Origin of the sequence: Flavobacterium microcysteis (assembly GCF_006385255.1) — a bacterium.
Taxonomy (GTDB): domain Bacteria; phylum Bacteroidota; class Bacteroidia; order Flavobacteriales; family Flavobacteriaceae; genus Flavobacterium; species Flavobacterium microcysteis.
The window spans coordinates 1-57,671 of sequence record NZ_VFJE01000047.1 but is presented as its reverse complement, the minus strand read 5'-3'; the positions used below and the strand labels follow the sequence as shown (position 1 = coordinate 57,671).

Genomic DNA, 57,671 nt, shown 5'->3' with positions numbered 1-57,671 from the left:
CTGGAAACTTAAAAAACGCCCAAAACCTCTCACAAAAATATCACTAATTATTGAAACTAAAAACCTTTAGTATTTTTATATCTTTGCACGAAATGTAATTTTTATGACTTTAAGACAATATCTTACCAGCAAATCTTTTTTCAAGCAGCTTTTACTGGCTTTTGGGATCATAATTGTATTGGTTTTTTTAATCCTGCAATGGTTGAGCTACGCTACTGACCATGGCAATGAAATCACGGTTCCGGATTTGAGAAAACTGACAGAACAGCAAGCAGAGGAAAAACTTGATGAACTTAACTTAGGATATGTTTTGCTGGATACGGTAGACTATAATAAAGATTTTCCAAAATACACAGTTGTACAACAGGACCCGCTACCAGGTGCAAAAGTAAAAGATGGTAGAAAAATCTATATAAAAGTGAATTCTGCTGATTTTGGAATGGTAACCATTCCGGATCTGATTGAAAAAACATTGCGTCAGGCAGAACCGTCTCTTGTGGCATTAGGCCTTGAGATTGGTAAAAAAACATATAAGCCTTATTTGGGTAAAGATATGGTTTTGGAAATGTATGCAGATGGCAAGAAATTAAAGCCTGGCGACAAAGTGAAAAAAGCATCTAAAATTGATTTGGTCTTGGGTGACGGAAAAGTAGGATTTGAAGAGGAAACGGATTCGATTAAAAATACAGATACAGAAACGGCAGAATGATAGAGAATCCGATAGCAGACGAGGCGTTAGATGACGAATTGTTTGAACATTACAGATTTGAGGCGTCAAAAGGGCAGTCGCCTTTGCGTGTAGATAAATTTTTGATGAATCTTGTTGAAAATGCGACAAGAAATAAAATACAGCAGGCTGCTACAGCAGGGAATATTTATGTAAACGATGTTCCGGTAAAATCCAATTATAAAGTAAAAGCTTTAGATGTTGTAAGGGTTTTGCTTTCGCACCCGCCTTTTGAAAACCTTATACTTCCTGAAAATATTCCGCTTGATATTGTTTATGAAGACGATGCTCTGTTGGTAATCAATAAACCAGCCGGTTTAGTTGTGCATCCTGGACATGGAAATTATACAGGAACTCTGGTAAATGCTTTGGCTTACCATTTTGAGAACCTGCCACTAAACAGTAGCGAGCGTCCGGGATTAGTTCACAGAATTGATAAAGACACTTCAGGACTTTTGGTCGTTGCCAAAACAGAACAGGCAATGGCTTTCCTGGCCAAACAGTTTGAAGAAAAAACATCAGAGAGAGAGTATCTTGCTTTGGTTTGGGGAAATGTGATTGAAGATGAAGGCACGGTTACCGGAGATATTGCAAGACACGCTAAAGATAGAATGCAGATGGCTGTCGTTCCGGATGGAGAAGGAAAACATGCTGTAACTCATTATAAAGTTATGGAACGTTTTGGGTATGTAACTTTGGTTTCTTGTAAGCTGGAAACTGGAAGAACACACCAGATACGTGTTCATATGAAACATATTGGACATACGCTTTTTAATGACGAGCGTTATGGTGGTAACCTGATATTAAAAGGAACAACTTTTACAAAATACAAGCAGTTTATAGACAATTGTTTTAAAGTATTGCCAAGACAGGCGCTGCATGCAAAAACATTAGGTTTTATGCATCCAACGACAAAAGAATTTATGAGCTTTGATACAGAACTTCCGGAAGATATGAAAGAATGTATCGCAAAATGGCGAGTCTATTCTAATTCACACACTGTCGAAGAAGAAGATTAAAAAGAGAAAGCAACGTTTTAGCGTTGCTTTTTTATTTCTAGGAATGTCTTTAGAGATAGAATTCTTTAACGGTCTTTGCGGCTCTGCGTCTTTGCGTGAAAATATTGCTCGCAAAGACGCAAAGTATATGAAGGCTTATCGAGAACTATTTTTAGTAATCAATAAAATTAATCTTAAAAAGATAATTTATATGCTTAAATATTAGTAATTTAGATAGGTAATTCTAAATTATTTCGTCATGGAAACGATAAAAATTAAAAAGCTGAATAAATGGGCCAATTCTCATACTTCTTATCCAATTGACATTTTAAGGATTGCTTTGGGAGTATTCCTATTTCTCAAAGGCGTATCATTTATAAAAGAAAGTCATAGGCTTATTGATTTGCTTGCTCCTTTAGGAAATTTTGATGGAGGAATGTTAGTCTATCATTATGTTGCTGCTGCCCATATCATGGGAGGCGTTATGATTGTATTTGGACTTCTGACGCGATGGGCTATCTGGGCACAGTTACCCATATTAGTCGGAGCAGTATTAATTAATTTCGTGGGACCATTAGTCATGACGAATCTGATAATATCAGTTGTAACACTTATCGTTTGTGTGTTTTTCTTAATGTATGGTGGTGGAAAGCACTCGTTGGATTACTATTTTAAGATGGAGAAATAAAGAAATAATAAACTTAAATTTAAGAAAAGAGCCGCTAATTAGCCGGCTCTTTTTTTATTTGGTAGATTATTTAATCAACTCTTAAGTTAAAGTTAGCATAGCAGCCAATAAAATGTCGTATCTTGTAGAAGTGAAAAAAGCACACCACTAACCTTGAAATTGCTATAAAATGGAAACGAAAACTACTTTTGGAACAGCGGAAAGAAACCTATTCCAAAAACCAAGTTTTACTGAAGAGCTAATCAGTAAGAAGGAGGAACTTAAAAAAAAGATGAAGGATAAGAATTTGCAATTGAGGAATCTCTTAAAAACGAATTTTGAGCTTTTGAAAAACAACGACATCAATATGATGCTGTTTTAGCAATATATATGACGAAAAGAAAAACCCTTACATGAGATGAGAAAAAAGAACCCTGCGAAAAGCAGGGTTCTTTTTTTATGCAGTAGTAAATTTTTCCGGTTTTTGATTACGCTTAAGGATTAACGCACTAATCAGAGTAACAACTAATCCTATAGGAAGTATTTCAGCATAGGTCATGAGAATAATTAAAATAGGATTCTTATACCATTCTTTATAGGTTTCCATTTGAGCAGTCTGGCTTTGTATTTCTGCTGCAGTAGCGCCTTTTTCAGCTGCCTGCTTGAGCACATGGGCTGAATATTTTTCCATAAAATCAGGAATAAAGAAATAATATTCAACAAGCCATACTGCTACATATACTGTTGATGCGATAAGGGTAATAAACAATCCAATCTTAAATGCTTCTCCGAAACTGATTGTTCCGGAATTATGTTTGTCGCGGTAACTTTTGATACCTACAAATACAAAAGAAAAAGCAAGTAGCATTCCCAGATAACCGAGAACCATGCTGCCTTCAAAATTTGGATTTTTATAGCATAGCAGGGAAGAAGTCACCATCATCGCCGTAACTATAAATCCGGCAATAAGTCCATTGATTAAAATTGTTTTTTTCATCGTTTTAAATTTTTTAGTTGATTTTCAATGATGCAAAATTGAATTTTTTTGGATGGCTGGAGGTCATACTTAAGGATGATTTTACTCTAAAATTGCCAGTTTACAACTTAAGTATGATTTTTAAGGAATCAATTTCAGGCGTTTTGCCTTTTCTACAGCTTGTGTCCTGCGATTGACATCGAGTTTTTCAAAAAGCTTTGATGAATGTGTTTTGATGGTAGGTAATGAAACAAAAAGCTGCGATGCGATTTCCTGATTGCTGCAACCTTGTGCAATCAGTTCCAGGACTTCCATTTCACGTTTGCTCAGGTTTAATTTTTCAAGTTGGTTTCTGTCCTGTACAAATTCTGCGTCGTTGACATAGATTTCTTTTTCGACTATTATCGTTTCCTTTTTTGGTTTTGTGAGCTTTAAAGCAAGCCATATTCCCAGAGCAGTAAATACCACAGCAATGGAACCGATGTATATTTCCAGAGCATGGTCAATAACAATAAGTCGGAATTCCAGCCATTTCATCAAAAATAGCAACACAGCAAGCGAAAAGCCGTATAAAATGGTAGACTTATATTTCTGGAAAAACTCCCGCATAGATGATTTTTATATTCAAAGATAGAAAATGTATCCTTATAATGTTTTCCATAATTTCTATGTCGATAATGAGATTTTGGAAATAATAGAAAATAAAAAACCGCTCCTTTTTGAGAAGCGGTTTAAAATGAATTCTATTCTTTATTGCTTATACCAATTTAGCATTCAGGATAATTTCAGCATTCAGAAGCTGTGATACCGGGCAGTTTTCTTTTGCATTCTTGGCAGCTTCCTGAAACTGTTCTTCTGAAATATTGCTTACTGTTGCCGTAAGGTCTAAAGTTATAGTGGTTATCTTTCCATCTTCAAAAGTCACTTTAGCGACAGTGTCCAGATTTTCTGGCGTAAATCCAAGTTCTGATAATACAAAACTAAGTTTCATCGTGAAACAGCCGGCATGTGCTGCTCCTATCAATTCTTCGGGATTGGTACCAACTCCATCTGCAAAACGGGTTTTGAATGATAATTGCGCTTTATCTAAGGTAGTGCTTTGCGTAGAAATGGTTCCTTTTCCTTCCATTCCTGTTCCTTGCCAATTGGCACTAGCGTTTCTTGTAAACTTCATGTGTGTTATTTTAGGTTGGTTAATAGGCATAAAGTTAGAGAAAAATAAGATTCCAAAACCTTACGCCATGTTATGATTTTCTAAAGCCATACGTATTTCATTGGTAAGCAATCCGCTTCCGCCACCATAATGCTGTACAATAGCACAATCGGGGTTTGTGCTTTTGAAGAAAGTACGTAGTTTTTCTTCATTTTCAGGCTCAATACCGCAACCTAATAAGACAATGTGGAAATGGATGCGTTCAAACAATTCCATGGCGTCTTCATCCGTTTCTGCTCCGGCACCAAACCAATCTTCATTATTATTGATTAGCCTTACGACGGTTTCCAGTATTTCCGGATGCCTTCCTATGTATAATATGTTTTTCATGACTTAGCTAAAAAAAGCAAGCCTTTCAATAAAGAGAGGCTTGCTGGTAATTATTGTTTGATAAATTGAAGTTCGATTTGAAGTTTTACTTCTTCACCAACTAAAACACCTCCGGTTTCTAAAGCAGAATTCCAATTTAGTCCCCAATCTTTTCGATTGATTTTTCCAGATACGGACAATCCAGTTTTGGTATTTCCCCAAGGGTCTTTTGCTAATCCACCAAATTCAACATCTAATGTTACAGGTTTTGTTACGCCGTGTAATGTCAGCTCGCCTGCCAGTTTGTATTCTCCTTCGTTTAATTTTTTAAAGGATGTCGATTTGAAATTGATTTTTGGAAATTGAGAAGCGTCAAAAAAGTCGGCGCTTAGCAAATGCGAATCGCGGTCTTTGTTTCCTGTAGAAATAGAATCGATATCGCCTGAAAATTCAAACTGTGCGGTTTCGAAATTGTCGCCATCAGTTTCGATGGAAGCGTCAAATTTTTCAAAATTTCCAGATACGTTGGTAAACATCATGTGTTTTACTTTGAATCCAATTTCTGAGTGGGCTGGGTCTATTGACCATTTTGTTGTTGTCATAATTTTGTTTTTTTAATAGTTGTTTTTATTTTAAATATAATGAATTATAAAACCATCGGTACTTCCATCAATAAGATTTCCGCATTTTCTGATAGTGATTCTATAGCTATTGCCGAAGTATTCCAGATTCCCAATCCGTCTCTTTCGTTTAGGCTGATAGTTCCAATATTGAAATCGCCTTTGATGACAAACGCATAAATTCCGTTACCTTCTTTTTTTAGCTTGTATTCGGTTGCAAAACCTTTGTCGAATTTGCCTAAATGAAACCAGGCATCTTGATGAATCCAGACTCCGGCATCATCCTGATTTGGCGACAATATCTGCTGTAACTTGTTGTGGCGATCGTTTTCGTCTAAAGAAATCTGGTCGTATCGTGGGGTTACATTTTTCTTGTTTGGATATACCCAGATTTGCAGGAATTTGGTCAGCCTGTCTTTGTTTTTGTTGTATTCGCTGTGATAAATTCCGGTTCCGGCACTCATGACCTGGATGTCGCCTTTTTTGATTACGGCAGTATTGCCCATGCTGTCTTGGTGTTCTAAATCACCTTCTAGTGGAATAGAAATGATTTCCATATTGTCATGCGGATGTTTTCCAAAACCCATTCCGGCATCTACCCGGTCGTCATTTAAGACTCTCAATACACCAAAGTGCATTCTGTCCGGATTATGGTAATTCGCGAAACTGAAAGTATGGTGAGAATCCAGCCAACCATGATTAGCATGTCCGCGGGTAGCTGCTTTATGCACTACTGTATTTTCCATAACAAAAGACTCCGGGTTTGGAAGATGGTTGAATCCCAATGGTTCCAATTCCTTGATTTCGTCAATGTCATTTTTAATTACATCGCCAACGGCAGCAGAAGTGATAAACATTCCGGTGCCCATTAATCCTTTTTTTATAAAATCTTTACGGTCCATAATCAGTGCTTTTTAATTACATGACAAATTTCCGACAGAAAATTTAGCTGGGCATTGAACTAGGACAAGAAAAAATAGTTGATAGTGGATAAGGGATAGTTTATAGTGGATAGTTTATGGTTGTTAGTGGATAATGGATAGTGAGGAGTTAGTATGTGGATATGAGATTTATGTGATGGCATTTTGATATATGTGTGTAAATAGTAGTATATGTTTATAGTAAACAAACACTTTTTCGTTCAGCTATCAAAAATCCCAAATCAAAAATCCTAAATCCTAAATCATAAATATGAAATCAAAAACCTTCTCCCCGCAGTCTCCTAACTAAAGACTATCCACTAACAACTATAAACTATCCACTATAAACTATCCCATATCCACTAACAACTAGTTTTTCGCTATTCTCGCTCTGACTTTACTCAGAAACTCCGGTGAGATACCTAAATAGGAAGCGATATAATGTTGTGGAACCCGTTGTGGGATGGTAGGGTAGAGTTCCAGAAATTCGAGGTATTTTTCTGTTGCGGTTTGGGAGATGGTATGAAACAGCCTGTTTTGTGTTACGGCAAGATTTCGTTGCATTAATATACGGAACGCTCTTTCAAAGCGGGGTGCTTTTGCAAAAAGTTCTTCTTTGGATTCAGGTGTAAACATCAAAAACTCGCAGTCTTCAAGCGTTTCAATATATACCTGACTAGGTTTTGTTTCGTAAATACTAAAAGAAATGTCGCTGACCCAGGCATTTTCAATAGCAAATTGCAGTATGACTTCAAAGCCATTGGCGTCGATATAATATTTCCTTACACAGCCTTTGACTACAAAAGCTTCAAAATTGCACATTTCTCCTTCGTGGAGCATAATGGTCTTTTTGGGTACCTTTTTGTATTCCATAAAAGAGTTGAATGTAATAAGTTCTTCTTCTGAAAAAGAAACATAACGGCTTATGTTGTTGTTGATTTGAGAATACAAAGTGTAAGGATTTTGAGGTTTCAGACAAATATACTAAAAAGAGGCTAATTGGTTTGGGATTTGAAAAATCAAGATTGGGTATAAAAAATGACAATTGCTCTAAAATAGCTGTTATTGATTTTGTATTTTTGAAATCAAATATCAGAAAATGAAAATTGTTATTTCTCCAGCCAAATCATTAGATTTTGAAACCGCCGTACCAACAGACCGACATACAGAATCGGTTTTCCTAAAAGAATCCAATACCGTACATAAAGTATTGAAGAAGCTGAAGCCTAAAAAGCTTTCAGAGTTGATGGATATTTCAGAAAAGTTGGCCGATTTGAATTGGCATAGAAATCAGGAATGGGCAACTCCGTTTACATTACAGAACTCACGACAGGCGGTATATGCTTTTAATGGTGATGTGTATATTGGTTTGGATGCTTATTCATTACCAGTGGAGAAATTAGACGATTTGCAGGAAAAACTCCGAATTTTATCAGGATTGTACGGTTTGCTAAAACCTTTGGATTTAATGCAGCCTTATCGTTTGGAAATGGGAACAAAGCTTCCTATTGGAAAGAATAAAAATCTATACGAGTTCTGGAAAAAGAAAATTACCAAATCGCTGAATGACGAGTTGAAAAAAGGCGAATTGTTTGTCAATCTTGCCAGCAACGAATATTTTGATTCGGTAGATGTAAAAACGCTTAAAGTTCCTGTGATTACTCCGGAATTTAAAGACTACAAAGATGGCAAGCTAAAAATGATCAGCTTTTTTGCTAAAAAGGCGAGAGGCATGATGGTGCGCTATATTATCGATACCAATGCCGAAACCATAGAGGATTTAAAAGGCTTTAACTACGAAGGATATCAATTTGATGCCAACCTGTCAAAAGGGAATAAATTGGTTTTTACTCGATAAAGTTTTGTAAAGGCACTAAGGTGCTAAGGTTCTAAGTTTAATAGATTTCTAAATCCAAGGAATTATTCTAATCTGTAGCTAAAGTCAGAAATCAAAAATCTCAAATCAAAGATGCTAAGGTTTTGAGGCGCTAAGTTTATGCTTTTTGTATATAAGAGAGTAAGTTTTTGAAAGTGAATTTTTGTATATGTTTTATTTGGTGTAATGCTTCATAATAGCGACTTACCACTATCTACTTACCATTATCAACTATCAACTATAGAGGAGCTAAGTTTAATAGGCTTCTCGAATCCGTGTAATCATTTTAATCTGCGGCTAAAATCAAAAATCTAAAATCCAAGATGCTAAGGTTCTAAGGTTAATAGGCTTCTAAATTTGTGTAATCACTCTAATCAGTGACTAAAATCATAAATCTTAAATCCAAAATCAGAAATCCAAAATTTAAAGGGTATTATGATTCCACAAACTCATTGAATTCACGGATGGCTTCACGGGTTGTTTTACGCTGATTTCTTGAAAGTTCGGCTACAGCACTGACGCTTTTCTTGGCACATTTTTTTATCTGGACGATTTTTTGGGAAAGTTCCTCAAGCTTTTCGGATTCCTCGAAAGAAATTTTAGCCTTGATGGATTCGATGAGGTTCATGAATTCCGGAATTGCAAACCTATTTTCAGAATAGCTTTCCTGAAGTTCTTCTAAAAGCTCATCAGTGTCTTTATTGATATCTGTCAGGTATTCTACGCTTTTTTTGCTGAATTCCTTAAATATTTTCTTTTCTTTTTTTCCGAATAGTCCCATGGTAATTATGTTTAATTAATTGCAACTATCTTAAATTCAATCAAATATATGAAATAAAAAGATTCGTTGTTTTCCTAAAGGCCTTTATTTTGATGGCGGGACTAAAGTAGGCGGAAAATCACGGAAGCAAATTAAGCCGATATTAAATAAACGCTAATTAAAAAACAGAAAGCTTCGGGATATCCGAAGCTTTCTTAAATAATAACCTTGAAAAATATTAATGCATGGCATCTGCCGGATTAATCTTGTTTTTACCCTTTTTGATAAGCAGGATAATTGGGATACAGCATAAGAACATGATTCCTAGATAAAGGAAGATATCCATATACGATAGTACTGTTGCCTGTTTCATGACCGAAACATCCAGTACCTGATAGGCTTTGTTGAGCGCTTCGTTGGCACTAAAGCCTTTAGCCATAAAACTTTGTTGGAGCTGGTGCACTCTGTTTTGTACTTCCAGTTTGTCTGCACTAAGGTGAGAAACCAAATCTACGCGGTGGTTCTGACTGAATCTTGTGATAAATGTCGTAATAATCGCAATACCGAAAGATCCTCCTAATTGTCTCATCATTCCGGTGAAAGCGGCTCCTTCACCAATCTGTTTTCCTTTTAAGGTTGATAAGGCTAGTGTGGTAATAGGAACGAATAATAAGCCCAGTCCGATTCCTCTCAAAATTAACGGCCAGAACATATGTTCTACTCCGGTATCCGGCGTAATGACATTATGCATCCAGAACGTAAAGAAAAAGAATATTAGGAATCCAACACCAACCATATAGCCTTGCGGCACGCCTTTTTGGATTAAGGTTCCCACAATAGGCATCATGAATGCTGTGGTGATGGAACCCGGAATTAGCAACAATCCAGCGTCTAGGGCTGTCCAGCCTAAAACGGATTGGGTATAGATAGGTAAGATTAACGTTGAACCGTATAATCCGAATCCGAGGATAAAACACATTACGGTTCCTATCCTAAGGTTTCCGTCTTTTAATACGCTGAGGTTTACGATAGGATGTTTATAGGTCAGTTCTCGCCAAATGAATAGTATCAATCCTACAACGCTCACAATACTTAGCGTGGTAATCATTTTGTCATCAAACCAATCGTCTTGCTGTCCGTGTTCTAAAACAAATTGCAGAGACCCAATAAACATGGCGAGCAATAGGATTCCCCACCAGTCGACCTGGCTTGCTTTTAGTTTTTCGCCATATTTAGGACTTTTGATATAGGATAAAGTCAGTATGGTAGCAATGATACCTAAAGGAATATTGATATAAAATATATAAGGCCAGGAGTAATTTTCTACGATATAACCTCCTAGTGGTGGTCCCAGGGTTGGTCCAACAATTACTCCTAAGCCGTAAATAGCCTGAGCCATTCCTCGTTTTGCAACGGGATAACTTTCTGTGATGATTGTCTGTGCGGTTACCAATAAGGCTCCTCCACCAAGTCCCTGAACAAAACGAAAAATGACAAGTTCCCAAATATTAGTTGCGTTACCGCAGAGAAATGATGAGACGGTAAATATGATGATGGATACGGCAAAATAGTTTCTTCTGCCGAATTGTTGTGACAGCCAGCTGGTCATCGGGATTACGATAACGTTGGCAATAGCATAGGCCGTAATAACCCAGGCAACGTCAGTCAAGGTCGCACCAAGGCTTCCTCGCATATCTGTCAGGGCCACGTTCACGATGGTGGTGTCTACAATCTCCAGCAAGGCACAAAGCACTGCGGTAATCGTGATGATAACCCTCCTAAAGCCGTATTCAACTAAGCTGTCTTCTCCTGAAGTTGCTTCCATTATTTAAGATTTTATATTGATGATTTCAGCAATTGGAATTCAATCCTGAAATCATCAATAGGTAAGAGGTTTATTTTAAGTGGACATCAACGTCAACGTTCATACCCGGACGCAGATTTTTTACTTTATCAGGAGCATTTTCCTGATCAAGAGTGATTTTAACAGGAAGTCTTTGTACGGTTTTCACGAAGTTTCCAGTTGCGTTGTCTGGTGGCAATAGTGAAAAACGTGCTCCGGTTGCAGGAGAAAATGAGGTAATGGTACCTTTGAATTCATAATCAGGATAAGCATCAACACGGATACTTACTTTTTGTCCTATTACCATTTTGCTCAATTGCGTTTCTTTAAAGTTCGCAATAACCCAAGCTTCAGTGTTATTGATAATATAAAACAGCGATTGTCCCGGTTGTATAAATTGCCCCGGCTGTATGTTTATTTTAGAAACCTGCCCGTCAATAGAAGCTGTAACGATTGTATAATTCAGGTTTAATTTAGCAGCATCGAGTACGGCTTGTGCTTTCTTGATATTAGCAGCAGCAATTTCAGCCTGTTTGTTGCTTACATTAGAACGTGAAGCTGCCACCGATTTTTGATAAGTGCTCGCTCTTTGCTGTTGTTGCAAAATTTTCAATTCGCTTTCTGCTTCCAGTTTTGCTGCTTCGGCCTGTTCGAATTGTTGTTTTGTGATGGATCTGTTTTTATAAAGATTTTGATAACGCACAAAATCGTTCGTAGCTCTTGTCAGTCTGATTTTAGCTGTTTCGATATTACCACCGGCAGAGGAAATGTTGGCTTCAGAAACTGAAACGCCTGCCAAAGCACCGCCTATATCCGCTTTTGAAACTTCCAGATTGCCCTGTGCTGCCACTAAAGCTGCATTGGCTTCTTCTACTTTTACCAAATAATCTTTGTTGTCGATTACAAAAAGCGTATCGCCTTTTTTCACGAAGTCGTTGTCTTTGACATATACTTTTGTCACATAACCCGAAACTCGAGGGATAATCGGGTTCATGTTTTTCTCAATCTGTGCATCATCAGTCGTTTCATGTGAAAGTGAGTGCACATACTTGTAGATTCCATAGGTTGCGCCAACTACCACGAGCGCAATAAGGATATAGGTAAACTTTTTATTTGTTTTTTTCTTTTCCATCGTGAAAGAATTTAGTTTTTAGTGATGTTGAATGAATCGGTTAGTTTGCCAGAAACATTTAGCAGTTCATAATAGCTTTGCGCAATATCTGCCTTTGAAAATGCTTCGTTTAGTTTTGCCTGCAGGTCTTGTACATCGGCTTCTAATAAGTCGTTGGTGTCAGAAAGCCCGTTATCGTATTTGTCTTTTACGATTCTGAAATTTTCCGATGCCTGTGTGACAGCTTCCTGATACACTTTGTATTGTTTTAGGGAAAGTGCATAATTTTCCTGGGCATCGTGTACTTCTACCTTGATCCGATCCGTCAGGATATCTGTAGATTGTTTGGTTTCTGAAGCCTGGCTTTTTGCTAACTTGACATCTTTCCCATTTTTAAAGATAGAAGAAAGGTCATAGGAAACGCCAACCCCAAAATTGATGGCATTGTTTACTTCCAATACGTTTTTCAGGTCAAAAGCCACATAACCGCCAAGTAGCGATACGGATGGATAGTAATTTCCTTCGGCAGCTTTTATGTTGGCCTCAGAAGCTTTCTGCATCCACTGTAAGGCTCCCAAATCGCTTCTGCTAGATAATGCATCATTTTCGTTCAAAGTAGCCTCAGAGAAGCCTAATTTTGAAAAAACAGCTTCGTCTGGCATAATTTGCGTTCCTTCCGGAAGCTTGAGCAGGTTCACCAGCTGATAATTTATCGTAGTGACGTTCTTTTTGGCATCTTCCAGAGACAATTCAACATTTGAAGATTGCAGTTGTGATTTTAGAAGGTCGTTTCTGGCAATCAGACCGTTTTCTTCCATGGCCGTAAAATCTTTTACACGTTGCTGTGAGCTTTTCAGGTTTTCCTGGATCAGTTTTACAGATTGTTGGGCCTTGTAGAGGTTCACATACAAGATGATCGTGTTCATTGCCAATTGTTCTTTGGTGTTTTTGGCATTGAGCAGTTCCGCCTGGTATCTGTTCTCTGAGGCTTTTACACTGTTTTTTAATTTGAATCCTGAAAAGAGCGGCATTGAAAGACTGGCTTGTCCCAAAATCAGCTGATTTACTTTAGGCGATGAAGTAGCTCCACCTTCGCCAGGTTCTGAGCTTCCCATTGAAATCTTTGAGTTGATGTTGGCCTCGGTCAGTCGCTGATACTGGCCTGAAATTTTCAGGCTTGGGTAGCGATTGTTTTTTACGGTCTCTAACTCATACTTCGAAGTTTGGGCTTTGGTGTCTGCCAATCCAGCTTCATTGCTTTGCGTGACGGCCAAGCTAATGGCGTCATTGAGTGTTAGGGGCTTTTTTTCTTGGGCTGCGACTTCTGCAAATCCCAAAACCAAAAGCATTCCTAACAACAGAGGATTAGTTTTCATAAACTAAAAAGGCTTTAATTGTTTGCTTGATGTGATTAATTAATTCTGTTTTGATGAAATGGTCATAGGCTTCATCGGTTTTAAGATTGAAGAGTTCTTCGTAAAAAGGTCTGTTGGTATGCACGTGAAAAAAAGTGCCCATTATGGTTGGGGGCAAAAGTGCTGTATTGATGTTTTTACGAAATACTCCTTTTTCTTGTCCTTCGGTAATTATTTTTTGGAGTGAAAGCATGTTTTGTTTTTTCACATCTGTGAAAACCTTAAAATCCATGATTCTCTTTTTTGAAGAAAATTCAAAATGGAGAATTTGGTAGAGGCATCTGTTTTTGTTCAGGCGGTTAATATAAAGTTCGATGAGCTTTTCTATTTTTTCGAAAGGAGTGAGGTCTTCGCTAAAAAGACTTTCCAGTTTCAATCTCAAATCGGAGGTACGGAAGATGATCAGAGATTCGAGTAATTTTTCTTTGGAACCAAAATAGTAAGAGATCATCGCTATATTGATATTCGCCTTTTTTGCGATGTCGCGAATCGAAGTTCCGTCAAAACCTTTTTCTGCAAAAAGCTCTTCGGCAACCTGAAGGATTTCTAATTGTTTTTCATTGAAATCAGTCGTCATTTTTTTGTCTTTTAAAAACGAGTACAAAATTAAACACTTGTTTAAATTAAACGATTGTTTAATTTGTTTTTAACTGTTTTTTAACAAAAAGTATTTAATAAAAAGGCGATAGATAATTTCTATGTTAACTATTTAATTTATTTTAATCCAATTATTTGAATGATATTATATAAACAAATAAATTAATATAGGCTAATTGAAGATCCAGTTTTCTAAAATTTGTTTCCCATGGGGTGTTAAAATGGATTCCGGGTGAAATTGCACGCCTTTTACATCAAAATTTTTATGGCGCAACGACATAATTTCTCCATTTTCATCGACTGAAGTTATTTCCAAATCAGGGCCTAAATTTGATTTTTCTACGACCCAGGAATGGTATCTCCCTACCCAAAATTCAGTCGGAATATTTTTAAAAAGCGGTTCGTCGTCCACCAAAATTTTGGTCTTGGAGGCAGTTCCGTGGTATACTTTTTCAAGATTTTTTAAAGTCGATCCGAAGACTTCTCCGATGGCTTGCTGTCCTAAACAGATGCCTAAAATGCTTTTTGAGGAAGCATATTCTTTGATAATTTCGTTTAATAAACCTGCTTCAGAAGGCAATCCCGGACCTGGAGAAAGCAGAATTTTATCGTAATTTTTGACTTCTTTAAGCTCGATTTCATCGTTTCTGAGTACCGTAACCTGGCAGTCCAAAGCTTCTAAATAATGAACCAGATTGTAGGTGAAGCTATCGTAATTGTCTATTACAAGTATGTTTTTCATGGGATGTTTTAGTGTTATGATAAGGCAAAGTTACGGAAGTTTTTTGGCTGTAATACACTGCGAAAAGGATAGCAGCAGCATCCTTTTGCGGAATAAAATGGAGCAAAAGATAGAGCGTATAGCCTGACCCGGAGGGATTCGCCCTTCTAAAAAAAAATCCCTGTCAGGTTAGTTCTGACAGGGATTTGGGAAAAATAATTGTTTTGGAATTAGAATTTTAAGTCAACAGCCAAATCAAAATCATCATAGATTACGTTGTCACCCAATCCTTCGAAGAAGTTTTTAGATTTGAACTTGATACCGTATTTTGTTCTGTCTATTACTAAAGCAGCAGTAGCGTTGTTTTTGTTAACAGTGATGTCAAATTTTATAGAGTTTGTAACGTCTTTGATAGTCATATCAGCTGTTACAGAGTAAACGTTATCTGATTTTTTACCGATTGATTTGAAAACCAATTTAGCAGTTGGGTATTTTTCAGTACCAAAGAAATCGTCAGCTTTTAAGTGTCCGTCAAGTTTTTCTTTACCTTGTCCAGCTTTTAGGTCAGTAGTAGAGATAGAGTTCATGTCTACTGTGAAGTTTCCACCAACTAATTTGTTGTTTTTGAAGATAAGAACACCGCTTTTTAAGTCGATTGTACCTTCGTGCTGTCCTGTTACTTTTTTACCAACCCAGTTGATTTTACTTGTTTTAACATCAACTTTTTTCTCTTGAGCCGTTGCAGAGAATGACCCGATTGCTACTAAAAGAGCGATTGCAATAGTTTTGAAATTTTTCATTGTTTTTAATTGAATTTAGGTTATTATTATAAATTGATAAATAATTCTTCGTTAGATTTTCTTACTTTTTTGAAGTGCTGAGATGCATCTTCTTCATGACGGTAGCCTAAAGTAGCTATTAGAGAAGTGTTTAACCCTAATTTGTCAAGTCCTAAGATTTCGTTCACTTTTTCAGCTTCAAAACCTTCCATTGGAGTCGCATCGATTTTTAATTCAGCAGCAGCGCTCAAAAGGTTTGCCAAAGCAATATAGGTCTGTTTTGAAGTCCAGTGGTTTTTTGTTTCTGCCGGTAATGTTGTGATTTTTGATTTCATGAAATCAACATATCCTTGGATACTTTCTGCAGGAATTCCTCTTGTTGCAACAATATTATTGGCAAAAGAATCAATTCCGGCTTCGCCAAAGTTAGTTTCGTTTGCGAAAATAATCAAGTGTGATGCGTCTACTATTTGTGATTGTCCCCATGCAACCGGCTGTATTTTTGCTCTAAGTTCTGGGTTTTCGACGATTAGGATTTTGTATGGCTGAAGTCCGTATGAAGAGGCACTTAGTCGTACTGCTTCTTTGATTTTTTCAAGATCTTCGGTTGAGATTTTTTTGGACGCATCGTATTTTTTGGTTGCGTATCTCCAATTGAGGTTATTTATGATTGTACTCATTTTTATATTTATTGATTAATTGTTCTAAATTTTTCGAGGAGGTAGTTCAGCTGTTCCAATTCTTCTGGCGTAAGGTTTTGAGTCAGAACAGATTCGTGACATTCCACTTTAGGATTGAGTTCGGCTAGCAGTTCCAGACCTTTTTCAGTTATGGCAATTTCCATTTTTCTCCTGTTGTCAGGACAGATTTCACGGGTAACCAGCTCTTTTAAAAGTAATTTGTCGACAAGTCGTGTCGTGTTGCTGGTTTTGGCAATCATTCGCTCCTGAATTACGCACATATTGGTTGGCTTTCCATTTTGTCCTTTCAGAATTCGCAAGACATTAAACTGCTCTGGAGATAAATCGTAAGCTTTTAGTATCTCATTGAATCGTTCTGATAGTACGTTTTGCGTATACATAATGTTCAGCACCGTTCTTTTGCCGATTGCCATAGGAGAGGTTGTTTTTATGATATCTTCTATTTTCATTATTGTAATTACAAAATTTGTATGTACAAATGTAGTACTATTTTTAATTGTATATACAAATGTTGATTAAATTTTTGTTAAAATAATTATGTAATGAGTAGAATGCTTATTTTTATTGGGTTTAAAGAAAAAATACCTTTTTATAAATGAAGAAAATTATCTCTCTGGGTATCGTTTTTTTGCTTATTTCCTGCAAGAAAGACGATAAAAAAGAAGCTATTCCTGAGTCAAAACCATTAAAAACGTATACACAAGATGGTATTTCGGTTGATTCGTATAATTTTTTAGGGTTGGAACCTTCCCTAAAAAGAAACAATGATACGACTTATGTGGTCAATTTTTGGGCGACCTGGTGTAAGCCTTGTGTGGAAGAACTTCCGCATTTTGAAAAGCTGAATGCTGAATATAAAGATAAAAAGGTAAAGGTGCTTTTGGTTAGTATTGATATGCCTAAAAAGGTAGAGACTGATCTTATTCCTTTTATCAAGAAGAATAATCTTAAGCCGGAAGTTGTACTGCTAAACGACCTGGATGCCAATAGCTGGATTAATAAAGTAGACCCAACCTGGAGTGGCGCTATTCCTGCAACGGTTATCTATAAAGGCGACAAGCGTCGTTTTTATGAAAAGAGCTTTTCCTATGAAGAGCTTGAAAATGAGTTGAAACAATTTTAAAATAAAACCATAAATAATCATACCATGAAAACAATTAAAATTTTTGCTTTTGTTTTGCTTGCCGGCCTGGCGAGTGCTTTTACGTATAAAAATATGGATGCTGCCGCTGGTTATAAAGTAGGGGATATCGCAACAGATTTTAGCTTAAAGAATATCGATAACAAAAAAGTGGCTCTTAAGGATTTCAAAGATGCTAAGGGTTATATCGTAATTTTTACCTGCAATCACTGTCCGTATGCCCAGGCTTATGAAGACAGGATTATAGCTTTGGATAAAAAGTATAAAAAACAAGGTTATCCGGTAATTGCAATCAATCCGAATAATCCGGAAAAACAAAAAGATGATAGTTTTGACCTGATGAAAGTTCGTGCTAAGGAAAAAGGGTTTACATTCCCGTATTTGCTAGATGAAGGACAAAAAATCTATCCTCAATATGGTGCTACAAAAACACCTCACGTTTATATCCTACAGAAAACCTCAAAAGGAAACCAGGTTAAATATATAGGTGCGATTGATGACAATTATGATGATGCGAAAGCAGTAAAACAAAAATATGTAGAAAATGCAGTAGATGCTCTTTTGAAAAACAAGGAAGTTGTCGTAAAAGAGACTAAGGCTATTGGATGTTCTATTAAAGCATAACTTTTTAATACAATGATGAATATAACACAAGAACAATGGTGGTCACAAGCGCAAGAAGATGAAAATGCTGTAATACTTGACGTAAGGACCGAAGACGAATGCAACAGAGGAATGATTCCGGGAGCCAAAAATATAGATATCTATAAAGGACAGGGATTTATTTATGAAGTGGAGGAATTGGACAAAACCAAAAATTATTATGTCTATTGCCAGGCAGGAATGCGAAGTGCGAAAGCCTGTAGCGTGATGGAGCAATTAGGGTTTACCACGACTTATAACCTCGTTGGCGGAATGTCTGAATGGGATGGTCCCGTTGTTTTACCAGAATAAAAAAAGGAGCAATTGCTCCTTTTTTTATGAACTTTCGGGATTTAAGATTTTAGATTTTAGCCACGGATTAAAATGATTACACAGATTTTAAGTCTATTAATCTTAGTGCCTCAGAACCTTAGCGCCTTGGATTTATGATTTGAGATTTTTGATTTTACACAGATTATAATAATTCATAGATTTAAGAAACCTTTAAACTTAGTATCTCAGCACCTTAGTGCCTCAGAACCTTAGCGCCTTAGCGCCTTAGATTTATGATTTAAGATTTTTGATTTTAGTTAGAGATTAGAATAGTTGAATATATTTAGAAAGAAGCCTTTAAACTTAGTATCTCAGAACCTTAGCGCCTTAGTACCTTAGCACCTCATAACCTTCACCTTTTTTGTGCAAAATCTCCAATAATAAATTACTTTTATGTCCTAAAAAATTAAAACATGAAAACTTTATATTCTTTATTATTTGTCCTGATTAGTATTGTTTCCTGCCAATCGCAGAATAAATCTCCTGAATTGATTGCTTCTGATGCTTTTTCCAAAAGAATTGAATCAGGAAATGTACAATTGGTAGATGTCAGGACTCCAAAAGAGTACAAGGAAGGTCACTTAAAAGGCGCTAAAAACGTTCACCTTTATGACCAGGATTTTACAGACCGAATCAATAAATTAGATAAAACCAAACCTATTTATGTGTACTGCAAAGCAGGCGGAAGAAGCGCTGAAGCAGTTGAAATTATGCAAGCTCAAGGTTTTAAGAATATCATAGAGCTCAAAGGCGGAACCGATTCCTGGACAGAAACCGGTTTACCTCTGGAGCAATAATTATTGTATCGTATAGATTAGTTCAGTTCTTTCTGCTACCCTGAAATACCCTAGCGCATAGTTGTTCCTGTCTGTTTGGTTGACAATATTTCCTCTTACGTTGGCAGGTGTTGTCTGGAAAGGGCCACCTCCGGCTCCTTCTGCCATACCAATCAGGATGTACATATAGTTATAGTAGCGTTCTGAAATTCCTAAAAGAGAAATCTTAAGCTGGTCTCCTGGTTTAAAATCTTCGTGCGTAAAAAGTCCGAACATTTCATTACCCTGGAAGAACTTATCGTCCATAACATCATAATCCGGATAAGGAAGGTGAGGTGTTTCAAACTTGCTCAGGTAGAAGTTGTTTTCCTGGCCGTTGTCATTATAATAAAACTTGACTTCGGTTTCATCATTTGAAAACCCGCCTTCATCATTCTGTTCTGTTCTTGTGATGACAGGCACGGACGCCATTTTTTCAGTGGCCGTATACGTTTGCCCGTTGTACACTACAGTCAATACGTAGGTTTCGCCTATTACAGGTTGGAAATCGGAACAAATATATTCACCTGTACCCGGGGTTTCTATAAAAGTAAAAGTAGTGTTGCTCGTGTTAGTTACAAAGACCGTAGCGTCAGAAACCACTGGGATTACGCTTTGGAAATAACCGGTAGTTGTAGTCAGTTTTATTTTTTGGGTCGCACCATCGGTTCCTTTGAGCCAGTCTATAGAGGCATCAATAACAAGTCTAGGCGGTGCCGTTTTAAGATCCACATCAACTACTTCTTCACAGCTACTAAAGCTGAGAATTGATAGGAAAAGAAGGGCTATATATTTTATATTTTTCATGATAGTATCGGATTAGAATTTGAAATTATAAGTAACGCTTGGAATAAAACCAAAGATAGATAGCCTTACAGCTTCGTTTCTTCCGGTATCTTCATTTTGTCTAAACGTCATAGATGCAGAGTTCATGCGGTTGTATAGGTTGTAGATACTGAAAACCCATTCTCCCTGCCATCCTTTTTTCTTGTCTGGTTTTGGGATATACGTAGCTGAAACGTCTAAGTGATGGTATGCTGGAAGCCTGTCTCCGTTTCTTGTACCATACGTAGGAACGATTACTCCGCCATATTCATATTGTCCGTTTGGATACGTAACTGGTTGTCCGGATTGCAAAGCAAAAGTACTTCCAAACGACCATTTTTCGTTTAATTGATACGATGCCGTAACAGCTAAGTTATGCGTCTTGTCATAACCGGTGCTATACCAATTTCCGTTATTGATTCCAATTTCTCCTGCTGTTCTTCCAGGTGTCTGTTGTTCAGAACGGGAAAGCGTATACGAAATCCATCCGTTCAGTTTACCTGAATTTTTTCGCAATAAGACTTCCAATCCGTAGGCTCTTGACCTACCGTTTAAGATAACCTGTTCGATTGCATCGTTAGCGATAAGGTCTGCTCCATCAATATAATCGATTCTATTTTTGACTTTCTTATAATAGATTTCTGTTTCCAGAGTATAGTCGTCGTTGTGGAAATTCCTGAAATACCCTAAAGCAACCTGATCTAAAAGCTGTGGTTTGATAAAATTATCACTCGGTGCCCATACATCTAATGGAGTAGGTGATGAGGTGTTAGAAATCAAGTGAATGTATTGGCTCATACGGTTATAACTTGCTTTAATCGATTGGTTGTCATCTAATTGGTAGGATATGGCAAATCGAGGTTCAAGATTGTTGAATGATGCGATTGTTTTGCCACTTCCAAAATGTTCTGTTCCAATAGGTTTTCCTTTTTCATAGATTTGTTGTTCCGGATTAAAAGTAACAGCTTCGTTATTGGCATAAATGTTCATGTCTTGTTGTCCCATTCTGTAAAACATGCTGTAACGGAAACCGTAATTTATGCTAATCTTGTCTGTTAATTCCTGTTCTGCATCAACATATAATGCCGGTTCCAGTGCATATTTTTTGTCCAATTGCTCATGATTGATTCCGGAAGAAGACCCTGTAGGCGATACAGTTCCTGGATTAAAGTCATAGTACACGGTATTCAAACCATACGTCATTTTGAAACGCTCGCTTATGTAGTGCTTGAAATCGTATTTGATATTGTAATTTTTAATGCCTGAATCCCAATTCAGTCCTGCAACGTCTAACTTAAGGCCATAGTAATAATCGCTGTAAATCATCGACAGGTTGGAGAAAAGTTTTTCAGAATAAAGGTGGTTCCATCTCAGGTTAATAAAGGTATTTCCATAAACATTGTTGAATTGATTACCAATATCAAAAACGTCTCTACCAAAATAACCAGATAGGAACAAGTTGTTATTTTCATTAAGCTTATAGCTCAGTTTTGTGTTCAGGTCATAAAAATAGGCGCTGTTCTTGTTGTCCGTTAGTTTTAGGAATAGGTGGGCATACGAACTTCTTCCCGCTACAAGGAAAGAGCTTTTTCCTTTTTCGATAGGTCCTTCAGCCAAAATTCTGCTCGAAATCACGCCAATACCTCCATTCATGTGAAATTCGTTACTGTTTCCTTCTTTTTGGTAAATGTCCAAAACAGATGAAACACGGCCTCCAAAACGGGCAGGAATACCTCCTTTGTAAAGTTTAAGGTCTTTGATTGCATCTGAGTTGAAAACAGAAAAGAAGCCAAATAGGTGGGAGGAGTTGTAAAGCAGTGCTTCATCCAAAAGGATAAGGTTTTGATCCGCAGCACCACCTCGCACATTGAAGCCTGAAGCTCCTTCGCCGGCATTCGTAACACCCGGAAGTTGGAGAATGGATTTTAAGATATCCGTTTCTCCCATAACTGCCGGCATTTTTTTGATTTCCTGAATGGTAAGCTTGTTAACGCTCATTTCAGGCTTTTTGATGTTGGCAATGTTTTTTCTTTCTGTAATTACGATTTCTTCGAGATTCTGGGCAGCACTTTCAAGACTGACATTTTTTCGAAGATTCTGTTGCAATGAAATTTTTTCCTCGGCTGTTTGGAATCCCATATAGCTGACTTGCAGCGTATAATCTCCTTTTGGGACGGATAATGAAAAGAAGCCGTATTCGTTTGTAGTAGTACCTGATTGGAGCTCAGGAATGTAAATGCTAACTCCGATAAGAGTCTCATTGTTTTGCGAATTGACAATAGTACCACTTAAGGTGACTTTGTCTTGGGCCTTTGCCCAGCTTCCGATGAGGAAGAGCAGAATTAATAAAGGAACGTGTGTTTTTTGATTTTTTTGATTCATGATTTATTTGTTTTGTTCTTGTGAGAAAATTCACTTTCGTAAAACGCTTATGTTTAAGAAATATTTTACAAAAACATAATTTAACGTTTTACAAACGTAGGACGACAAATAAACCGGATTGTTACATTTTTTAACTTTAAGAGATGGTTATGTTACTTTAGGCAAGTAGATTGTGAAAGTAGCTCCTGTATCTGGTTCTCCTTCTGCCTTGATAAACCCATTGTGGTTTTCAGTAATTTTTTTGCAGATGGCAAGCCCAATTCCTGTACCATTATAATCGATATCGGTTTCCAGACGCTTGAACAGCATAAAGATTTTTTCTGAAAATTCCTGCCTGAAACCAATACCATTATCGGTTATGGTTATTTTGTGGTATTTTTTGTCAATGATTTCAATGTCGTTGATTGTTTCGCCTGTTTTGATTTTTTCTGTTTTGATCTTGATAACGGGCGGGATGTCCTTTTTGCTGTATTTCAGTGAGTTTGATATGAGGTTGACGAAAAGCTGGTGAATCTGGAATGGAATGGCATTTATTCTTGGCAGATTGCCTATTTCAACAGTGGCATTTTTCTCTTCAATGTTGACGGCAAGTTCAAGAAGTACATCTTGGAGGAGCTTATTAAGGCTGGTTTTGACAAAAACCTTATCATTTTTTATGGTTTTAGAATAATCCACCAAATCCATCATTAGGTTCTGCATCCTGTTTGCAGAGTTTTTAATTTTTGTAAAATAGTCTTTGCCCTTTTCTGAAATTGTTTCGGATTCTGATTCTTCTATCCTCGAAATAAACATCTGTATTTTTCGCAAAGGTTCCTGAAGATCATGGCTGACAATCTGGTTAAAAGACTCCAATTCGGCATTTATGGCAATGAGCGATTTGTTTTTTTCTTCCAGAGCCAGCTTGCTGTTATATTCTTCTGTGATATCGTTGCTAACGCCAATCTTGACGAGTTCTCCTTTACTATTATATGTGAAATCGCCTGTTGAATTGATGTATCGTATTTCTCCATCCTTACGTATGATTCTGTAAATCATTGATGTTGGCGTATGGTTTTGTATGGATTCCTCATGCTGTTTCATTGTTTCTTCTATATCATCCGGATGAATATAAGGAATTACATTTTCGACTTTTGAGTCAAAGGCATTGGGTTTCAGTCCTAATATCCTGTAAAAATTGTCGGAATAAAAGAATTTTCCAGTTCTCATGTTGATCTTCCAGTGGCTTATTCCCGCTACTTTTTCGGCATTATCAGCTATCTGGTTGACAAATTTGAGTTCTTCATTCAACTTTCGTACTTTTTCGAAATCGATATTGATTTTGTTCAAAGAGAAAAGCAAGATGACCAGCGTCAGTATGGTGAGTGAAAAAGCTGTAATAGTTGACGTTTCAATATCATAACGGTGGTTGATATTGTGTATTTTGAGTTTAGTAACTTCTTGTTCGATGAGCTCATATACTTTTTTCTGGAGCTCTTTTGTTTGTTTATCGCCTTCTGATAATTTAGAATTTAAGAGTTCTGTATCGACGGGTTGTGCATTTGAAATTGCCAGAGTTTCATCAAAAAGAGCCAGTCTTTTTTGTAGGATATCGTCAATATAGTCTATGTTTTTCAAATCTTGTTTACTCGAAAAATTGTCTTTTAGTAACGACAGACTTTTGAAGATTTTTCTTTTTGTGATGAGGTTATTATCATAAAATGCGGAATCTTTGGTAATGATATAGCTCCGCATTTCATTTTCTCTTTGGATAACTTCAGAAATAATTTTTTCGAGCTCAAACTGTTTTTTGTTAGAGGTCGAGATAAGGCTTACAGATTGGTTCAGGCTTTTCATTTGGACATGAAAGACTATGGCAACACTTATAACCAAAATAAATGACACCCCTTGAGCTGTTCTATAAAGAAGGGTAGGGGTTAATAATTCTTTTAGTTTCATATCCTTTGTTTTTCGCTTTAGATGCTGAAAAAGAAAGTGTCTTTGTTTAATCCGGAAGTATGGAATTGCCAATTGATATTGACAACTTCCCTTAGCACTTTTTTCAGGTTTGCAAAGTCGTTAGGCTTTTTAATGTAAATATTGGCACCGCCAACAAATGTCTCCTCTATATCTTTATCTGAAGACGAAGTCGAATAAATTGCAATTGACATGTCTTTAAACTTAGGATTTTGGCGTATTTCCGTAAGACATTCATTTCCACTTTTACTAGGCATGTTTAAGTCCAGAAACAGAATATGCGGCAATACTATATCTGGTCTTTCAAGATAATCCATTAATTCTCTTCCGTTCTTAAAGACTGTAAGGTTATTATTGATTTTTAACTCTTTAATAGCATCGTTAAAAAAGTTACGATCGTCTTCATCATCATCTGCAAGCATAATGTTTATGGTAGACTGGTCTTTAATCATAGTTTAGGGGTTTTTGATATCTCAAATATAGGTTTTAATTGTTACTCTTTGTTCATACTACGTCTTTTATCTACGATCCTTTTAAACATGGAAGGGGTGAGACCTGTAGTTTTTTTGAATTGCCCGGAAAGGTGTGCCACGCTACTGTAGTTCAGTTTATAAGATACTTCTGTTAGCGTTAGTCCGTCTTCTATAATCAGTTTTTTAGCTCTTTCTATTTTCTGCATAATGATATAGTTCTCAATAGAAGTATAGGTATGTTCTGAAAATATATTTGAGATATAACCGTAACTCAGATTAAGCTTGTCCGAAAGATAGGAGGAAATGGTAGATGTTGGCAGTTTGTCTTTTTCATATACCATTTCTATTATGGTATCTTTTATTTTTTGGATAAGCTGACTTTTTTGATTGTCGAGCAGTTCGATACCGTATTTTTTTAAGGCTTCTCTTAACTCATTATACGTTTCTTCAGGGATTGATTCCTTGAATTCTATTTCTCCAAGGTCGAGAAGCTGGTATTGGATGCCAAATTTTTCCAGCTGTTCCTGCAAGATTATCCGGCAGGCCTGATTGATGTCATATTTGATGTAGAGTTTCATGTGGGAGGAGTTAGGACACTAAATTTATTAAAAAATGTTATAACTCTTATGGCTTTCTATCGAGTATTTTGAAGAATATTTAATCGTTTTTGGTTTTAGGCTATATTTCAGCAACTTGCATCCACAAAAAAAGGAGTACCTTTTTCAAAATACTCCAATTTTATTGGCTGAATTAGTATAGCAATTTTCCCCCTTGTTAATTTAACTCAGTTTTGTTCCCTTATTTCAAATGTATAATTTTTTAATAGGTGAAAAATTATACTATTCATGTTTTTATTTATACGATTTCAATTTACGGTATTGAAATATAGTGATTTACGCAATCACCGTATTGTATAAGTATTTCTTAAAATTATGTAAAAATTTTTGTTAAAGAATGCTTAAATTTGGGTATAAAGATTTCATTTTCAGAGTAAAAAGTCCAACTAAAAAAGCAAAATCATGAAAGTAGTATCCTTATTCTTATCGATTTTTGTTTTTGGAATTGCGGCTTATTTTTTTGTCACCGATTTTAGAAACTCTTTAGAGCTGAACTATATCATATATATGCTATTGTTGCTAATCCTGATGTCTATTTGTGTCGTGGGAGTTATGATAAACATACCATTGCTTATTCGAGGAAAGCGCAAGATGAATATTTTTATATACACTAGCTTTTCTAAAAAATATGTGGCTAATTCAAGGCGTATCCGATTGAAAAGGCACAATCATTTTAAAGAGGAACCCAACTACCACCAGGATACTATTTAGCATTACTGAACTATGTTAAATTGAAAAACGGCTTATAACCATAGCATAAGCCGTTTTACTTTTTATGTAAGAGTCTTGCCTGCTACAGAACTGCGTTCTTAAGCTTTGAAGCTTCATAGTGTTTTTTGTTTACGGTTTTTTCTTCTCCTTTTGGAAGATTACTTAATGATTCCCGCTCTCTTTTTCGATATCCTTTGTGAAACATTTTGTCTTCTATATCAGATGCTCTTTCGCACATCGAATCCCAGGCTCCGGTTTTTTTCAGGATTAATCTGGCGACGGCTACAGCGGCAACTCCGGCTGCGATTCCTAGTAATACATTTTTGGTTTTCATAGTGTAGAAGTTTACAGGTTATTTTTATTGTAGTATCCAAAGCTCCAAATTGAGCTTGTTATGAGATTTATGTCTATTAAATTTACAAACTTTAAAATCGGAACAGTACTAATGATTTTATAAAATTTGTGAAAAGAAATACAATTTTAATAGCACCGATTTCTCTACCATTTGCTGGAATATAATGTATATGCTTGTAGTAACACTTTGATGGGGTCTTTTAACTGTCAGCCTTTTTTATTGAAAAGAAATCGTTATTGGTTGGAAAAATAAAATCCCTGCTATATAAGATACTAGCAGGGATTTTAGAAATAAATAATCCCCAAAATTAAATAATTGAGTTATCTCAATTACCTAGTATGTTTAAAATGTCAGAGATCATCATCTTCAGGATAACCTTCCAGTGCATTTTCATACGGGGCCGATGTGCATACCATAGGTGGCCTGACAAACTCCAAAAGCCAATCCGGCAGTTTAGATTTCAGGTTAATGGAGCTATTTTCAGACCCAAAATTTAGATGGTGGTTGTCCTTGTTTTGATTCTCTTCCATAGTTGTTTTTTTTGATCCTTTTTTTGACTATTTAGGCATAGGCGTTTTTGTTGTATCAGTAGGAACAGTTGCAGTATCTGGTGTTGCTGGCGCAGTTGGTTCCACTACAGTTGTGGTATCTGGCATGTCAACATCTACATTGTTTTCTGTGTTTTTTTCCTTGCACGAAGTCATAATACCTAACAATACAACTGATGCTACTAAAAATAATTTGTTCGCTAAACTTTTCATAATCCGATTTTTAAAGTTACTGTATCTCAAATTTCTTTCTTTTAGAGAGAAAATCCCTTACACAATTAACAGAAAAAGTTATATGATGTGTTTAAAATGAGAAAGGACTGCTTTTTACGGCAGTCCTAACGCAATCAAGATTCCCCAAAAAAATCTACTTTTCAATAACGATAAAGTCGGAGCGCCTGTTGGCCAGGTGTTCGGCCTCGGTGCATTTCACACCGTTTTTACATTTATTTGTCAATCGGGTTTCACCATATCCGATGGCACTTATGATTCGTGTCGGATCGATTCCTTTTGACAGGATATAGGTTTGCGTTGATTTTGCTCGGGCATCTGAAAGTTTCAAGTTGTAGGCATCTTTCCCTCTAGAGTCCGTATGCGATTCAATCTTGATTTTGATGTTTGGAAATTTAGACATAGCAAAGACAACTTTGTCTAACTCTATAGCAGCTTGCGGGGTTATATCCGATTTGTCATAGTCAAAAAAGATAGGGTTGATGTCGATTTTTTCCTTGTCTCCATCAATGATAACCAGATCTTCGTATTTGGTCAATTCAAAATTCACATCTTTAATTTCGGCACCATTGACTTTTTTGCTTTCAATTTCCTTTTCTTCCGTGCTATGTCCGGTTTTGGTTGCTGAAACTTTGACTTTCATGTTGCAAGGAACTGTTATTTTGTAAATTCCATCTGCGCCTGAAGTTGTTTCTGCAATTTTATCACCAAACATATTCGAAACTTTTATGTTAGCATCACCAATAGGCAGTTTGCTTTTTGAATTGGTCACTTTTCCTGAAATCAGCTGATTGCATGGAGCTTTTTCTTTTGTGAAATAGTAAATGTCATCGTCACCTTTTCCTTGAGACCGGTTAGAAGAAAAATAACCATAGGTGTCTTTAGGATCTACGATATAGGCAAAATCATCATTGTTGCTGTTGATTGGTGCGCCTAAATTTTTAGGTTCTGAAAAAGTCTGGTCTTCTTTGAATCTACTTTCATAAATGTCCAATCCGCCCCAACCGAAATGGCCGTCTGAAGCAAAGTACAACATTCCATTTGAAAAAGAAGGAAACATATCATTGCCCGCAGTGTTTATATCTGGTCCCAGATTTTTTGGCGGACCAATAGTTCCATCACTAGCAACTTGGCAAACATACAGGTCTGACCCGCCATATCCTCCCGGCATGTCAGAAGCAAAGAAAAGCCATTTTCCGTCTTCGCTCAAGGCAGGATGTCCAACCGAATATTTTTTGCTGTTGAAGAAAATATCTTGCGGAGAATTCAATTTGCCATCGGCAATAGTTCCCCTGACGATTTTAAAGTTGTTAGTGCCTTCTTCGTCATTGACAAGCTTCTTTTTTCTGACAATATTCGTTGAATAATATACCGTTTTAAGGTCTGGAGTAAAAGCTATCGTAGCCTCATGGTATTTTGTCATTGCATTAGGCAAGAAAACCGTTTCATTGAACAGACTTCCGGTAGCCGTATTTCTTTCCGCTACATAAAGATTCAAAAAAGGCTGCTTGTTCCAGTTGTACAGCTTGTCCTTGAATTTTGTGGTATCTCTACTAGAAGAAAAGACAACCTTATCTCCGTAAAAAGCAGTACCGAAATCAGATTTATCGGTATTGATTTCTAAATTTCGGATCGTATACAAAGGTTTTTCCTTTGATAAACTGTCCATCTGCTTTTTTAATCGGTTATAGGCTGCAATTCTTTTTTGGTCGCCTTTGCCGGCAAGATATTCTTTGGTTACCTTATCTGCTTTTTCATAATCCAGAACACCCTTTAAAGATTCGACATATCGTAAAAGATATTCGTCAGGCATGCTGGTGCCTTGAATGTCATATAGCTTTTGGTACCATTTTAAAGCATTTCGCTTATCGTCAATATAATAAAAGGAATCACCTGCATTTTTAAGTGCCTGTGTTGAAGGCGACTTTTCTTTGTCAAGATATTCTTCATAAGCTTTTGAAGCATCTACATAAGAAAATTCCTTGAAAAGCTTATTGGCCTTTTTTAATTTGCTTTGTCCGTTTACCGAAGCGATGCTTAGGCACAGGAGTAGTAGGAATATATTTTTCATGAGCTTATTTTTTAGAAGAATCGTTGTGATTTGATTTGACTTGTTTTTCTAGACAATTGGTAGCGTAAGATAATTTCATGGGAACCGTCATTATATTTGTTAAGATCGGTTGTAGTGTAATCATAGGAATACCCCACAAAAAAGTCTTTTGAAATCTGGAATCCAAGCAATGCGCTGACTGAATCATCCCAGCGGTATCCGGCACCTATGGTGAATTTTTCCTGAATCAGGAAATTGGCCGAAAAGTCTACCGAAATAGGCGATCCGCTGACACCTTTTGCCAAAACAGCGGGCTTGAATTTAAAATTGTCTGAAAAATTGAACACATAACCTCCTATCAAATAGTAATGAAGCCTTTCGATTTGTATGGATTCCTGTATATCATCATAGTAATCGCCTTTGATAAAGCTTGGAACCGAAGCCCCAACATACCAGTTGTCTGAATACAGATAAGCTCCTGCACCGAGTGATGGCGTAATCTTATTATTGATATTACTGTTTAATAATGGATCAGAACCATCATAAAACCTTCCTTTGGACCAATCTACGTTTAGTACTCTTGCACCCGCTTTTATTCCTAAAGCCAGTTTGGTATTATAGCTAAACATTAGCGTATAAGAAAAATTTCCGTCAAGATAGATTTCGTTTGAAGGTCCAAGATTATCATTCACCGCCGTGAATCCTAAGCCAATTTTGTCGTTTGTCAACGGACTGTGGAGCGTGAATGCCTGTGTAGATGGAGCACCGTCTATTCCAACCCATTGCGAGCGATGCAACAGGACCGCCTCAAGCGTTCCTGTTGATCCCGCATAACCAGGGTTTATTGTCAGTGGATTATACATATACTGCGTATATCCCGGATCTTGTTGTGCATTTGTTTTTATCGAAATCAGGATAAAAAGAAACGCTAAGCTGATTTTGTATATAGTGATTTTCATACTCTTGCTGTTTTAAATTGAAATTATCCTTTGGAATTAGCGGATCAGATAGATCCATCCGCTTTTTGTTCCAGTACCATCGCCTAAATCAAGAATGTAATAATACGTTCCTGTCGGAAGTTTTTTGTCTTCGTTGATAGGAGAGTTGACATTCGCAGTTCCGTCCCATGTATTATGGTAGGCTCTGGTCTTATAGACTTCAACACCGTAGCGATTATGAATCTGCAACGTGTTGTTTGGATAATTCTCAATACAGTCAATTCGGAATAAGTCGTTATCGCCGTCATTATTCGGACTGAACTCATTGTATACAATCAAGCAAATAGGTTCGAGAGAGATAGACGCTATGTTATTTTCTACATTCGAATCTATTGGAATAGATGAGGTTATTGCTACCGTATTTACATAACTTCCGGTAGAAAGTACCTTAACTGTAATCTGAAGCGTTGCTGTTTGTCCGGAAGCCAGTGTAGGGATAGTCCAAAGACCAGACGAGTTGGAAAAAGTTCCGGTCGAAGCATTAGAACTCACATACTGGAAGCCGCTCTGAATAGGCTCGCTGATTACGAGGTCTGTAAAGTTACTTTGCCCGTTATTGTTTATGGTTATCGTGAATATGATGTTTTCATCTATACTAGGCTTGAGATTGCTGGCAGTCTTGCTGATCGTAATATCAGAGCAGACATTGATAGCAATATCTCTAGTAGCAAAATTATCGCTTGAACAGCCAATAGTGTTTGTAAACATAACACTTACGTTTCCTGTTCCTACAGTATTCCAGGTTACAGTGGCAAAGTTGTCTGATGCTTGTCCGCCGCCTGTAATTGTTCCGCCAACTACATCCCAGATATAGTCTGTCATTCCGGATGCAGTAGTATAGGTCACTGTTTCAGAAGAACAAGCCTCGTTGCCTCCTCCGGTAATTACAGCCAAACCATCTGTCAGGAATCGTACTGTAATAGCCAGTCTTGTTGCGCTTTGGCAAGTACCGTCGCTTAAAGCAACATAGTAGATTCCTGCTACTAAAGGAGTGGTTGTTGCCAGAGGCGTTCCTCCTGTAGGGGCATTGTAAAACACTACATTGGTTTCATTAACCTGAAGGTTTGCAATTGTTGGGCCATCCGCCTGACAGAAATCCTGAATCGGATTACCGGTTGTAGGTGTGTTAGGGTTGTTTATTGTAACCGTAATGGCAAGTCTGTTGATGCTTTCGCAGACACCATCAGTAGTAGAGGCATAATAAATACCATTTGTCAATGCAGTAGTTGGAGCTAAAGGAGTGCCTCCGTTTGGAGCATTGTAGAAAATGATATTTGCACCATTTACTTGGATATTGCTAACTGTTGGGTTGCTTGATAAACAGAAACTTTGAGAAGCATTATTGGTTGTTGGAGTAGAAGGATTACCTATTGTTACGGTAATAGCCAGTCTTGCTTCGCTTTCACAAATTCCGTTGAATAGGGAAGCATAATAAACTCCTGCAGTCAATACGCTTGTAGTCGCAATGATATTGCCGCCTGTTGGAGCATCAAAAAATACAACTCCCGGTTCGTTAACCTGTATGTTGGCAACTGTTGGATTGCTTGACAGACAGAAGTTCTGAGTGGTGCTAGTTGTTGTTGGTATTCCCACCACTGTTATGCTTACCGTAATTTGCAGACGATTGACACTTTCACAGCCTGTTCCATCTCGCAAGCTAACATAATAGGTTCCATTAGTCAAAGCCTCAGTTAGAGCTAGTGGCGTTCCGCCTGTAGGCAAGTTATAGAATACCACATTTGGTTCATTTACCTGAAGATTGGCAATTGTTGGGTTTTGTGCACTACAAAATTCTTGTGTATCATCATTTGTAGTTGGCGTGGCAGGATTACTAATAGTTACTGTAATTGCAAGCCTGAAAGCACTTTCACAATCGCCTACTTGAAGTGCAGCATAATAGATTCCTGCAACCAACGGTGTTGTTGGCGCTAGAAGGTTGCCTCCAGTTAATGCATCATAAAATACAACATTGGTTTCATTAACATCAAGATCAGCCACAGTTGGGTTGTTTGCCTGACAGAAGTTCTGTGTTGCAAATTTGGTTATAGGAGTATTCGGATTGGCAACTGTAACCGTAATCGCCAGTCGTGTTTCGCTATGGCAAACGCCGTTCACCAATGAAGCATAGTAAATTCCGCTTGTCAATGGAGCTGTAGAAGCATATTGACTTCCGCCGGTAGGAGCGTTGTAGAAAATTACGTTTGGTTCATTGACCTGTATACTGGCAACTGTCGGATTGTCTTCCAAACAGAAGTCTTGCGTAGTATCGTTTGTTGTTGGCGTACCTACAACGGTAATGTTTACTGTAATAGCAAGACGCATCACGCTTTCGCAACCGGTTGGATCAACCAGGCTCGCATAATAGGTTCCGTTCGTCAAAGCTTCGGTTGGAGCTAAAGGCGTACCACCATTTGGTAAACTGTAGAATACCACATTGGTTTGATTCACATCCAAATCAGCTACTGTTGGATTGTCGCCCTGACAGAAGTTCTGTGTTGTTGCAGCTGTTGTAGGTGTTCCCGGATCAGTAATCGTTACTGTGATTGGTAATCTTTCTAGACTTTCGCAAGTTCCGTCTAAGATGGAAGCGTAATAAATTCCTGCAGTCAAAGGAGTAGTAGGAGCCAATAGGTTTCCGTTTACTTCTGCATCATAGAAGACAACATTTGGTTCGTTGACCTGTATGGAAGCTACAGTTGGATTGTCAAGCTGACAGAAATTTTGGATAGGATTGGCCGTTGTTGGTGTAGGTGGATTTCCTATTGTCACCGTAATAGCCAGTCTGGTATCGCTTTCACAACTTCCGTCAATCTGTGCAACATAGTAAATTCCGGCAACCAAAGGAGTTGTCAAAGAAAGCGGAACGCCTCCTAATGGCTGATTGTAAAATACGATGTTAGCTTCATTGACCTGTAAATTGGCAACAGTTGGATTGTTAGTGCTACAGAAATTTTGTGTAGCATTATTTGTTGTAGGTGCAGGAGGATTTCCAACAGTAACTGTAACCGCTTTTAGATTACCTGCCGTATTTAAGCAGGTAGTGTTGCTGGTAACCGCAATATAATAGGTATAAGGGCTACCGGCTGTAACAAGTCCGGTTATGGAAAGTGTTCCGTTGGTTCCAAGCGCATAGGTAATACCGCCAACCGTACTATTAGTAATAGGCTGGGTCGTATCGTTTGTAAAATAATAGGTAAACTGCGGACTGGCCAAAGTGCTTGTAGGCGCTAAGGTAACAGTACTGTTAAGACAAACCGTCTTGTTGTCTATCGTTACATCTCCGGCAGTTGAAGGAGGCAGGATTGTAAATGTAACCTGCGTTCTGTCTGCCATTGCAGTCTGACAATATTCATCTGAGCTAACTCCTACAAAGTAAGTATATGTTCCCGGAGTAAGTCCTGTTAGAGCAAGACTGGAATCTGTTTCTGACGGAATCAAAGTTTGCGTTGTACCATTTAATTGATACCAATAAAAAACAGGATTAGTGAGTGTCATGGTCGAATTCAAAACAGCGTCAAGAACTACGTTTCCTGTAGCAGTACAAAACGAAGTCGTGTTTCCTCCGTTAATCTGAACAGAAGCAATCGCATCTGTAGGAGCTGTTTGCGTTACCAAAACGCTGACTTTTCCGCGAGCCATGAATTGACATCCAAATCGAACCGGCTGTACATAATAAACGTGTGTCCCGGCCGATAAGTTATTTGGGAGCGTAAAGGAATTTCCGGTAGAAACAACATTTCCGCCAACTCTCGCATCATACCATATAAAGGATGTACAGGCTATCGAATCTGCTTCTAACCTAATGGTTTCTCCCTGACAGGCTTCAACGGCATTATTTTCATCGCCGCCCAGTACTTTAGTATTGGCAACCCTTTCGATGTTGTGGATTCGCAATTGGTCTAATACATTGGCTACACCACCAAAACGGATTCTGATTCTGTCAAATGAATGCTGAGGAACAACCGTAAGGATTGCGCCTTGATCACCTGGAAGCAACTGCAGATTAAGCAGTACGCTTGCATTGCCAATAGCTGGGCCAGCCAAAGCTTCGTTTAAGACAGGCTGGATAGTAATTCCTGCAAGAAGATTTAAGTTCAATAAAGAACCTGGTCTTGAGATTCTTATTTTTAAAGTATCACCTACTACTGAAGGTGTGCGGAATACCGTTGTTAGTTCTGCCGCAGCCAAAATTCCTACACTGCTAAGCATAGTGGCAAACGAAGTCTCGCTATTGTCAATCGCATTACGAGGAGTGGTTACGCCAACTAAAGAAGTGGCAGCTCCAATTCCCAAATCAATTGCTCCATAGAGTACGTCTTCGACGTCGCCGGTTTGGCAGGCTACCTGAGTGACTGGAGTTTTGTAATAGGCTTCGTAAATTTTTGCGCTTTGAGCTACACTAAGCAATGAAGTGATTTCAATTCTAACACCGTCGTAAGCTTGTGGGCCAGCATTATTTGCCGGAACGAAAGTATATTCAAAGTTGTTTTGACCAGACAATAGGTTTAATAACGATCCGGAAACAGACTGGAGCGTTCCAACATCTACTGGTACTCCTGAGCCGTTTCTTTTTGTTCCTACAACTGAAAAACCACCTGCAAGCGTAACGCCGCTATATTCAGAACCTAATTTTATGGTTACGGGAGTTCCGGCAGAAATGGTTTCGCTCCATTCTAAAATTTGAGAAGTTGTACCAATACCTAATAATCCGATTCCGGTTGTGATAGTAGAGAAAGTCTGGACATTTCCGTCAACGGCACTTCCTTCATTAATTACGCCTCCTGTTAGTATCGTATTCCAACGTTGGGAGTTAGCATATTTTCTTTCTGATAAAGGAGGGCATTCGTTTGGATCTAATACTGTTATGGTAACAGAACCGCTTATGGAGCAGATTCCGTCAGATGCAATAGCAGTAAAAGTATAGTATCCTGCTGTAGCAAATGGGCCTGCAACATTAGACGGAAGTGCTGTTCCGTTAGGAGCATACCATGTAATGGCTCCGGTGGAAACTGCATCTAAAGTAACCGTGCTTCCTATTTGAGTAACCAGAGCCGTATTGGTGATGGACAGGTTTGGCTGTGCATTTACCGTTACAACAACCGGAAGTATATCAGAAGAACAGCTTGCATTGGCGCCCTGTGCTTGTATATAATACGTACCGCTTGTGGTTATGTTTGATGCTGCTTCTGCCGTAATAGGAGCATTAGAAGCATTAAAGAATAAATAGGTAGTGGTAGGGTTGAGGTTTATAATTGCATCGGCAAGATTAACAGAACCACATCCGGATATAGCTGGCTGTATCTGTAAATTAAGTATGGAAGATACATTTACAGTTACTTCTTTCAGGTTGTTGACCGTGTTTTCGCAAAGTCCGCCTGCAGTCAGAGATATAAAATAGGAGTAAGGCGAATTGGCTTCACTTAATCCGGTTATAGTTAGCGCTCCCGTGGCAGGGTTTTTCACATAGGTCACTCCCGCATGTCCGGCAAATCCAGTGGTGATTTCCTGAGTCTTGTTCTGGTCTGTGTAATATCGGATCAAGGCACCGCCTATTGTGGTAGTTGGCGTAAGGACTATGTTACCTTGACAGGCAACAAGCGAACTTTGGATGTTGATATCTGCAGCAGTAGGCAAGTTGATTACCTTAACAGGAACAGCTACTCTTCGGGATTCTTCTGTACATCCAATCTTTGCAGCTGCCACATAAAATATAGTGTCTGCGCTTAATTGTGTTGTCACGAATGGAGCTCCTGATGCAACAGTTCCTAAAATAGGGCCGCCTGTAGCAGTGTTATACCATCTGATTTCATTTCCATCTGCGGTTGTCGCAATTAGCGAAGCGGTACTTCCGGAACATACTATAGCATTTAAAGTAGCTGGATCAGTGATAGTAGGCATTTTAGGAACGCGGACAATATCATAAAGATCGAGGCGCTGTGTTAACTGCAAATTGAGCAAGGAAGAGTAACGGATTGTAATTCTATCGGCTGGTGCATTTGGGGCAAAAGGGATAGTAGCGACTTGGTTTCCTTGTAGTAAAGTCAGTAGGTCTAAATTCAATAAAGAACTTAAAGACCTTGAATCTACAATTGCAGGGCCGTTATACGCAATAATCTGGATATTGTTCGCGACACCTAAAGCTAATAAGGACGGATCGACTTTTAATCGGACATCGAATTCGTCAGTTGTTCGTGATAAGCCGTCAAAATAAACGGTTTGCTCTATAGATGCTGCTACACCTAAGATACCCAAACTCAATCGGGAAAAACTGTTAGGGTCAGAATCTAATACATTTTTAGGATTGGTTACTCCGGCTCCACCAAGATTCAAAAGGTCGAGGCTAATGCCGCTACCACTATAAGAAGTGTAGGAAGCATAACCACAATCGTCTGGGTCTGAAATATAAAAAGCGTCAAAGACACCTAACTGTTTTGTGTTGAACAATCCTAGAAGACTTCCTATTCTGTTTCTCAAACGGATTCTGTTGTAGGATTGTGCAGGAGTTATAGCAACAAAATAATCGCCCGTTTCGTCAGTCACGATTCGGAGTCTTTCTGTTGCAAATTCGCCAATATCCTGGCTGTCACCTTGTAAGAGGACATCGTTTCCATTTTTGGCTTGAACTGTAAACTCTTGGTTTCCAATCAATACGGTTCCTAATACATTAGATAGCAGTCCTCCTAGGCTTCCTCCTAATAGGGATGGGAGGAGATTTTCATCGGTCTGAATTTTAATGTAAGAAGTCGTATTGGCTGGTAAAGGTGTAGCATATTCAAGTTCAATATAACCTGAATAAGCTCCAATACCTAATGCTAGTCCAGAACTTGCCCTTACATTAGCTTTTGTGGCAAGATTTCCGTCGACTGCATTGGCAGAAAGGTCGGTATTGCTTTCGCCCGAAATTACGGTAGCATAAACTCTAGTGGATTGCGCACTGAGAGGATTATGGTAAAAAAGCAATAAGATTAGGATTGGGGAGTATAAAAAATAATACGCCCTGTGAAAAGTAAAATTAATTTTCATAAGCAGTGCATTTAGTTAATAGATAGATTTGGGAACCTTTATTTTAACGGGAAATTAATAGTTTTTTTAGCCTTTTTCTTACATATGTATTGTAATTGGGTAATTATGAATAATTTATACTATGTTTTTAGTGGTATTTTTAGAAAAAGTATATATTTGTTTTCGAATTGTTATTAAATTAATAGTTCGCAAAAAACCCAAATTTCCAGAACCAGCCCTCATAGATTCATTCTGTGATATGACTTTATGCATGGTGTTTAAAAAATACCACGTACTTGTGAATATTTTTTAAAAAAATGCTTTATGAAATTGATGTGCAGACAATTTCTTAAAGTGGATTTTTTAACGGATTTCATGAATCTAATTTTATCCTTGGATAAAGTTACAATACATTTTGCGAATATCCAAGAAAATAAATCACAAAACGCCATTAGCGTTATTAGTAGATTGAAGAAAGCGCTGAAAATCAAGACAGATATCGAATTATCTGAGTTTTTGAACATTAAGCCAAATACCATTTCTACTTGGAAAAAAAGAGATAGTGTAGATTTTGATTCGATAATCACAATTTGCGAGCTTTATGAGCTTGACTTGAATGAGATATTCCTAAACAAGAAAAAAATAGGAGCTTATACCAATCATACACCCCTAATTTCACGAGAAGTACAGTTTCAATATGCCAAAGGAAATGACAACGTTTCTTTGCTTGATATTCTTCCGAAATACAGCTTTCCTTTTATAATAGCTGATGATTCCAGAGTATTTCAAGTGGTGAGTAATAATATGTTTCCTATAATAGATGAAAATTCATTTGTAGTTTGCGAAAAGATTGACATCGACCAAATCGAAAATGATTCTATTATTGTTTTTGTAAGTGGTGAAAAAGGATTGTTCATCAACCGTGTGGCAAAAAGTACTTACGACGATAGTGTTTTTGTACTGAGTAATGAAAATGATTTTTATAGCAGTACTAAATTGAATATTTCGGAAATTTCAGAAGCATGGGTTGTGCGAGGCATTTTGTCGTATGATATCAATAATGCGAATAAATTCAAATTCATAAACGAAAGTATCAAAAAGATAAACAAGTTTCTTGACAACGCAAAAGTCAAGTAATAGTGTTTCGTAAAGTAAAAAGGATTCTTCGCAATGGGAAAATCCTTTTTATTTTGCATTTTGAGAACTATCGCATCTTGTGCCGGAAATGATAGGTTTCTGTGTAATAAGATAACTCTATCTTATAATTATGTAACATTTTTAGGAATAGATATAAATAACTTTGTTTTCATAACCATTGGGAACTGTGAAATTAGTTTGTTTCTTATTGTTGCTTATTTGTTCCAAAGGTCTTTCACAGACTTTTGGAAAAACTCCTATTTCTATATATCCCGCCCCACTAAGCGAAAAGGATATGATATACTACAAATGGTATAACCATCCGGAAGAGGATAATATTTATATCATTAATTTCGAGAGAGATATTAATGGGTTTACTACAGCTTTTAAAGAAGTAAGGCGACTGTTGGCAGAGAATAATCTCAAATTTGAAGAAACAATCAGCAATTTGTCATCTTTCCATCCCAGCCTCGATTCGGAGCATAGCTATGAAGAACTGCATAGTTCCGTTAAAGACGAAGAATCAAAAATTTTTATGACCTGGAATTCAGGAAAAGACTTCCTTACCCTTTTTTTAAAACATGACATCTACATGTTAATCTTGGGTAATAAGGAAGAATGATCTGTATGACCGTTCTATTGATACATTTTTAAAGGCGATACAGAGCAGAACCAAAATTTTAGCCATGTATCAGGCCAAGCTATTGTTTTGACTAACCCAATACCTAAATATTTATCCGAATTATGGATTCATACATGTATGTTTTTCTTGTCGATGACGACCAGGATGATCGAGAATTATTTGAAGAAGTGATCAAAGGAATTGACAATTCTATTCATTTGCAGATGTTCAAGAATGCTTTAGAATTGATGGATTATCTCAATAGAGATGATATCACCTTACCGCAAATTATATTTCTGGATTTGAACATGCCGCTTGTTTCGGGAACAGAAAGCCTGAAGCAGATAAGATCCAATCCTCGATTTATGGATATATCAATAGCCATCTATTCGACTTCTTCTTTAGAAAAAGATATTGAAGAAACTTTTGTCAATGGTGCCAACATTTACATCACAAAGCCAAATGATTTTTCAATACTGAAAAAGACCATAAAAAATGTCCTTAACATCAACTGGCAGTACTTTGGATCGGGCATGGACAGGAAAAACTTTTTCTACAGTGTGTGATAAAAAGAAATTATTTTAGGGTCGTAAAAAAAGCGCTTTTTTGTTCAAAATAAGTTGCGAATGTGAAAAAGTGATGTTCTTTTTGCAATATCTTTGTACTATCCAACAGCAACGTTATGAAAATAATTCTGTCATCTGCCGTATTTTTTGTGTGCACCATCAGCATGGCGCAGGATGTGGTTTTTATCAGTTCTATTTCAAAAACTGATAAAGGGAATGCCCGACAGGCTTCTGATAAAATTGCTTCACTGACGACACTTTCGTATCGGTTTTATAAGATTATGGAGCAGGCATCTGACTCGACCTATACGATTATATATGCTCCGTCTTCTATTTCTGATGCCGATCTTGAAAGCAAGAGCGAGTGGGACGAATGCTTATATGTTGACTTTAAACTGGAACATAAAGAAGTTTCAAAGACTTTGAAATTTCAATCCATCAGAGGGAAATATCTGGATGTATTTCCGGCATGGAAAAAATATTTCAAACAGAAAGCTCATATCGAATACACTATCACAGACCCAACAAGCCGTGAAATAGTGGATTCAAATCATGGCTATCGCTTCATTCTTAAGGAAGGTGATAATGCCAAAATACCAAGATGGAGCATTATCAACAAATCATAATTTTTCTCGCAATCCTTTAAATCCATTCTGAAGCGGAACGGTAATCATCCGGAAAGTAGGTAAGATATTGTACCATTCTTGGGTTTTTGCCTTGATTGGCTGTGGCACAATGCGGTAATGTATTTTGCCAGATAATAAAATCACCGGCATTGCCTATAACCGGAATAGGAGATAGTGTGTTGAGTGCCTTTTCTCTTGGGTTTTCATCAGGCTGCAGTTTTTCCAACCAGGAATTGATTTTGTTGTGGAATCCCGAAACACAATGGAAGGCACCATCATTAGGGCCGCAGTCGGTTAGATAAAGCAGTCCCTGTAGTCCAAAAGGAATAGGTGTTTTCAGGCTTACATCCCAATGAAGCGGACTACCCATAAATTTAAAGTTTTCTGTTTCCGGAGGATTAAAACTGACCTTGTCAACAGTGTGGTAAATTTTATCGGTTTTATAAAGCTGTGTATAGGCCTTCCGAATTCGTTCAGAAAGCCTGTTTTTATTTAGGGTTTCGTGGTTTGAAAAACTAAGCATTAGCCCTTTTTGCTCTGCATGTCGGTTATACCAGGTTTCTTTTTTTTCAGGATACATCCCTAAGAAATTCCAGATGGCATTTTCAGTAGCTTTGCAATCTTCTTTTGAAATAGCTTCTTTGATGACAATATATCCGTTTTTGTCCCAAAATTCAAGGTCTTCTTTCGAAAGTACTTCTTCCTGTTCTGTCTGAACCAGCGTTGCTTTTTTATTAGCAATTACCCAGGATTTAAAGCCTTCAAAATCGGGTTTTTTAAAATAAAGAAATTGCAGGGCATCTTCCATACTAATACCCAATCGGTATAATATTTCAATTTCCTTGTCCCAGGAACTGGTGTCAGTATTTGTTCCGGTATTTGGTTCCGTTGTTCGTTTCCAAAGCTTTTCAAGATAAATCCAAGACATGGGTAAGAGATTTAGATGTTATCAAAAATAAAGAATAATCGCACACTTTGATGAAAAATAAAAATTTGAGGACTATTGGGAGTTTTTATTTTAGCCACAGATTAGAATAATTCACACAGATTTAAGAAGCGTATGCAAAATGAAAGAAGTGCTGTTCAATGATTTTTCTGTATGAACTTTGCGGCTCTGCATCTTTGCGTGAAATAATTGCTCGCAAAGACGCAGAGTCGCAAAGTTGCAAAGTATCAAAGTAAAAAGAGGATAGAATAAAAAACGCTTACCATTTCTGATAAGCGCTTTGTTTATTCTAATGTGATAAATACAGAAGATCGGGTTTGGGGCAAAATGTTTTTGGTTTTATGTCCTTTTCCCGAAACATCTTCAACCAGGAGTACTTCTCCGCTTTTAAAAAGACGCTTGTCGCCAAGAGAAGTTTCTATTTCGATACTACCGTCCAAAAGCACAATATACTGCCGTGCCGGAGCATTATGAAAATCATAATCATAACTTTCGGTTACTTTCCTGAAAGTGACAGTTCCTACTTTTTGAGCTTCTGATAAAAAACCAATCGTGCCGCTTTCGTGCAATGGTATCCATACATCTTCAAATTGGCTATCGCCATTTTTATCAGAAAAAATCCGGGTTATGCCAAATGGTTCCATTATCCGAAATGTTTGTCTAGCCATTCCGAAGCAATCTGTATGTCTTGCTGCGTGAGGTTATGGCTGGTGTTTAATTCAAAATGAGCCGTTTCAAAACCTGCTTTTTTCAATAGACCTATATAATTCTCCGTATCATTTGGATTAACCGTAGGATCGTTTTTTCCTGAAGTAAGGAGTACAGGCGTATTCTTTTGATTTGATAATGGCAGCTTGTCTTTAAAAGGCTGCATTGGTCGAAAAAGAATAGCACCATCCAGAAAATCAGGTTCTAAAAATAAAGAAGCTCCTGCAATATTGGCTCCATTGGAATAACCCAAAGCGATAATTTTGGATGCATCGAAATTCTCCTTTTTTGAGGTTTCCCGTAAAAACGAAATCATTTCGTGTGTTCTGAATTCGAGGTCTTTTTCATCAAAAATTCCCATACCCAGTCTTTTAAAAAAACGAGGCATTCCGTTTTCCAGAACATTGCCACGAACACTCAAGATGTTATAGTCTTTGCCCAGATTTTGAGCAATAGGCAAGAGGTCTCTTTCGTCTCCGCCTGTTCCGTGCAAGAGCAATAATGTTCTGGCGTTTTGGGTTTGTGACGGTATATAGATATAATGCAAAGGTTGAAAGTCCATAATTACTTAATTTATTTTTACTAAATGGGATTCGATCTGATCACGACGGGATTCGTATTGAGGGGGCAATTTTAAATCTTTACCCAGGTTTTCCAATGTTTCATCAATGGTAAAGCCAGGATTGTCGGTTGCAATTTCAAACAAAACGCCGCCCGGTTCTCTAAAGTAAAGCGAATGAAAATACTGCCTGTCGATTTGTGGTGTGATAGACAAACCGCGTTTTTCTATTTTTTCACGGAAATGCATTAGGATTTCATCATTTTTTACCCTAAACGCTACGTGATGGACGCTTCCATTGGCAACATGGCCTCTTTTTTCATCAGCCAGTTCTACCAAATCAACTATGGCGGCACCTTCTACAGCATCGGTCGCATAACGATAACGATTAGCTTCCTGTTCTACTAGTTTATAGTCAAAAACTTCGGTCAATATAGCCGCTGTTGGTTTGATATTGTTCAATGTCAGGGTAATATTGTGAAAGCCTTTGGTGGCAACATCTGCTTTGACTTCGTCAGTTTCCCAGGCTTTTCTGTTGTCTGGATTTTTTGATTCGATAAGTTCTAATTTTAAACCATCTGGATCAAGGAAGGTAAGATATCTTTCTCCGAATTTTACTGACGGTTTGTTGTAAATCACATTGTATTCTTCAAAGCGTTTTACCCAAAAATCCAGGCTTCCTTTTGGTACTGAATATCCAATTTCTGTTGCCATTCCAGAACCTTTTCTTCCTTGTTGGATTCCATCGCCCCAAGGGAAAAATGTAAGTATGGTTCCGGCACTTCCTATTTCATCACCAAAATAAAAATGATAGGTTCCAGGATCGTCAAAGTTGACTGTTTTTTTGATAAATCTCAATCCTAAAACTTTTGAGTAAAAATTAAAGTTGCGTTTGGCGTCACCTGCTATAGCTGTGATATGGTGTATGCCTAAAATTTTATTTTCCATTGTATTTTGTTTTTTAAGTTGATTAATAATTTATAGTACAAATTTATGACCGTTAGGGGAAGGCTGCATTGAACTAGGACAAGAAAGCAATAGCGAGTATTTTCTATTGTTTGCAGAAAAAGATTCTCCGGTTTATGTAGGGATAAAGAATCGGCGGCAAGGCATCTGTATAATTTTTTTTAAAATTTAACCCTTGTTACGGAAAACCGTAAGGAAGCGTTTTTTCTGCTCATTATATTTGGAAGGAAAGCCGGGAATAGATCCGAATCAGTTTTAAAGCTTATAAGGAAAGCATTCATGTCTTATTCATCAACTACCACTTATGATGATTGAGTCTGGATAGAAAGCAAATGTTGCCGTGCTATATAGTATTAATTACTTAATTATTATATGACTAAAGTTTCCCCATCTGCTCTTGTATGTATGACATTATTGTTTTTTATTTTTTTGGGATGTGAAGAGGATAGGGTAATTGTCACCTATAATAATCTTGATGTATCCCATATAAAAGATTTTCAGCATATCTCTAAAGATTCTGTGATTTGCCGACTTATTTCGCAACACCAGGATTTTTATACTACGGAAATTGAAAATTTTGAATCCCACTATGATGTTATCGGTCTGGATAAAGAAGGTAATGAAGTGACGGGTTATGCAGATATTGAAAATAAATCCAAATACGGAAAAGGTGTTATTGAAGATGAAATGGGGAAGGAGATTGAAGTTGATGTAGAATGGACAGAAGATATGAAAATGAAAGCGCAAGACGAAAAAGGAAATATATGGGAACTCACCGTTGAAGAGTAATAATTTAAAAAGAAAAAGATGATAATCAAAAAAGAAGACCTAAAAGAAAATAAGGACTTTAGCCTTGAAGAGCACAGCCCTTTTATGATTTTGAATACAAAACATTTCCAATATTTTAGCGATGTAGAGAAGTTTGGCTATTCTGTTGAAGTATTGAATGTGATTAATTCCATTACATGGATTAATAAGCTATACAGGGATTTGAAATCTGACCTGCATATTGAAACCGAGATTTTTTATGAAATCATTGACTGCATTCTGAATGCAAGACATTTTAATGATCAGCAATTGGAAAGGTATTATTTGGCGCAGCAAAAGCTGGAACATTTTACCAGCATCACACATAAGCTGACAGATACTGACAACAATTTTGATGTACCGTTTATTATCGACTTTATTATTTTAGGAGCCAACTTGGATCAATATGAAAATCTTAACGACGATAAAAGAAGCGAACTGCATGATGAATATGCAGCATTGTTTTGTCAGGTCAGAGAACAGGAAATCGAAATTGAAGACTTCTTATTACAGGTAAAAGCATTAATTTTTAATGTGAATGAATTAGAGCTTGAAAATAGCATCTAATTTTACCAGACTATCATCTAAAATCCTCAAACTCTCAGATGAAAATTTGGGAGTTTTCTTGTTGATTTAAATGAATTTTAAACGAGTTTCCGAATTAGCTGTTAGGCTCAATATGAACCAGGATATGTCCCAGTTGGGGAAGTTCGCGACGCAATGTGTCGCTTAATTGATGTGCCAGGTCGTGGCCTTCTTTTACGGTTATGTTGGCATCTACAATAGCATGAAGGTCTACATGATATTTCATTCCCGCTTTTCGGACATAACATTTTTCAGTTCCGATAATTCCCTTAGATGTCAGTGAAACTTTTCTGATTTCTATAACGAGGTCATCATAAAGATGTTCATCCATAATTTCACCAAGTGCAGGCCTGAAAATAAGGTAGCTGTTGTAGAGTATAAACCCTGATGCCATAAGTGCGGCCCAGTCGTCAGCTGACTCATATCCTTTTCCAAAAAATAAAGCAATTGAAATTCCAACAAAAGCGGCTACAGATGTAATAGCATCGCTTCTGTGATGCCAGGCATCTGCTTTTAGCGAAGAACTATTGGTTTCCTTGCTTTTTTTCATAACAAGACGGAAAGAAATCTCTTTCCATACAATAATAGCGCCTAAGACTATTAAGGTATAGGGTTTTGGAAGGTCGTGTGGTGTTCCAATATTCATGATACTTTCATAGGCAATGATGGTAGCCGAAGTAATCAAAAAGCCAACAACCAAAAAGGTAATCAAAGGTTCCGCTCTTCCGTGTCCATAGGGATGGTTTTCATCGGCAGGACGGCTGGAATATTTCAATCCGAATAATACTAAAGTTGATGAGAAAATATCTGTAGTAGATTCAATGGCATCTGCTATCAATGCATAAGAATTCCCAAAATATCCTGTCAGTCCTTTTATCAGTGCCAGTGCAGTATTTCCTATAATGCTGAAATAAGTGGTTTTGATTGCCGTTTCAGTATGTGTACTCATCAGAGGTCGGATTGTGTGGGTGTGCTATTTATTTTAGTGCAAGATACTTCAGGTTGATGAGAGTTCTTATATAATTTTTACTTTTTTATGAACCATTTTTATTTAGGAAAATTTTGATAAGTTATTCTGTAAGATTTGTCAATCAACTAAATAATCGTATTTTTGGTATGCAAATATACCCCTAAATGGCAACAGAGTTGAAAAACATACTACTGGCTGACGATCATAGTGTAGTCAGACATGGAATTTCATTAATCTTGAAGGATTCTTTCCCAGGGATTTCTGTTGATCATGCTGAAAGTTTTACGTCTGTATTAACCATGCTTAAGACAAGTATCCCGGATTTAATATTTCTAGATATCAATCTCCCGGGAGGTAATAGTACCAAAATGATTGAAAAAATCAGATTGTCGCATCCGGACTTAAAAATACTAATGTTTTCAGCCTATGATGAAGAGCAATACGCACTTCGTTATATCCATGCAGGAGCCAACGGCTTTTTGAACAAACACAGCTCAGAAAGTGAAATTATCAACGCTGTACAGTCGGTTATGGAAACCGGAAAATACATAAGTGCAACGGTCAAGGAGAAAATACTAGAGAACGTATTGCACAAAACCCCAATCAATCCGCTGGAAAGCCTTTCTGACAGAGAAATTGAAGTTGCCGGTCTTTTGGCAAGGGGAGAAGGTAATCTGGAAATAGCCAACCAATTGAATATTCAGATGACAACGGTTAGTACCTACAAAAACAGGATTTTTGAAAAGTTAAGAATCAATAATGTTGTCAGCCTGGTAGAAATTCTGAAGATTTACGAAAACTAGCTGCTTTTTTCTTCCTGTAGCGAAATAGTTATTTCGGTTCCTTGCAGTAACTCACTTTCAATATGCATACTGCCATTTAATATAATCAAAAGCTCGGCAATCATTGGTAGTCCCATACCTGTTTTTTTGATGTTTTCCTGCGTTTTGGCATTTTTCGGATTGTTATAAAAATCCACCAGCTCAGACGACATTCCTTTTCCTGTATCCTTAATTCGTATAAAGATAGTGTCTTCTTTTTTTGCAGAAGTGAAGATAATCCTGCCGTTAAAAGTATTCTTGATGGCATTATCAAGCAGGTTATGGATAATAATAGAAAGCAATAGCTTATTCGTGGATAGCAAGATACCAGGATCGATCTTATTGACTATTTCCGTTTTTTGTGAAGAGGCAATATTTAAAAAGATTTGGACCTTTTCTTTCGCAAGACTGCGAAGACTGTAAGGCTCTGAAGAATTTTCCTGTTTGTTCGCTTTGGTATATTCTAAAAGATTGTCGACAAAATGATAAAGTTGGAAAGAAGAAGTGTAGATGGACTTCAAATCTTCTTCAACAGTTTCAATATTGTTACTGTTTTGATAGGCATGTTTGCCGGTTAGTGCCAAAAAGCGAAGCGGGCTCTTAATATCGTGCGTTATCGTCCGGATTAGCTTTTTATGGTTGATAATTTCCTCACTTAATTTTTCCTTTGTATTCCTTAACGTGCTGATTGTATGTCGCAACTGGAAAGTCTGTTCTGCAATCTTTTTTTCCAAAAGGACATTTTTTCTTCTGATGTATCGGATTCTCATCTTAATGGTATAAAAGATAAAAGTTATACCGCAAAGCAACATAAGGATAGTAAACCAAATAGTCTGGTAGAAAGCCGGTGGTACAATTATTATCAGCGTCTTATACTTATAACCGGAATCAAAACCGGTGAGTTTTCGTGCCGTAAGATAATAAGTGCCATGAGGCAAAGAAGTATACGAAATCTCATCTCCTTTTAGCGGAGTCCATTTTTGGGAAATAGGACCTTGTAACCGGATTTCGATATTGAGATTGTTTGGGTTTCCGTAATAAGGACTATTGATAAAAAGACGAACCCTGCCAAAATCGTTTTTTAATGACAGTGTATCGTTGTTGATTTCCTGAGTTCGGTTGTCCACTTCTGCCTCCTGGAAATAGATTTCATTATCAGGAAGAAGCAGTTTTATTTTTTCCGGAAAAAACAATATGTTGCCTCTCATTGAAGGAAAAGAAAGGGCATTGTTTCCTAATTTTAATCCGCAAGGTTGGCAGCCGCCATTGAATTCGTTGGTATAAAAGCCATCTGATTTGTCATAATACTGATAATAAACATTATCTGTCTTTCCTTGCGAGTAATTCAGCAGGTTTTTCTTTGAAGCCTGAAAAAGTCCTTTATTAGTTGATACCCATAAATAGCCACTCTGGTCTTCAATAATACAATGAGACGAAAGTAAATACCTGTTTTTGTCTATTGGAAAATGGGTGGTTTTTTTAGTAAATTGGTTGTACAGGAAAAATCCTTTTTCATAAGTCGTAACCCATATTTCGGCTGGATTTTCAATATAAATACTCCTGACATAGGTATTTGAAATCTGCCGGATATTCTCAATCTTTTTTTCTTTGTAGTAAATTTTATGAAAGCCCAAATGAGAGCCTGTCCACAAAATATTATCCTCAATTTCCAACATATAAGTAGGATTAAAAGGAAGCAACATTGAAAGTTTAAAACTTGGTCTTTTTGACGGTTCAGAATGTTTTAGCTGGTAAAGCTTTCCATCGGGAGCACCAGTCATAGCTGTTCCGGCCAGAATTTCTCCTGCCCGGGTTTCAAAAATCAATATGACACGATCTTCAAAGAACCAGGTATCTGAAGTCGTAAAATTAGTATTCTTGTTAAGACGGTAAATCTTATTGTCTTCTTTGGTCCAAAGGTCACCGTTTTTATCTTTAAGAAGAATATAGTTGTCGTTGTCTTTTGTAAAGACACGTTTTTTCTGAACGCCCTCATTGCTGAATATTTCTCCGGATGTAGTAAGGAAGCTATCCGTTCCATGAGGAATCTGGGCATAATACACTCCGTTTTTATTATTGCCTATAATACTGTTGAATTTTTTTTTCTTGACAATCAACAGTCCATTGGTGCTGCTTCCCATATACAGTATGTCATTCTGGGAATCATAATAATAGGAAATGATATTGTTTTTAGCAATATCAAAGTCCTTTAACAGCACTCTGAGCGTTAATTTTTCCTGACTTTTTTCTAACAGATATACTGCATTGTCAAAAGTAATAAAGGTCTGTTGTGAAACCGTATTTGGAAAAATAGTAAATCCTTTGGTAGGCAGTCCTTCTATTGAAGCAAAATAAATTTTTCCGTTTACAAATCGAACAAATTTTCCATCCTTATATGAATAAAGCACATCGTCGAGTAAGAAAAATACAGTGTTGTCATCAGAATCATAATCTACTTTCCAAAGCTGCTTGTTGTTTTTAGTATAAGCAACCACTGTACCATTCTTTAAGCTAAAATAGCTATTGTCTTTTTTATAAATTTTAGGAATATAGACTCTTTTGCCTTTGTGCAGATGATTTGTCAGGCGGAATGATTCAGGTATTTTATTTTCAGGAATAACTAAAGGCCTGTTCTTTTTTATGAGTATCAGATCAGAAAAATCACTAAACACATAAATACTGTCGGTAAAAGTCGTTCCCTTAAAATAACTAATTCTGTTGGTGCGGAGTCCTTTAAGGTTTTCAATATTGAAAACTTTGAATTTGTTGCCATCATAACGCACCAATCCGTTTTCTGTTGAAAGCCATAAAAAGCCATATTTGTCCTTGATAATCGACTTGACACTATTTTGCGGAAGGCTGTTGTCATCTGCAGAATGCCATATAATATCATAATCTTTATTTTCCTGTTGAGAAAATAAGGGAGAGATACTAAAAAGTACAGCAAAAAATAGATATAATGGTTTTGAAAATGGCATTTTTAGCAGATGGGAATCAGTGGCTTAATACGAGCTATCCGAAAGGGAAAATCCAACTTCAATATTACAAAGTTCAGTATGAAAAATGTCGATTGGTTTTGTAGAATTAATTCTACAGCAGCTGTTTATATAAGCCACAACTTTTTTCAATGTCAATATAGAATTTAGTAAATGATTTAACCCAATAGATTTTTACTAGGTTTTGATTACAATGCAAGGGAAAGAATTTCTTTCCCTTGCATATTATTTCCACTAAATTTTATGAGTTTACCAGCATTTGCCTCAGGGCATACAAAGATGTTTTCTAAAGTGCAATTAGGAAGCATTCTTGCAGAATTTACCGGGACTTTTCTATTGACATTTTTTGCTATGGCAGGAACAATTGTCCTTTTTTTTCAAGATAATTTTTTTAACCAGACACTAGTGTGTCTCTATATGGGAGCCATCACTTTTTTGGCTACTTTTTTCTCTTATTCGATATCCGGCTCGCATTACAATCCTGCCATTTCGGTTGGTTTTTTTATTGCCAATAGAATAGGGTTTAACCGACTGATTGCTTATGTCTGTACGCATATAATTGGCGGGATTTTGGCAGCCGTTCTCGTATCGTATTTGTTTTCACAAAGAATAGGAACACTTTCTGCAACGTTAGCTAAACCAGCAGCTCTGATTTATCCGGAGGGACTGATGCTTTCAACCATATGCCAGAGTGTAATGATGTTTATTATTTTATTGCTCTTTTTGGGGTTAACCTATTTGAAAAAGAGTAAATTATATATGGCTTCTATTATGGCGATAACTGTATTTATGGCCAATTTCGTTAATCTATCTCTAACCAACTATCCTTTGAATCCGGCTATAACTGCAGCCGAATTACTACTGTACGGAAATCATGAAGCCGTTGCAGCTTTATCCTTATGGTTATCTCCTTTTGCTGGTGCAGGTCTGGCAGGACTTATCTACTACATTACTTTCATCAGGCCGATTAACTAAAACGATCCACCTGAAATAAGAAGCCGATTTGTAGAATTTATTCTACAAACGCTGTATGCATTGTCTACACGGCCTACGCAGTATACTAAAGAAATTTGCACAATCGGTTGTCCGTCAACTCGATCAATAGTATCTAACCATTTATTAATCAAACCAAATCGGCATATGTGTAAAAACTATATTCTTTAAATCGCTATTAATAAACCGTTTGCTACCACCAAAAAACTGTTTTCCCCGATTTTCAATTAAACTTTAAAACTATAACGATGAACAAAAACTACAGTTGTCAAGGCAGATTTTTGCCCTATCGACAGGTAAACGTCATGTTTAGGAATGCTGCCATAAGAGTAAAAAGCGTCTTATTGCTTGTTTTCCTTCTGACGATGGCCAGCTTCTGGAATCCTGCTTATGCAGACGGAAGTAAGGACCTTTATCCTTCCGGAGTTGTGGGTAACCGTGCTTTCTTGTATAGCAACAGCTATACGCTAACGGGGACTACCATCAATTCCTGGCCTTTTAAGACTTTAGGAACGCATTATGTGTATGCCCAGGCGGGAGAAACTATCGCAGCTGCATCGAGTGCCCAAAATATTGGTAATGGCCGTATCAGGCTTATAGCGCCAGACGGGACTCTATACTTAACGACAGCAACTGCAACAGGTCAGATTCCTAACCGAGCAGGTGAAACCGCCGGACCGCAATATCCTGGCCAGGGAGCGGGAGGAAACAGGTATTTGCCTTATACGGTTTCTGTTGGGGCAGGACAAACAGGTATTTGGAAAGTAGAATTCTTGCCTACAGGTTCTGAAACCAGTAGCACCACACCATCTGTTGTGGATGTTGCTGCTGATGCTAACTGGACGCAGGGAACCAACACAGAACTTATAGCTGCTTGGGATATTTCCGTAAGAAACACGGCTAACACTAACTGGATTGCCGGACGTGTATATTCTAACGTATTTAACTTGCACATACAAGGATCTTCATTTCAAGAAGCAAAAGCCTTTTATGGCAAATTTACTGTTTTAACTCGTGACGGAGTTGCTTATAGAGTAACTAACAATGGTTCGAATGGAGTTGGTTTTACTTTTTTTGTAAACAATAAAGGTTTTCTGGATGCTACAGGAAATCCTTCTTACAAGAGTTTGAACCTGTCAACCCCATCAAGTGCTGATTTTAGAGTACATGACCCTAGAAGCGTTGATGATGCAAATAATGTAACACACAAAATATTTTATACAACACCAGCTTCTGATCTGCCTACAAATGCAGTTCAGGCGGTAAGTACTACCACAAGCGTATCAACCTGGTTAAAAAACAGTGTGATTACGCCAACGGCTACAAACATTACTTATACCGGAGCTGAAGGGACTCCAAACCGTTCCGGTAATAAAGGAGCCTATATTGGATTTGACTCTAACCTTTCAGGGACATATAGAATTGAAATAATCGGAGCTTTCCCTACGAGAGTGATCACAGGAAACTGTAATATGGGGACCAATACCGTTTTTTGGGATGGACGAGATGGATCAGGGAATATACTGTCAGCCAATACCAATATTGGAGAAATCAGAGTACAGCTGTTTGGTGCCGAGGTGCATTTCCCTTTTATAGATATGGAAATCAACCCAGGCGGGATTATTATTGAACAGCTAAACGCCAGTTATGGCCTTTATACGCCAAATAAGGATTTGGTGTATTGGGATGATTCAAACGTTGATGGCGGAAACGCAAATACAAAATCAAACCCTACAGCTTCTGGAATAGCTGGTATTTCAAGTAACAGTAACGGACATAAGTGGGGTAGATACACAATGGGTAGTTCCGGATCCGGAAATACCGGAGATGGAGGATCAAGTTTTGGTAACGAGAAATCATTAGATACCTGGAGTTTTGTTCCTGGAGAAGTTATCATAAAAACACTTGATATTATTGTTGCTGCTGCCGATTTAGAAGTAGTAAGCGTTACACCTTCAACTACGACTGTAGCTGTTGGGCAACCCGTTTCTTATAATGTTGTGGTAAAAAACAACGGACCGAGCGATGTGACAGGTTCCGGTTTTGCTTTCGTTGTCCCAACTGGATTTACAATAACCGGAGTTACTTATGTAAACAGTCAGGGAACTGTTGTAGTAGTAAGCGGAGCTGTTGATCCGGTTACAGGAAATTATATAGCTGATTTAAATATGACAAATGGTTCTGAAATCGTATTTACGATTACTGGAACCGTAGGTTCATCTTTAGCTGGTCAGCCTTTAAATGTAGAGGCATCTATTATCCGTCCGGCAGACGTAACAGATATTGATGCAACTCATCCAGGTACAACACCGCCAACGGATCCGCATTTGGAATGTAGAAACGGAACAGCGGTAGAAAACTGTAACAATATCAAATACAACAACCTAAACGTTGCTGCTATTGCCGACCTTAGTATTGTAAAAACAGCAAATGCTACTGTGCCTACAATTGGACAGCAGGTAACTTTTACAATTGCTGTAACTAACAACGGACCAAATGCAGCTACTGGAGTATCAGTTACTGATCATTTGCCAACGGGTTACACCTATGTATCTTCAACTGTCACAGCCGGTGCTTATAACAATGGTACGGGAATCTGGACAATAGGAAACATGGCCAATGGAGTTACACGTACAATGACTGTTACTGCAACGGTAAATGCTACGGGAAGTTATACAAACGTAGCTACTGTAACAGGTACAGAAAATGATCCGGTTCCGGGTGATAATACAGATGACGTAACGGTTGCTCCGGATGCGGATGCTAACTTAAAAATCGTTAAGACTGTAAATAATGCAACACCAAACGTTGGGTCACAAGTTGAATTTACTTTAGTGGTAACCAATAACGGAACAGGTAATGCAACGAATGTACAGGTAACAGACCAACTTCCTACAGGATATACTTATGTTTCACACACAGCTGGACAATCGTATGTTTCTGGAACAGGAATATGGACAGTAGGTAACTTAGCGAATGGAGCAAGCCAGACTTTGGTAATCACTGCAACAGTTAATGCTACAGGAAACCATACCAATATAGCTACTGTTGATGGAGACGAAAATGATCCTGATACAACAGATAATACAGATTCAACAACAACAAATCCTGTAAATGTTATCGTAGCCAATAACGATGCTACTGCAACTCCGGTTAACGGTATTGCGGGTGGACCAGCTATTGCCAACGTAGTTTCGAACGACACCCTAAACGGTGCAGCCATCACGGCAGGATCAGTAACCGTTTCGGTTGCTCCTGGAGCTGTTCCGGCTGGACTGACATTCAATACTTCTACGGGAGCGGTAAGCGTAAATGCGGGAACTCCGGCAGGAACGTATACTTTCGATTACACTATCTGCGAGGTGCTAAACCCTACGAATTGTGACACTGCGCAAGTCACTGTAAATGTAGCGGCGGCTCCAATCGTAGCCAATAACGACGCTACTGCAACTCCGGTTAACGGTATTGTGGGTGGCCCGGCTATTGCGAACGTAGTTTCGAACGATACCCTAAACGGTTCAGCCATAACGGCAGGATCAGTAACCGTTTCGGTTGCACCTGGAGCTGTTCCGGCAGGACTGACATTCAACACATCTACGGGAGCGGTAAGCGTAAACGCAGGAACTCCAGCAGGTACGTACACTTTCGACTATACTATCTGCGAGGTGCTAAACCCTACGAACTGTGACACTGCACAAGTCACTGTAAACGTAGCGGCGGCTCCAATCGTAGCCAATAACGACGCTACTGCAATTCCGGTAAACGGTATTGCGGGAGGTCCGGCTATTGCGAACGTAGTTTCGAATGATACGCTAAACGGCGCAGCCATCACGGCAGGGTCGGTAACCGTTTCGGTTGCTCCTGGAGCTGTTCCGGCTGGACTGACATTCAACACATCTACTGGAGCGGTAAGCGTAAATGCGGGAACTCCTGCAGGAACGTACACTTTCGACTATACTATCTGCGAGGTGCTAAACCCTACCAATTGTGACACTGCACAAGTCACTGTAAACGTAGCGGCAGCTCCAATCGTAGCGAATAACGATACTACTGCAACTCCGGTTAACGGTATTGTGGGTGGCCCGGCTATCGCGAACGTAGTTTCGAATGATATGCTAAACGGTGCAGCCATTACGGCAGGGTCAGTAACCGTTTCGGTTGCTCCTGGAGCTGTTCCGGCTGGACTGACATTTAATACTTCTACAGGAGCGGTAAGCGTAAATGCGGGAACTCCGGCAGGAACATATACTTTCGACTATACCATCTGCGAGATACTAAACCCTACGAACTGTGACACTGCACAAGTCACTGTAAATGTAGCGGCTGCGCCAATTGTGGCCAATAACGATACCACTGCAACTCCGGTAAACGGTATGGCAGGCGGTACTGCTATTGCTAACGTAGTTTCGAATGACACCCTAAACGGTGCGGCCATCACGGCAGGAGCGGTGACCATTTCGGTTGCTCCTGGAGCTGTTCCGGCAGGACTGACGTTCAACACATCTACGGGAGCGGTAAGCGTAAATGCGGGAACTCCGGCAGGTACGTATACTTTCGACTACACTATCTGCGAGGTGCTAAACCCTACCAACTGTGACACTGCACAAGTTACAGTAAACGTAGCAGCAGCGCCAATCGTAGCCAATAACGATACTACTGCAACTCCGGTAAACGGTATGGCAGGCGGTACCGCTATTGCGAACATAGTTTCGAACGACACCCTAAACGGCGCAGCCATCACGGCAGGATCGGTAACTGTTTCGGTTGCTCCTGGAGCTGTTCCGGCAGGACTGACGTTCAACACATCTACGGGAGCGGTAAGCGTAAATGCGGGAACTCCTGCAGGAACGTATACTTTCGATTATACCATCTGTGAGGTACTAAACCCTACGAACTGTGACACTGCACAAGTCACTGTAAATGTAGCGGCAGCACCAATCGTAGCGAATAATGATAACCCAACTCCTGTTAATGGATACGAAGGTGATACTGATGTAGTGAATGTTTTAACGAATGATACTTTAAATGGTGTTCCAGTAGTACCATCACAAGTTGTAATTACAGTAACTACTCCGTCAACAAACCCAGGCGTAGAGCTTGATCCAGCAACAGGAACGGTAAGCGTAGACCCACAGACACCTGCGGGAACTTATACTATCGTATATCAATTATGCGAGATTTTAAACCCAACAAATTGCGATCCTGCTACGGTAACTATTGTTGTAGCAGCAGCACCTATAAATGCTGTTAATGATACAAATGCCACTCCGGTAAATGGTTATGTAGGAGGAAATGCAATTCCAAATGTTTTAGCAAACGATACCTTAAATGGAGTTGCAGTAATTCCAGGTGAAGTAACAGTTAGCGTTGTACCAGGAAGCGTACCTGCAGGAATAACATTCAATACTGCCACAGGTGCAGTTGATGTTTTAGCAGATACACCAGCAGGCACATATACTTTTGATTATACAATTTGCGAAATATTAAACCCAACAAACTGTGATACCGCAACAGTAACAGTTGTGGTAGCTCCAGCGCCGATAGTAGCTAATAATGATACTCCGGTAACACCAGTAAATGGATATACAGGTAATACAGATGTTGTAAATGTTTTGGATAACGACACCTTAAATGGTGTTCCTGTAGTACCAGCTGAGGTTGTTATCACGGTAACAACTCCATCAATAAACCCAGGTGTGGAATTAGATCCAGCAACTGGAACGGTAAGCGTAGACCCACAGACTCCTGCGGGAACCTATACTATCGTATACCAATTATGCGAGATTTTGAACCCTACTAACTGCGATTCTGCAACAGTAACCGTAGTAGTGGAAGAAGCACCAATCGATGCGGTAAACGACAACCCGACTCCGGTTAACGGATACGAAGGCAATACTGACGTGGTGAACGTATTGGATAACGATACTCTGAATGGTGTTCCGGTTATTCCATCACAAGTAACTGTAACGGTAACGACTCCATCGACAAACCCAGGCGTGGAACTAGATCCTGCAACTGGAACGGTAAGCGTAGACCCACAGACACCTGCTGGAACCTACACTATTGTATACCAATTGTGTGAGATACTAAACCCGACTAACTGCGATTCTGCAACAGTAACCGTAGTGGTGGAAGAAGCACCAATCGATGCGGTAAATGATAACCCGACTCCGGTTAACGGATACGAAGGCAATACTGATGTAGTGAACGTATTGGACAACGACACATTAAACGGTGTTCCGGTAATCCCATCACAAGTAACCGTTACGGTAACGACTCCATCGACTAACCCAGGCGTGGAACTAGATCCTGCAACTGGAACGGTAAGCGTAGATCCACAGACTCCTGCGGGAACCTATACTATCGTATACCAATTATGCGAGATTTTGAACCCGACTAACTGCGATTCTGCAACAGTAACCGTAGTAGTGGAAGAAGCACCAATCGATGCGGTAAATGACAACCCGGCTCCGGTTAACGGATATGAAGGAAACCCTGATGTAGTGAACGTATTGGATAACGATACCCTAAACGGTGTTCCTGTAATCCCATCACAAGTAACTGTAACGGTAACGACTCCATCGACTAACCCAGGCGTGGAACTAGATCCTGCAACTGGAACGGTAAGCGTAGACCCACAGACACCTGCAGGAACCTACACTATCGTATACCAATTGTGTGAGATACTAAACCCAACTAATTGTGATTCTGCAACCGTAACTGTAGTAGTGGAAGAAGCACCAATCGATGCAGTAAATGATAACCCAACTCCAGTTAACGGATACGAGGGTAATACAGATGTAGTGAACGTATTGGATAACGATACCCTAAACGGTGTTCCGGTTATTCCATCACAAGTAACGATCACGGTAACGACTCCATCGACAAACCCAGGCGTGGAATTAGACCCAGCAACAGGAACGGTAAGCGTAGACCCACAGACACCTGCAGGAACTTACACTATCGTATACCAATTGTGTGAAATATTAAACCCAACTAATTGTGATTCTGCAACGGTAACTGTAGTTGTGGAAGAAGCACCAATCGATGCGGTAAATGA

Annotated in this window: 52 protein-coding genes; 19 read left to right on the top strand and 33 right to left on the bottom strand. The window is 38.1% G+C overall.

Annotation, left to right across the window (positions count from 1 at the left end):
* The first annotated feature begins 103 nt into the window (after positions 1-103).
* The 4 genes from FJA49_RS01085 (at position 104) to FJA49_RS01070 (ending at position 2,774) form a co-directional block, all read left to right on the top strand.
* Positions 104-709, top strand: a complete 606-nt coding sequence (locus FJA49_RS01085) for a PASTA domain-containing protein (RefSeq protein ID WP_139997948.1) — start codon at positions 104-106, stop codon at positions 707-709.
* Positions 706-1,746, top strand: a complete 1,041-nt coding sequence (locus tag FJA49_RS01080) for an RluA family pseudouridine synthase (RefSeq protein ID WP_139997946.1) — start codon at positions 706-708, stop codon at positions 1,744-1,746. The genes FJA49_RS01085 and FJA49_RS01080 overlap by 4 nt, the downstream gene beginning before the upstream one ends.
* 238 nt (positions 1,747-1,984) lie before the next feature.
* The gene (locus tag FJA49_RS01075) at positions 1,985-2,413 is read left to right on the top strand and encodes a DoxX family protein (protein WP_139997944.1); all 429 of its coding nucleotides are present in this window, start codon (positions 1,985-1,987) and stop codon (positions 2,411-2,413) included.
* A gap of 169 nt (positions 2,414-2,582) precedes the next feature.
* Complete coding sequence (locus FJA49_RS01070; RefSeq protein ID WP_139997942.1) at positions 2,583-2,774, top strand: hypothetical protein; 192 nt, start codon at positions 2,583-2,585, stop codon at positions 2,772-2,774.
* Positions 2,775-2,849: 75 nt separating this feature from the next.
* Here FJA49_RS01070 and FJA49_RS01065 read toward each other — a convergent pair whose 3' ends face one another.
* The 7 genes from FJA49_RS01065 to FJA49_RS01035 all read right to left on the bottom strand — a co-directional run bounded on the left by FJA49_RS01065 (position 2,850) and on the right by FJA49_RS01035 (position 7,381).
* On the bottom strand, positions 2,850-3,389 hold the full coding sequence (locus tag FJA49_RS01065; RefSeq protein ID WP_139997940.1) for a DUF4199 domain-containing protein: 540 nt from the start codon (positions 3,387-3,389) through the stop codon (positions 2,850-2,852).
* A gap of 120 nt (positions 3,390-3,509) precedes the next feature.
* Positions 3,510-3,977 carry a helix-turn-helix transcriptional regulator gene (locus tag FJA49_RS18615; protein WP_139997938.1) on the bottom strand — a complete coding sequence of 156 codons (468 nt, stop codon included), beginning with the start codon at positions 3,975-3,977 and terminating at the stop codon, positions 3,510-3,512.
* A 148-nt stretch (positions 3,978-4,125) separates the two neighbouring features.
* A complete protein-coding gene (locus tag FJA49_RS01055; RefSeq protein ID WP_139997936.1) occupies positions 4,126-4,542 on the bottom strand; it encodes an OsmC family protein in 417 nt (138 codons plus the stop codon).
* 60 nt (positions 4,543-4,602) lie between these two features.
* Positions 4,603-4,911, bottom strand: coding sequence for a hypothetical protein (locus FJA49_RS01050; RefSeq protein WP_139997934.1), 309 nt, complete (start codon positions 4,909-4,911; stop codon positions 4,603-4,605).
* A gap of 50 nt (positions 4,912-4,961) precedes the next feature.
* Positions 4,962-5,492, bottom strand: a complete 531-nt coding sequence (locus FJA49_RS01045) for a YceI family protein (protein WP_139997932.1) — start codon at positions 5,490-5,492, stop codon at positions 4,962-4,964.
* Between the two features lie 44 nt (positions 5,493-5,536).
* Entirely contained in the window at positions 5,537-6,256 is a 720-nt protein-coding gene (locus FJA49_RS01040; RefSeq protein ID WP_199758343.1) for a pirin family protein, read from the bottom strand.
* Positions 6,257-6,799: 543 nt separating this feature from the next.
* Complete coding sequence (locus FJA49_RS01035) at positions 6,800-7,381, bottom strand: Crp/Fnr family transcriptional regulator (protein ID WP_139997928.1); 582 nt, start codon at positions 7,379-7,381, stop codon at positions 6,800-6,802.
* Positions 7,382-7,529: 148 nt separating this feature from the next.
* On the opposite strand from FJA49_RS01035, the gene yaaA reads away from it, so the two are divergent.
* Complete coding sequence (gene yaaA / locus FJA49_RS01030) at positions 7,530-8,288, top strand: peroxide stress protein YaaA (protein ID WP_139997926.1); 759 nt, start codon at positions 7,530-7,532, stop codon at positions 8,286-8,288.
* A gap of 451 nt (positions 8,289-8,739) precedes the next feature.
* Here the strand turns inward: yaaA and FJA49_RS01025 are convergent, their stop codons facing one another.
* From FJA49_RS01025 to FJA49_RS00985, 9 genes are all read right to left on the bottom strand, one after another.
* A complete protein-coding gene (locus FJA49_RS01025) occupies positions 8,740-9,087 on the bottom strand; it encodes a hypothetical protein (RefSeq protein ID WP_139997924.1) in 348 nt (115 codons plus the stop codon).
* Positions 9,088-9,304: 217 nt separating this feature from the next.
* Positions 9,305-10,891 carry a DHA2 family efflux MFS transporter permease subunit gene (locus FJA49_RS01020; RefSeq protein ID WP_139997922.1) on the bottom strand — a complete coding sequence of 529 codons (1,587 nt, stop codon included), beginning with the start codon at positions 10,889-10,891 and terminating at the stop codon, positions 9,305-9,307.
* Between the two features lie 70 nt (positions 10,892-10,961).
* Positions 10,962-12,041 carry an HlyD family secretion protein gene (locus tag FJA49_RS01015; RefSeq protein ID WP_139997921.1) on the bottom strand — a complete coding sequence of 360 codons (1,080 nt, stop codon included), beginning with the start codon at positions 12,039-12,041 and terminating at the stop codon, positions 10,962-10,964.
* A gap of 11 nt (positions 12,042-12,052) precedes the next feature.
* Positions 12,053-13,396 carry a TolC family protein gene (locus tag FJA49_RS01010; protein WP_139997920.1) on the bottom strand — a complete coding sequence of 448 codons (1,344 nt, stop codon included), beginning with the start codon at positions 13,394-13,396 and terminating at the stop codon, positions 12,053-12,055.
* Entirely contained in the window at positions 13,386-14,012 is a 627-nt protein-coding gene (locus FJA49_RS01005; protein WP_139997919.1) for a TetR family transcriptional regulator, read from the bottom strand. Before FJA49_RS01005 ends, FJA49_RS01010 begins: the two co-directional genes overlap by 11 nt.
* Before the next feature lie 192 nt (positions 14,013-14,204).
* Positions 14,205-14,774: an anthranilate synthase component II gene (locus FJA49_RS01000; RefSeq protein ID WP_139997918.1), complete on the bottom strand. Its 570-nt coding sequence runs from the start codon at positions 14,772-14,774 to the stop codon at positions 14,205-14,207.
* Positions 14,775-14,983: 209 nt separating this feature from the next.
* On the bottom strand, positions 14,984-15,553 hold the full coding sequence (locus tag FJA49_RS00995) for a YceI family protein (protein ID WP_139997917.1): 570 nt from the start codon (positions 15,551-15,553) through the stop codon (positions 14,984-14,986).
* 26 nt (positions 15,554-15,579) lie between these two features.
* Positions 15,580-16,212 (bottom strand): NAD(P)H-dependent oxidoreductase, encoded by a 633-nt coding sequence (locus FJA49_RS00990; protein ID WP_139997916.1) that lies wholly within the window; start codon positions 16,210-16,212, stop codon positions 15,580-15,582.
* An 8-nt stretch (positions 16,213-16,220) separates the two neighbouring features.
* Positions 16,221-16,682, bottom strand: coding sequence for a MarR family winged helix-turn-helix transcriptional regulator (locus FJA49_RS00985; protein ID WP_139997915.1), 462 nt, complete (start codon positions 16,680-16,682; stop codon positions 16,221-16,223).
* 146 nt (positions 16,683-16,828) lie between these two features.
* Between FJA49_RS00985 and FJA49_RS00980 the strand changes: the two genes are divergently transcribed.
* The 4 genes from FJA49_RS00980 (at position 16,829) to FJA49_RS00965 (ending at position 19,146) form a co-directional block, all read left to right on the top strand.
* Positions 16,829-17,356 carry a TlpA disulfide reductase family protein gene (locus FJA49_RS00980; RefSeq protein WP_139997914.1) on the top strand — a complete coding sequence of 176 codons (528 nt, stop codon included), beginning with the start codon at positions 16,829-16,831 and terminating at the stop codon, positions 17,354-17,356.
* A 24-nt stretch (positions 17,357-17,380) separates the two neighbouring features.
* The gene (locus FJA49_RS00975) at positions 17,381-17,998 is read left to right on the top strand and encodes a thioredoxin family protein (RefSeq protein WP_139997913.1); all 618 of its coding nucleotides are present in this window, start codon (positions 17,381-17,383) and stop codon (positions 17,996-17,998) included.
* A gap of 15 nt (positions 17,999-18,013) precedes the next feature.
* Entirely contained in the window at positions 18,014-18,328 is a 315-nt protein-coding gene (locus FJA49_RS00970) for a rhodanese-like domain-containing protein (protein WP_139997995.1), read from the top strand.
* A gap of 434 nt (positions 18,329-18,762) precedes the next feature.
* A complete protein-coding gene (locus tag FJA49_RS00965) occupies positions 18,763-19,146 on the top strand; it encodes a rhodanese-like domain-containing protein (protein WP_139997912.1) in 384 nt (127 codons plus the stop codon).
* On the opposite strand, the gene FJA49_RS00960 is transcribed toward FJA49_RS00965, so the two are convergent.
* The 5 genes from FJA49_RS00960 to FJA49_RS00940 form a co-directional block, all read right to left on the bottom strand.
* Positions 19,147-19,971, bottom strand: a complete 825-nt coding sequence (locus FJA49_RS00960; RefSeq protein ID WP_139997911.1) for a DUF4249 family protein — start codon at positions 19,969-19,971, stop codon at positions 19,147-19,149.
* Between the two features lie 12 nt (positions 19,972-19,983).
* Positions 19,984-22,371: a TonB-dependent receptor gene (locus FJA49_RS00955; RefSeq protein ID WP_139997910.1), complete on the bottom strand. Its 2,388-nt coding sequence runs from the start codon at positions 22,369-22,371 to the stop codon at positions 19,984-19,986.
* Positions 22,372-22,518: 147 nt separating this feature from the next.
* Complete coding sequence (locus tag FJA49_RS00950; protein WP_139997908.1) at positions 22,519-24,306, bottom strand: ATP-binding protein; 1,788 nt, start codon at positions 24,304-24,306, stop codon at positions 22,519-22,521.
* A 17-nt stretch (positions 24,307-24,323) separates the two neighbouring features.
* On the bottom strand, positions 24,324-24,776 hold the full coding sequence (locus FJA49_RS00945; RefSeq protein WP_233590046.1) for a response regulator: 453 nt from the start codon (positions 24,774-24,776) through the stop codon (positions 24,324-24,326).
* A 41-nt stretch (positions 24,777-24,817) separates the two neighbouring features.
* The gene (locus FJA49_RS00940; protein WP_139997906.1) at positions 24,818-25,375 is read right to left on the bottom strand and encodes a helix-turn-helix domain-containing protein; all 558 of its coding nucleotides are present in this window, start codon (positions 25,373-25,375) and stop codon (positions 24,818-24,820) included.
* Between the two features lie 441 nt (positions 25,376-25,816).
* Between FJA49_RS00940 and FJA49_RS00935 the strand changes: the two genes are divergently transcribed.
* Positions 25,817-26,125 carry a hypothetical protein gene (locus FJA49_RS00935; RefSeq protein WP_139997904.1) on the top strand — a complete coding sequence of 103 codons (309 nt, stop codon included), beginning with the start codon at positions 25,817-25,819 and terminating at the stop codon, positions 26,123-26,125.
* 82 nt (positions 26,126-26,207) lie between these two features.
* Here the strand turns inward: FJA49_RS00935 and FJA49_RS00930 are convergent, their stop codons facing one another.
* The 6 genes from FJA49_RS00930 to FJA49_RS00905 all read right to left on the bottom strand — a co-directional run bounded on the left by FJA49_RS00930 (position 26,208) and on the right by FJA49_RS00905 (position 37,330).
* Positions 26,208-26,459 carry a hypothetical protein gene (locus FJA49_RS00930; protein WP_139997902.1) on the bottom strand — a complete coding sequence of 84 codons (252 nt, stop codon included), beginning with the start codon at positions 26,457-26,459 and terminating at the stop codon, positions 26,208-26,210.
* A gap of 371 nt (positions 26,460-26,830) precedes the next feature.
* On the bottom strand, positions 26,831-27,010 hold the full coding sequence (locus FJA49_RS00925; RefSeq protein ID WP_139997900.1) for a hypothetical protein: 180 nt from the start codon (positions 27,008-27,010) through the stop codon (positions 26,831-26,833).
* A gap of 27 nt (positions 27,011-27,037) precedes the next feature.
* Complete coding sequence (locus FJA49_RS00920; protein WP_139997898.1) at positions 27,038-27,241, bottom strand: hypothetical protein; 204 nt, start codon at positions 27,239-27,241, stop codon at positions 27,038-27,040.
* 154 nt (positions 27,242-27,395) lie between these two features.
* On the bottom strand, positions 27,396-29,330 hold the full coding sequence (locus FJA49_RS00915) for an OmpA family protein (protein ID WP_139997896.1): 1,935 nt from the start codon (positions 29,328-29,330) through the stop codon (positions 27,396-27,398).
* Positions 29,331-29,341: 11 nt separating this feature from the next.
* A complete protein-coding gene (locus FJA49_RS00910) occupies positions 29,342-30,268 on the bottom strand; it encodes a PorP/SprF family type IX secretion system membrane protein (RefSeq protein ID WP_139997894.1) in 927 nt (308 codons plus the stop codon).
* Between the two features lie 36 nt (positions 30,269-30,304).
* Positions 30,305-37,330 (bottom strand): Ig-like domain-containing protein, encoded by a 7,026-nt coding sequence (locus FJA49_RS00905; RefSeq protein ID WP_139997892.1) that lies wholly within the window; start codon positions 37,328-37,330, stop codon positions 30,305-30,307.
* 354 nt (positions 37,331-37,684) lie between these two features.
* Between FJA49_RS00905 and FJA49_RS00900 the strand changes: the two genes are divergently transcribed.
* The 4 genes from FJA49_RS00900 to FJA49_RS00885 all read left to right on the top strand — a co-directional run bounded on the left by FJA49_RS00900 (position 37,685) and on the right by FJA49_RS00885 (position 40,260).
* A complete protein-coding gene (locus FJA49_RS00900; protein WP_158629428.1) occupies positions 37,685-38,446 on the top strand; it encodes a LexA family transcriptional regulator in 762 nt (253 codons plus the stop codon).
* 187 nt (positions 38,447-38,633) lie between these two features.
* Complete coding sequence (locus FJA49_RS00895) at positions 38,634-39,068, top strand: hypothetical protein (protein WP_158629427.1); 435 nt, start codon at positions 38,634-38,636, stop codon at positions 39,066-39,068.
* Between the two features lie 122 nt (positions 39,069-39,190).
* Positions 39,191-39,634, top strand: coding sequence for a response regulator (locus tag FJA49_RS00890; RefSeq protein WP_233590045.1), 444 nt, complete (start codon positions 39,191-39,193; stop codon positions 39,632-39,634).
* Positions 39,635-39,750: 116 nt separating this feature from the next.
* The gene (locus tag FJA49_RS00885) at positions 39,751-40,260 is read left to right on the top strand and encodes a hypothetical protein (RefSeq protein WP_139997886.1); all 510 of its coding nucleotides are present in this window, start codon (positions 39,751-39,753) and stop codon (positions 40,258-40,260) included.
* Between the two features lie 16 nt (positions 40,261-40,276).
* On the opposite strand, the gene FJA49_RS00880 is transcribed toward FJA49_RS00885, so the two are convergent.
* The 4 genes from FJA49_RS00880 to FJA49_RS00865 form a co-directional block, all read right to left on the bottom strand.
* Positions 40,277-41,188: a phytanoyl-CoA dioxygenase family protein gene (locus FJA49_RS00880; RefSeq protein ID WP_139997884.1), complete on the bottom strand. Its 912-nt coding sequence runs from the start codon at positions 41,186-41,188 to the stop codon at positions 40,277-40,279.
* A 302-nt stretch (positions 41,189-41,490) separates the two neighbouring features.
* Entirely contained in the window at positions 41,491-41,850 is a 360-nt protein-coding gene (locus FJA49_RS00875) for a cupin domain-containing protein (RefSeq protein WP_139997882.1), read from the bottom strand.
* Positions 41,850-42,476, bottom strand: coding sequence for an alpha/beta hydrolase (locus tag FJA49_RS00870; protein WP_139997880.1), 627 nt, complete (start codon positions 42,474-42,476; stop codon positions 41,850-41,852). Before FJA49_RS00870 ends, FJA49_RS00875 begins: the two co-directional genes overlap by 1 nt.
* A gap of 6 nt (positions 42,477-42,482) precedes the next feature.
* Positions 42,483-43,421, bottom strand: a complete 939-nt coding sequence (locus FJA49_RS00865) for a ring-cleaving dioxygenase (RefSeq protein WP_139997878.1) — start codon at positions 43,419-43,421, stop codon at positions 42,483-42,485.
* A 390-nt stretch (positions 43,422-43,811) separates the two neighbouring features.
* Between FJA49_RS00865 and FJA49_RS00860 the strand changes: the two genes are divergently transcribed.
* A complete protein-coding gene (locus tag FJA49_RS00860) occupies positions 43,812-44,228 on the top strand; it encodes a hypothetical protein (RefSeq protein WP_139997876.1) in 417 nt (138 codons plus the stop codon).
* A gap of 18 nt (positions 44,229-44,246) precedes the next feature.
* On the top strand, positions 44,247-44,813 hold the full coding sequence (locus FJA49_RS00855) for a hypothetical protein (RefSeq protein ID WP_139997874.1): 567 nt from the start codon (positions 44,247-44,249) through the stop codon (positions 44,811-44,813).
* Between the two features lie 94 nt (positions 44,814-44,907).
* Here the strand turns inward: FJA49_RS00855 and FJA49_RS00850 are convergent, their stop codons facing one another.
* Complete coding sequence (locus FJA49_RS00850; protein WP_139997872.1) at positions 44,908-45,780, bottom strand: cation diffusion facilitator family transporter; 873 nt, start codon at positions 45,778-45,780, stop codon at positions 44,908-44,910.
* 185 nt (positions 45,781-45,965) lie between these two features.
* On the opposite strand from FJA49_RS00850, the gene FJA49_RS00845 reads away from it, so the two are divergent.
* Positions 45,966-46,604 carry a response regulator gene (locus FJA49_RS00845; RefSeq protein WP_139997870.1) on the top strand — a complete coding sequence of 213 codons (639 nt, stop codon included), beginning with the start codon at positions 45,966-45,968 and terminating at the stop codon, positions 46,602-46,604.
* Here the strand turns inward: FJA49_RS00845 and FJA49_RS00840 are convergent.
* On the bottom strand, positions 46,601-49,600 hold the full coding sequence (locus FJA49_RS00840) for a ligand-binding sensor domain-containing protein (protein ID WP_139997868.1): 3,000 nt from the start codon (positions 49,598-49,600) through the stop codon (positions 46,601-46,603). The genes FJA49_RS00845 and FJA49_RS00840 overlap by 4 nt on opposite strands.
* Before the next feature lie 261 nt (positions 49,601-49,861).
* Here FJA49_RS00840 and FJA49_RS00835 point away from each other — a divergent pair, with 261 nt between their 5' ends.
* Positions 49,862-50,593, top strand: a complete 732-nt coding sequence (locus tag FJA49_RS00835; protein WP_139997866.1) for an aquaporin — start codon at positions 49,862-49,864, stop codon at positions 50,591-50,593.
* Positions 50,594-50,859: 266 nt separating this feature from the next.
* A partial coding sequence (locus FJA49_RS00830) for a putative Ig domain-containing protein (RefSeq protein WP_139997864.1) occupies positions 50,860-57,671 on the top strand: 6,812 nt, incomplete at its 3' end.

Bases quoted from the DNA above. Each gene is read 5' to 3' on its own strand.
- FJA49_RS00915 (WP_139997896.1), bottom strand. From the start codon at position 29,330: ATGAAAAATATATTCCTACTACTCCTGTGCCTAAGCATCGCTTCGGTA.
- FJA49_RS00920 (WP_139997898.1), bottom strand. From the start codon at position 27,241: ATGAAAAGTTTAGCGAACAAATTATTTTTAGTAGCATCAGTTGTATTG.
- FJA49_RS01015 (WP_139997921.1), bottom strand. From the start codon at position 12,041: ATGGAAAAGAAAAAAACAAATAAAAAGTTTACCTATATCCTTATTGCG.
- FJA49_RS00970 (WP_139997995.1), top strand. From the start codon at position 18,014: ATGAATATAACACAAGAACAATGGTGGTCACAAGCGCAAGAAGATGAA.
- FJA49_RS01010 (WP_139997920.1), bottom strand. From the start codon at position 13,396: ATGAAAACTAATCCTCTGTTGTTAGGAATGCTTTTGGTTTTGGGATTT.
- FJA49_RS00960 (WP_139997911.1), bottom strand. From the start codon at position 19,971: ATGAAAAATATAAAATATATAGCCCTTCTTTTCCTATCAATTCTCAGC.
- FJA49_RS00995 (WP_139997917.1), bottom strand. From the start codon at position 15,553: ATGAAAAATTTCAAAACTATTGCAATCGCTCTTTTAGTAGCAATCGGG.
- FJA49_RS00885 (WP_139997886.1), top strand. From the start codon at position 39,751: ATGAAAATAATTCTGTCATCTGCCGTATTTTTTGTGTGCACCATCAGC.
- FJA49_RS00965 (WP_139997912.1), top strand. From the start codon at position 18,763: ATGAAAACTTTATATTCTTTATTATTTGTCCTGATTAGTATTGTTTCC.
- FJA49_RS00850 (WP_139997872.1), bottom strand. From the start codon at position 45,780: ATGAGTACACATACTGAAACGGCAATCAAAACCACTTATTTCAGCATT.
- FJA49_RS01085 (WP_139997948.1), top strand. From the start codon at position 104: ATGACTTTAAGACAATATCTTACCAGCAAATCTTTTTTCAAGCAGCTT.
- FJA49_RS00980 (WP_139997914.1), top strand. From the start codon at position 16,829: ATGAAGAAAATTATCTCTCTGGGTATCGTTTTTTTGCTTATTTCCTGC.
- FJA49_RS00835 (WP_139997866.1), top strand. From the start codon at position 49,862: ATGAGTTTACCAGCATTTGCCTCAGGGCATACAAAGATGTTTTCTAAA.
- FJA49_RS00865 (WP_139997878.1), bottom strand. From the start codon at position 43,421: ATGGAAAATAAAATTTTAGGCATACACCATATCACAGCTATAGCAGGT.
- FJA49_RS01040 (WP_199758343.1), bottom strand. From the start codon at position 6,256: ATGGAAAATACAGTAGTGCATAAAGCAGCTACCCGCGGACATGCTAAT.
- yaaA (WP_139997926.1), top strand. From the start codon at position 7,530: ATGAAAATTGTTATTTCTCCAGCCAAATCATTAGATTTTGAAACCGCC.
- FJA49_RS01075 (WP_139997944.1), top strand. From the start codon at position 1,985: ATGGAAACGATAAAAATTAAAAAGCTGAATAAATGGGCCAATTCTCAT.
- FJA49_RS00875 (WP_139997882.1), bottom strand. From the start codon at position 41,850: ATGGAACCATTTGGCATAACCCGGATTTTTTCTGATAAAAATGGCGAT.
- FJA49_RS01070 (WP_139997942.1), top strand. From the start codon at position 2,583: ATGGAAACGAAAACTACTTTTGGAACAGCGGAAAGAAACCTATTCCAA.
- FJA49_RS00860 (WP_139997876.1), top strand. From the start codon at position 43,812: ATGACTAAAGTTTCCCCATCTGCTCTTGTATGTATGACATTATTGTTT.
- FJA49_RS00955 (WP_139997910.1), bottom strand. From the start codon at position 22,371: ATGAATCAAAAAAATCAAAAAACACACGTTCCTTTATTAATTCTGCTC.
- FJA49_RS01055 (WP_139997936.1), bottom strand. From the start codon at position 4,542: ATGAAGTTTACAAGAAACGCTAGTGCCAATTGGCAAGGAACAGGAATG.
- FJA49_RS18615 (WP_139997938.1), bottom strand. From the start codon at position 3,977: ATGCGGGAGTTTTTCCAGAAATATAAGTCTACCATTTTATACGGCTTT.
- FJA49_RS00870 (WP_139997880.1), bottom strand. From the start codon at position 42,476: ATGGACTTTCAACCTTTGCATTATATCTATATACCGTCACAAACCCAA.
- FJA49_RS01080 (WP_139997946.1), top strand. From the start codon at position 706: ATGATAGAGAATCCGATAGCAGACGAGGCGTTAGATGACGAATTGTTT.
- FJA49_RS00990 (WP_139997916.1), bottom strand. From the start codon at position 16,212: ATGAGTACAATCATAAATAACCTCAATTGGAGATACGCAACCAAAAAA.
- FJA49_RS01025 (WP_139997924.1), bottom strand. From the start codon at position 9,087: ATGGGACTATTCGGAAAAAAAGAAAAGAAAATATTTAAGGAATTCAGC.
- FJA49_RS00880 (WP_139997884.1), bottom strand. From the start codon at position 41,188: ATGTCTTGGATTTATCTTGAAAAGCTTTGGAAACGAACAACGGAACCA.
- FJA49_RS01065 (WP_139997940.1), bottom strand. From the start codon at position 3,389: ATGAAAAAAACAATTTTAATCAATGGACTTATTGCCGGATTTATAGTT.
- FJA49_RS00940 (WP_139997906.1), bottom strand. From the start codon at position 25,375: ATGAAACTCTACATCAAATATGACATCAATCAGGCCTGCCGGATAATC.
- FJA49_RS00935 (WP_139997904.1), top strand. From the start codon at position 25,817: ATGAAAGTAGTATCCTTATTCTTATCGATTTTTGTTTTTGGAATTGCG.
- FJA49_RS01050 (WP_139997934.1), bottom strand. From the start codon at position 4,911: ATGAAAAACATATTATACATAGGAAGGCATCCGGAAATACTGGAAACC.
- FJA49_RS00890 (WP_233590045.1), top strand. From the start codon at position 39,191: ATGGATTCATACATGTATGTTTTTCTTGTCGATGACGACCAGGATGAT.
- FJA49_RS01020 (WP_139997922.1), bottom strand. From the start codon at position 10,891: ATGGAAGCAACTTCAGGAGAAGACAGCTTAGTTGAATACGGCTTTAGG.
- FJA49_RS00910 (WP_139997894.1), bottom strand. From the start codon at position 30,268: ATGAAAATCACTATATACAAAATCAGCTTAGCGTTTCTTTTTATCCTG.
- FJA49_RS00925 (WP_139997900.1), bottom strand. From the start codon at position 27,010: ATGGAAGAGAATCAAAACAAGGACAACCACCATCTAAATTTTGGGTCT.
- FJA49_RS00950 (WP_139997908.1), bottom strand. From the start codon at position 24,306: ATGAAACTAAAAGAATTATTAACCCCTACCCTTCTTTATAGAACAGCT.
- FJA49_RS00855 (WP_139997874.1), top strand. From the start codon at position 44,247: ATGATAATCAAAAAAGAAGACCTAAAAGAAAATAAGGACTTTAGCCTT.
- FJA49_RS00900 (WP_158629428.1), top strand. From the start codon at position 37,685: ATGAATCTAATTTTATCCTTGGATAAAGTTACAATACATTTTGCGAAT.
- FJA49_RS00985 (WP_139997915.1), bottom strand. From the start codon at position 16,682: ATGAAAATAGAAGATATCATAAAAACAACCTCTCCTATGGCAATCGGC.
- FJA49_RS01005 (WP_139997919.1), bottom strand. From the start codon at position 14,012: ATGACGACTGATTTCAATGAAAAACAATTAGAAATCCTTCAGGTTGCC.
- FJA49_RS00945 (WP_233590046.1), bottom strand. From the start codon at position 24,776: ATGATTAAAGACCAGTCTACCATAAACATTATGCTTGCAGATGATGAT.
- FJA49_RS01045 (WP_139997932.1), bottom strand. From the start codon at position 5,492: ATGACAACAACAAAATGGTCAATAGACCCAGCCCACTCAGAAATTGGA.
- FJA49_RS00930 (WP_139997902.1), bottom strand. From the start codon at position 26,459: ATGAAAACCAAAAATGTATTACTAGGAATCGCAGCCGGAGTTGCCGCT.
- FJA49_RS00905 (WP_139997892.1), bottom strand. From the start codon at position 37,330: ATGAAAATTAATTTTACTTTTCACAGGGCGTATTATTTTTTATACTCC.
- FJA49_RS00840 (WP_139997868.1), bottom strand. From the start codon at position 49,600: ATGCCATTTTCAAAACCATTATATCTATTTTTTGCTGTACTTTTTAGT.
- FJA49_RS01000 (WP_139997918.1), bottom strand. From the start codon at position 14,774: ATGAAAAACATACTTGTAATAGACAATTACGATAGCTTCACCTACAAT.
- FJA49_RS00975 (WP_139997913.1), top strand. From the start codon at position 17,381: ATGAAAACAATTAAAATTTTTGCTTTTGTTTTGCTTGCCGGCCTGGCG.
- FJA49_RS00845 (WP_139997870.1), top strand. From the start codon at position 45,966: ATGGCAACAGAGTTGAAAAACATACTACTGGCTGACGATCATAGTGTA.